This is a genomic window from Pseudomonas sp. GW821-FHT09H03 (genome assembly GCF_059415945.1).
Window position 1 is genome coordinate 1 of the sequence record NZ_JBWKOF010000015.1, and the last position, 57671, is coordinate 57671.

Sequence of the window (57671 nt, forward strand, 5' to 3'; positions counted from 1 at the left end):
GCGGTAGTTCAGTCGGTTAGAATACCGGCCTGTCACGCCGGGGGTCGCGGGTTCGAGTCCCGTCCGCTGCGCCATATCTGCCCCGAGGCCTGCTGAACGCCTTGGAGCTACGAAGAAAGCCGTTGGCTGACTTCGAGTCGATAGCAAAAACCCTGGTCGAAAGACCGGGGTTTTTTGTTTCTGAAATCTGGATTTCCTTCGCGTCTCTCCTATTCTTCCTCTTAATCCTTTCTGAATGCCTTGGTGTCGGATAAAGCCTGTCGGGCTTTTGATCGCGTCGACTGGCTATCTGGTGGCGCTGGCCACGGTTTCCCGATGCCCACAGCCCTGCGTCAGGCCGTCGCAGTTTTTTTGATTCTTTGGTCAGTTTTTTGTGCCGGGATGTTTGCTGCGAGCGCATAAGCCTATAAACTTAACCTATCAGTCAGCTTTGCACTTCATTACAGCCCTCCGCGTCGTCAGGTGGGGCTTCTGCAAGACTCGTGATTTCCAGTACATAACCAGAAGGGCGGGCCCCATAACCGTCCAGAGGATGATCCATGTCCAACCGTGATATATCCCGGCGCTCGTTCCTTCAGGGCGGGCTGGTAGCGGGTGTGAGCGTGACGCTCACGCCATTGAGCAGCCAGGCGCTGGCCGCCTTGATGGAAAACAGCGTGACCGTGCCGTCCGAGCAGTGGCTTGGCAATAACGGCAAGGCGCGTGCCCGTAACGATGCCTTGTCCAAAGTCTGCGGCAGCAAAGTCTTTGCCCGCGACATCCGCGCCAAGGACATGCCGGGCTGGCCGCAGCAGCAAGGCCACGCCATGCTGCTCAAAACCATCAAGGCCGATCGCATCTACGATGGCTATGACCTGTCGTGGCTGGGGGCCGAGCTGCAGCCTGACCGCATCGTCACCGCCGACGACCTGATCAAGGACGGTATCGTCTTCCCTGAGGAGCACGCCCCGGATCCGCTGTTGCCGGTCGGCAAGGTGCCGATGTTCATCGGTCACCCGGTGGCAATCCTGATCTGGAACGACTTCGAGCGCTTCCGCAAGGCCAAGGCCCAGCTCAAGTTCAATGACAAGGCAATCCGCTACGGCGAGAAAGTACCGTTCTACGAAGGTGATCCCTACGGTAGCTTCCGCTACGTGCGAGTCGGCGGGCCGACTTCGGCAGACGAAGATGAGTTCGCCAGCCTCAAGGACTCGATCCTGTTCCCGATGCTGAAAAACCGTCGGCCGGTGTGGAACTCCCAGCCCAACCTGCACGGCAACCTGACCGAGCGCGGGCTGTTCTACGCTGACCGCATGAAGCAGCAGATCGACACTCCGCCGGACAACTGGCTGGTGTTCGACGAACGCTACAAGACCCCATCGATCGAGCCTGCGGCGATGGAGCCGGACAACGGCAACGGCTGGTACGATCCGGCGACCAAGACCCTGCATTTTGTGGTGGCGACCCAGTGCCCACTGGAGGCAGCGACCGAGACCGCGAAGATGATTGCGCCGTCGCGTTTCGGCCTGGCCAACCTGAACATGCACCCGGGTTATACCGTGGGTTACGGTTCCAAAGACCACAACATCTTCGTCTACTATGCAGCCCTGGCGGCGCTGTACGGTGCGGGTGTGCCAGTGCGTCTGGCCAACGACCGCTACGAGCAGTTCCAGAGCGGGATCAAGCGTCACCCGTTCGACATCCGCTACCAGTTGGCGGTGGACAAGACCGACCACAGCTTCAAGATCTTCCGCGCCGATATGAGCGTCGACGGTGGCGGTCGCATCAACTACAGCGCGTCGGTGGCAGCAGTGGGTGCCACGGCGGCGCAGTCGATCTACTACATGCCGCAGAACGATTTGCAGGTCACCGCCTACCATTCGCGCGGCGTTGAAGCCGGTTCGATGCGCGGCTACGGCACCCTGCAGTCCATGGCGTCCACGGAGATGATGGTCGACGAAATCGCCGATCGTCTCGGTGTCGATGCTATCGACCTGCGCCGCAAAAACGCCTTGCGTTCGGGCATGAAAAACACCCAGGGCGCGATCCCGGCTGGTGCCTTGCGCCTGCACGAGATTCTCGACAAGGCGGCGGTCCACGACACCTGGAAAAACCGCGCCGCGATCAAGAAGCAGCGTGAAGCAGCCGATCCCGACAACTGGTACGGCATTGGTTTCGCCATTTGCCAGAAAGACTTCGGCACCGGTTCCGAAGCGCCGATGGCCAGCATCGAATTCACTGCCGAGGGTCGCATCAACCTGCGCCACATCGGCATTGAAATCGGCACCGGCATGTCCACTTCCCAAGCGATGGTAGTGGCCGACTTCCTCGGCAGCCCGGCGCACGAAGTGAAAACCGGCGAAACCGAATGGAAAGAGATGCAGCTGATTACCAGCGGCAACCCTTACATCATGAGTCAGGCCGAGCAGGACAACTTCCTGCGCAACCCGCGCTGGGTCGGCAAAGTGGCCTCAGCCTCGTCGGCGACCAACTCCGCGTACTACTTCAGCCACGCCACCCGTGAAGCGGCGCGCGTGCTGTTCAACCACGGCCTGTGGCCGGCGGCGCTGGAAATCTGGCGACAGGGCCCGTTCGGCGGCCAGGCCAACCCTTACGTGGTGCGTCGCGAAGATGCCCATTGGGTCGACGGCAAGCTCACTGCCAACGGCATGGAGCCCCTGGCTTTTGAAGTACTGGCCAAGCGCGCCCACGAACGTGGCCTGGTGACTGCTGCCACCGTGCACGGCTTCAACCGCTGGAGCTGGGCCGAGGCCGAGTTCAGCATCGACGGCGTGCGCGAGCGTTTGCCGCTCGACGGTCTTGCCGTCAAGTACGGCGACGGTGCACCGAAGGCGAAAAAGGCGCAGATGACCAGCGCCGGTTTCCATCTGCTCGATCGGCAGAACATCGCCTATCCGGCGACCCAGTTGAACAACGCGGCGGTGACTTACTACAGCCCGGTTGCGACGCTGGTGGAAGTGAAGGTCAACAAGGGCTCGAACGAGGTGTCGGTGCTCAACCACCATTCGTGGGTCGAGTGCGGTCGGGTGCTGGTGGAAGAACTGGTCAAGGGCCAGCTCGAAGGCGGCATCGCCATGGGCATCGGTCATGCGCTGATGGAGGAAATGCCGTTGTACGAAGGCGGGCCAGGGGAGGGTGACTGGAACTTCAACCGTTACCGTCTGCCAATGGCGCGGCACGTGGCTGTCTGGAAACAGACCGCAGAAATCCTGCCGCCACTGTCGCCAAGCGATCCGTCCAAGGGCATCGCCGAGGTGGTGATGATCCCGGTGGTCGGTGCCATTGGTAACGCCGTGGCGCATGCCATCGGTAAACGTGTCCGCGACCTGCCTATCACTTCTGCACGCATCAAGGAGGCCCTCAATGGCTAACCGTCCGCTTCAACTGACCCTCAATGGTCAAACCGTCGGCCCGGTGGACATCCCTGATGACCTGCCGATGATCGACTATCTGCACGAATACAAGAACCTCACCGGTTCGCGCCTGGGCTGCGGCCAGGGCATCTGCCACGCTTGTGTGGTGATCGTCGATAACCCGGACGGCACCAGCGAAGAAGTGCGTACCTGCATCACCGGTGCGCATTATTTCGAAGGCAAGAAGGTGCGAACCATCGAAGGTCATGCGACCCGCGATGAGCAGGGCAAGGTCACTGAGCTGAACCCGATCCAGCAGCGCTTCGTCGATGAGTTCGCCTTCCAGTGCAGCTACTGCGCACCGGGCTTCGTCAACGCCGCGACCGTGTTGGTGGAAAAGCTGCAGCGTCAGCCGATCGTCAAAAGCCAGCTGGAAAAAGTCATCGAGGACAGCCTCGGTCATCACATCTGCCGTTGCACCGGCTATGTGCGCTACTACAGCGCGACCCGCAACGTGTTGACCGATCTCGGCCTGGTCAAGGAGGGTTGAGCATGAAGCATCTACTTACCCGCCTTGCGCTGGCGGTCGGCCTGGCTGCGCCGGTTTTTCTGGCTCACGCCGATGATCAGGTCAAGCGCGGCGAATATCTGGCCCGCGCCGCTGACTGCATGGCCTGCCACACCGCGCCGGGTGGCGCTCCGTACGCAGGCGGTCTGCCGATCGTCTCGCCGTTCGGCACCATCTATGGCACCAACATCACGCCAAGCAAAGAGCACGGCATCGGCCTGTACAGCGATGAAGAGTTCTTTGCCGCGCTGACCGAAGGCAAGCGTCGCGACGGCGCGAACCTGTACCCGGCGATGCCCTACACCTCGTATCACCTGATGCCCCGTGAAGACTCTGACGCCATTCATGCCTACCTGAAAACCGTCGAGCCGATTGAGCGCGCCGCGCCGGTCACCAGCCTGAGCTTTCCGTTCAACGTGCGTCTGGGCCTGATGGGCTGGAACATGATGTACGGCAAGGACGTGAAGCTGGAGCCGGCCCAAGGCAAGAGCGAAGCCTGGAAGCGCGGCCAGTACATGGTCGACGTGCTCGGTCACTGTGGTGAGTGCCACACCCCGCGCGGCCTGCCTGGTGCAATGCAACAGGACAAGCGCATGACCGGCGGTATCCTCAATGGCTACCTGGCCCCGAGCCTGCTGGCCACTGACCTGGCTGCCCGCGGCTGGAACCATCAGGACCTGAGCTCGTTCCTCAAGCACGGCATGAGCGCCCAGGGCACGATGTTCAACGAGATGTTCCCGGTGTTCCATAACAGCACCCAGGGCCTCAGTGATCCGGATCTGGCCGCCATGGCCACCTTCCTGCTCGGCGACCAGCCACCGGCGGCGAAAGTGCTCACCGAGGTGCCATTGGACAAGTTGAGCGCAAGTGCCCAGCGCGGCCGTCAGGAATATTTGAACGTCTGCGCCGGCTGTCACGCCGAAGGTGGCGAAGGCAAACCGCACATCGCCGTGGCCATGCGTGGCAACACCACGTTGCGCCTGGAAGATCCGCGTAACCTGGTGCGGGTGATCGAAGACGGTATCGGCGAGCAGAAATTCTCCGGTTTCGAGCACATGCAGCCGATGCCTGGGTTCGCCGACAAGCTCAGTGCCGAACAACTGACTGATCTGCTCAATTACCTGCGTCAGGGGTGGGGTGGTCAGCCGGGTGATCTGGCGGTCAACGACGTGCAGAAGTTGCAGGCCGAAGCGCCGGCGACCGAGCACAAGGCACACTGACATGCAGCATCTCGATCTGCAGGTGGTGCGTCGGGCGCTGGAGTGGTCGACGGCCGGCCAGCGCATCTGGCTCTGTACGGTGCTTGCCACCTACGGCTCGGCGCCGCGCGCGCCGGGCTCGTTGCTGGCGGTGAACGTTGCTGGCCAGTGGATCGGCTCGCTGTCCGGCGGCTGCGTGGAGGAAGACTTTCTCGAGCGGGTCGCCGAAGGTGCATTTGAGGATGCTGTCAGCGTCGTTCGTTATGGCGAAGGCGAAGATCCGCGCTCCCGGGTCAGTCTGCCCTGTGGCGGCGTGCTCGATGTGCTGGTGGAGAAGCTTGAGGCTGATTGCGAGGCGCAGGCGCATCTGCGGGAGCTGGAGTCGGCTTTGTTGGGCCGGCGCCGGCTGATTCGTGAAGTCGATCTGGCCAGCGGTGCGCGCAGTCTGTTCGATGATCGCGAGCAGGGTGTGCGCATCGAGCGTGAAATCGATCGGGTTCGAGTGCGTGTCGGGGCTGCCCAGCGCTTGCTGCTGGCCGGGTACTCCAGCGTCGCTCAGGCTTGCGCCGAGTTTGCCGTGGGCCTGGGCTTCGAAGTGATTCTGTGCGATCCACGGGACGAGGTGCTCGAAGGTGTCGTGCTGGAGAGCGTAGAGATTCGACGTCAGTTACCGTCGGTGTTCATCGCCGATGGTGGCTGCCACAGCGACACGGCGGTCGTGGCGCTGACCCATGACCCGCGTATCGATGACCTGGCGATGATGGAAGCAGTGCGCACTGATGCGTTCTACATCGGTGTGATGGGGTCCATCCAGACGTCGCACAAACGCTTCGAACGGCTGCGGCGCATTGGCGGTTTGGGGGATGCGGAGCTGGCGCGGATTCATGCGCCGATCGGGCTGAACCTGGGCAGCAAGACCCCGGCGGAGATTGCGCTGGCAGTGCTGGCGGACATCCTGCGGATTCGTAGCGGCATCCCTCGGGATCGGCTGTAAGATCAAAAGCTCCAAAACAAAAGGCCTGCATCGTTGCAGGCCTTTTTGTTTTTCCGGCTCAGTACCCGAACTTGTCCCGCAACCCGTAATACCAGGCACCCAATGCCGCAAACGGCGTGCGCAGCAATTGTCCGCCGGGGAACGGGTAATGGGGCAGGTCGGCAAAGGCGTCAAAACGCTCGGCCTGGCCGCGCAGTGCTTCGGCCAGCACCTTGCCTGCCAGATGCGTGTAGGTCACGCCATGGCCGCTGCAGCCCTGGGAGTAGTAGATGTTGTCGCCCAGGCGACCGACCTGAGGCAGGCGCGACAGCGTCAGCAGGAAGTTGCCGGTCCAGGCGTAATCGATTTTCACGTCCTTGAGCTGCGGGAAGGCCTTGAGCATCTTCGGCCGGATAATCGCCTCGATGTTCGCCGGATCCCGCGCGCCGTACACCACGCCACCCCCGAAGATCAGGCGCTTGTCCCCGCTCAGGCGGTAGTAGTCGAGCAGGTAGTTACAGTCCTCGACGCAGTAGTCCTGGGGCAGCAGGTTCCTGGCCAACTCCTCGCCCAAAGGTTCAGTGGTGATCACCTGAGTGCCACAGGGCATCGACTTGGCGGCCAGCTCCGGCACCAGATTGCCCAGATAAGCATTGCCCGCGACGATGATGAACTTCGCCCTGACCTTGCCCTGTGGCGTATGCACCACCGGGTTCGCGCCGCGCTCGATGCGCACCGCAGGCGATTGCTCATAGATGGTGCCACCCAGGGACTCCACCGCCGCAGCTTCACCCAGAGCCAGGTTGAGCGGATGAATATGCCCGCCGCTCATGTCGAGCATACCGCCGACGTACTGATCACAGGCCACCACCTCGCGGATGCGGCGTTGATCCATCAACTCCAGTTGGGTGTGGCCGTAGCGCTCCCACAGGCGCTTCTGGGACTCCAGATGGCCCATCTGCTTGCCGGTCATCGCGGCGAACACGCCACCGTCCTTCAGATCGCACTGAATGTTGTATCGGGCGACCCGCTCACGAATGATCTGCCCACCCTCGAACGCCATCTGCCCCAGCAACTGGGCCTGCTTGGGGCCGACACTGCGCTCGATCACATCGATATCGCGGCTGTAGCTGTTGACGATCTGCCCACCATTGCGCCCCGACGCCCCGAAACCAACCCTGGCGGCCTCGAGCACGGTTACCTTGAAACCGTTTTCCAGCAGGAACAGGGCAGAGGACAACCCCGTGTAACCGGCACCGATCACACAGACATCAGTCTCGACATCATCCTGCAGCGCCGGGCGCGGGGGGACAGCATTGGCCGATGCGGCGTAGTAGGACTCTGGGTAGGGGGTGTTCGCCATCCTGCAGCCTCTGTTTAATATATTTTACGAGTGTGATGATCCTACCCGAGTTAAAAATCGCCCGCCAGCCACCCGTAAAATCTTCGTTGCAGGCGAAAAATTAAATATTTTGCATATTCATAGGGTTAGCGCGAAAAAAGGTGTTGACACCCCTCCGGAATTCCGTAGAATGCCGCCTCACAGCAGGCACGTAGCTCAGTTGGTTAGAGCACCACCTTGACATGGTGGGGGTCGTTGGTTCGAGTCCAATCGCGCCTACCAAACAAAATCCGCTCTGCTGGGCGGTCTGGAAGGGCTCACCGAAAGGTGGGCCCTTTTTTGTTGTCTTGGATTTGCAAAACTTTTGCAAAATCCCCACCTCTTATGCAGGAGCTCGTAGTTTTAGTGCGGTGTAGATTGCATCAGTGATTCGCCTATGTTGAGTTGAACAAAGCCGAATTTATCTACATAATAATTATGTCACTGGTTCAAGGCTGGCTTCTCTAAAGGGGCTGGCAGCGCTGATAAGGTCTTTCCAGGCCAGAATCCGCACCGGGCGAGGTCGCTAGCAGCGGACCGAGCTACCCCTGATAGGGTTGGCACATTTTTCAAAGGTGAGACGTCATGTCTAAAGCCAACATTGTGTCCTTTGCAGAAAAAAAGGCAGAGCTTCAAAGCAAAGCCGATTTTCTAGATTTTCTTGCCGATGACATCAAGAGTCAGCCTGATAGCATCAAGCCCATTCCTACTGGGCTTCTGAGCCGGATCCAGGCTCTGCGCACGAAGGCTGAACAAAGTCGTCGTAGCGAGCTTCTGGAAGGCTAAAATTACGTGACGGAAAGCACGCTGAACATCGTAAACGGGTGGGCATTATATGCCCACCCGTTTTTCTTGGAGCGCCTGAAACGCTTACCGCAGAGGTCGAGAGAGCTGCTGCGAAAAACCCTGATGGTTTTCACCACCACCCGTCCTACAAGCTGCTTGATGCCGTGACCGAAAATATTCTGGTCAACGTGCCAGCTAACCCGGCACATCCCAATTACCGTCAAGGTACAACTTTGGGAAAAACCAACAAGCATTGGCTTCGCATTAAAAAGCAAGGGATGGCTCCCCGATACCGTCTTTTCTTCCAGTTTCGCTCTGACGCCCCCAAAACCATCATCTATGTTTGGTTGAATGACGAATCTACACTGCGAAAAGCTGGTGACAAAAGTGATGTCTACGCGGTCTTCGCTGCGATGGTTAAAGGGGGCAAGGTGCCAAGCGAATTTGCAGAGCTTTTGGCCGCAAGTAATTCCTACGATGTTCCTACCGAGATCACAGGGGCAGAAGAGGAGAAGCTTATTTCGTTAAAAGAGTAGATCGGCGCCTACCTCCCGGTACTCGATTTCCTTTTAGTTGCGCCCCTCGTGACAGTGCTTCGTCGTTTTTCGTCCGCTTCCCAGGGTGAAGTCGCGTGATCGAGAACTCATGGCCGCACCTCATGTGTCTCTACTAAGTAAGCTCAAATCGCTCCAGAGCATAATCCTTACCCGCCACGGTAAGTGAAAATGTGGTGGCGCCGAATGTCCCCCGTGTCGCACTTCGCTTCACTAGGCGTTTAGCTTCAAGTTGCTTTAGACCGACTTCAACTTCCAGTGTGCTGATTGAGACAAGTTTGCAGACTGAGTCCAGACTTGCAATTTTCCGGTAGTTCGCATGGTAGGCCAGAACTTCCATCAGTAGCGTTTGGTTCTCTGTCAGTTGCGGAAACTGCGGGTTGTTCTTTTTGTAAACCTTGCGCTCTATCTCATGCAGCTCACCGCCAGCCCCGTCAGGGCTGCGGGTGTAGTAAATCGCAACAGACAGAGTGCCGATCAAAGTCGCGATAATCAGCATCAGCGACCAATTGGGCATTGGCGTTTCCAGCAAAAGCCAATCCCCGGCACGTAGCAGCCAGCCCTTGGTGTCTGCCAGCAATGGCATGTTGAAGTAAGTGTCGAGCAGCGTTGTGACTACCCAGGCCACAAGGATGCCTGCGGCCAGGCAGGCCATAACCTTCAACGTGAGTGGGAGTCGCTTGCCTTCTGCTGCCATGCTGCTTTTCTCTGGTTTGGGAAACAGCTGTTACCAGCATAGCAGTGGAAAAGTGACGCTCTGCAAGTGGCGTCGGGCAAAGGCTTATGTGCAGAAAGAGGGCAGCCGGTGACCGTGTCTGAAGGGCGCCTTTGAGATGCCATCCCTACACGGTCAGCGGTTATCTGACGTGCCGATCAGTTCGTGGCTCGCTGTGTAAAAGTCAGAGCGAGTAACCGGCCACCTGGCTGTTGTGGGCGTCCTGCACTCCAGCGATGAGGTGCAGTGGAATATTGGGTTGCGTTTCCATTGCCGGTACTTCGAAGCCGACAATCTGGATGTGTCGCTCGCTCGGTACCGTCGACTCTGCAGCCTTTTCCATGGCCATTCTCGCGTGATTCATTGCGATTTCATTGAGCGTTGACACGTTACATCTCCTGGTGACTGGCCGAGCGTATCGCTGGAAGTCCTTAAGCGTTGATTGAATGATTGCCGCGTCAGAATTATGTCGTTCCGGGCAGCTACAGGCCACAAGTGCAATCCGTACGCCATGATGCAGGCCTGTTGAGTGCTGCGCTGCCCCAGGCGACGAGTGGTGTGTGCCGGGCTCTTCAAGCGCCTTTGGTGCGTGGCGGTTTTCTGGCTCCGTCGATAAAGGTCGACCAAAGGCGCCGATGCAGCCCGTCACTTCATGGGCTACTACTGACAGGTTGATTCAACTTCGTCCTGAAAGGAGTTTCTCGATGCTGACTCACTGGATGCTTGCGGCGGGCCATCTTCTGGCGCTGGTGGTGGGGTTCTGGGCGGTGCTGGCGCGAGGCACGGCTTTTCGACGATTGGCCGATGGGGTCGGGGAGGCACGCAGCGTATTGATCGCGGACAACCTGTGGGGGATCTGCGCCGTCGTCCTGTTACTGAGTGGCGGGATGCGGGCCTTCGGCGGGTATGAAAAAGGCGCGGACTATTACCTGCATCAGCCGTTGTTCCATCTCAAGATGACGTTTTTCGTGCTGATCCTGTTGCTCGAGATTGCACCGATGGTGACGTTGATCAAGTGGCGGATCGCGCTTGGGCGCAAAACGGCTATCGACACCGCACGCGTGAAGCTGTTCGCGCGCATAAGTCATGTCGAAGCGCTGCTGGTGCTGCTGATGGTGGTTGCGGCCACAGGGATGGCGCGGGGAGTGGCTTTTGGGTAGCGCCGAGCGGGCAAGTTGGGCGGGATGCGGGATTTGAATCTTTAGCCAGCCGTGGTCCGGGGGGAACGGGCTGGCTACTGACTGCAAGAATCAGGTTTGCGGCTTTTCCGGGGCGGTCAGACCGGCCTGGATGCGCTGGTAGATTTCTTCGCGATGCACTGCAACGTCTTTCGGTGCGTTGATGCCGATCCTGACTTGCTGGCCGCTTACGCCCAGAATGGTGATTGTAATGTCATCACCGATATTTATGCTTTCACCGACTTTGCGGGTGAGTATCAGCATGGTCTTCTCCTTGATTGCTTGGTGGGGCACCTGATTCGGACAGTGCAGAGGTCGGTGGTACGTATAGATTAGTGCGAAGTCTCACTTTTTGGGTGTCTCTTTCTGACGTTCAGTAGCGACATTAATTCCCAGGGCGTAACTATACAGAGGCCGCAACCATCATTCTCGCTGTTTTGTGCCCATTTTGCGGGTCTCGTGAAGTATTCATGAGTGTTAAAATCCTCGTTTTGGCATTCTGAGGGATACGCTGTGCGCAAAATGTTCTGGGTAATCGCGATATTGGCGCTGGCAGGATGTGGTGAGGGCAAGAGCGTGGACACGCCGAAGCCACGGCCACCGGTGGAACCAGCAACTGCACAGGTGTCTGGGCCGCAATGGGATCTTGAAGTGCGAGGTGAAACACCTCAGGCGGTCAGCGATCTGAGCGGATGGCTGATCGAGCACAGCTTCATGTCCAGTGTAGTCAAGGAAAATGGCCAGACACGTATTCTGATGGGGCCATACAACTCACGGGCCGAGGCCCAGGCCAAGCAGGATGAGGTCCGCGCATCGCTCACCCGGGCGAAGAAACAGAACATCGAGTTGCTGGTGCTTGAGCGTCCGGCGGTTCAGTAACCTTGCGCGTGATAGAGCACTGATCAACAAAAGGCCCCGGGTACTTCGTCCCGGGGCCTTGGTGTTTTTTAAGGGCGTGCGGGCTTAGCCGCAGGCTTTCAAGTTTACCGGGCCGACAAATTCATTGCCGCGCCCCATGACGCACGCCACGCTCTGGTTGCGCTGACGCTCCCAGGACTGGACCGGGTAGGTTTTGTCCCAGGCTTCGTACAGTTGTCGATCCTGCCTGGACAGACGTACGCCATATTCCTTGCTCATGTAGAAATAAGTCCGGGCGATCATGCCGCGAATGGAAGGGCGGGGCATGACTTTCCTGGCCTTGAAGTCGATCTGGGTCAGGCAGGAGCCGTATTGACCCGACTGCTCCGGCAACCAGCCAAAACTGAAGTTGCTGCGATCGCCATTGACCTCGCCAATGCTGGGTACCAGGTTATGCAGGTCGGCTTCAGCCTTCTGGTAGGCGGCATCGTAGCGTGTGCAGTTTTTGCGTCCGCCTTCTTGCCAGCATTGGCGTTGATGGCCGATCTGCCAGGCCGGAACGATGTGCTCCCATTCGATACGGGACGCGCGCTTGGCATTTTTGCGTGGCACATAACCGCATGCGGCGAGGTTCACCCGGTTGCCCGTGTATTTGCAGCCGCAGTAAAACTCCGTTGATTGAGGGGCATACAGCTCCCACGCGATTTTCTTGGCCTCATCGAACGTGCGCGGTGCGTCCGCCTGGACGCCCGTGGCGAACAGCAGAAACAGTAAAGCGAAACAGCGGGCAGTCATCGACTCAATCTTCCTTCGGCACAACCCAGAAAATCTGCACGCCACCATCATCGCGATAGGCGAGGGTGACGTTGTCGTTCTCGTCGATTTCTTCGAGCAGGCGCTCCCATTCATCCACCGGCTCTTCAGGCAGGCGAAAGATCAGCGCTGCCCTGGCTTTCTGCGCAGTGGGGGAGTTGATGATTTTCTGTACGCGCATGCCCATGCGTACGTAGGTGTCAGGAGTGACAGTGGTGTCCATGGGATTATCCTTATTAAGCTGTACGTGCATACAGTATTTAACTGTGCTACTTTTCGCAACTGCTTAAAATTCAAGAAGATCGTCTGACAGCGATTTGTTCCGTTTGGTGTAAGGCGGGGCGAGGTTTTTTGTCACCGGCTAACACAACCATCTCACCAAGGTGGCATCTCCAGGTGGCATCGAGATTAAAGAAAACCGCAGGGGGGACGATGTTTCCTCAAGGGATCTTTTTTCAAGAATTTGAAATGTCGTTATCCGTGGATGTTTCCAAAGCGTGCAGGCATTTGTCCTCTCTTCCTGTCAGCCCTTGTACGGCCGTTGACAAATCCCGGCAGGGTTCGCATAGTTCGGTCAACGCAAACGTTTGCGCGTCGCCCGGGATGAGCATAGTCATCCAGCGGGCCTGCAACATACGTCAGCGCAAGCGTTGCTCACAATAATCATAAGATCGGAGTGAACCCATGAAGCTGCCATTTGCTGGACGTCTTCTCGCTATCGCTGTGCTGGCTGCGGCCTCCGCTGCACTGCCTGTCTCTTCGGCCTTCGCCGAATCGCCCGAAAAACCCAAAGTCGCGCTGGTGATGAAATCCCTGGCCAACGAGTTCTTCCTGACCATGGAGGACGGTGCCAAGGCCTATCAGAAGGAGCACTCCGCAGAATTCGACCTGATATCCAACGGCATCAAGGACGAGACCGACACCGCAGGCCAGACGCGCATCGTCGAGCAGATGATTTTGGCCAAGGTCAATGCGCTGGTGATTGCGCCCGCGGATTCGAAAGCCATGGTCCCGGTCATCAAGAAAGCCGTGGACGCCGGTATCACTGTGGTCAACATCGACAATCAGCTTGACCCGGCCGTGGTCAAAAGCAAAAACATCAGCGTGCCATTCGTAGGCCCTGACAACCGCAAGGGCGCGCGTCTGGTGGGTGATTATCTGGCGAAACAGCTGAAGGCCGGTGACGAAGTCGGCATCATCGAAGGTGTGTCCACCACCACCAATGCCCAACAGCGCACCGCCGGTTTCAAGGATGCGATGGAAGCGGCGCAGATCAAGGTGGTGTCCCTGCAGTCTGGCGACTGGGAGATCGATAAAGGCAACAAAGTGGCCGCCTCGATTCTCAGTGAATACCCGCAAACCAAAGCCCTGTTGGCCGGCAACGACAGCATGGCGGTCGGTGCGGTGTCTGCCGTGCGGGCAGCGGGCAAGGCCGGCAAGGTGCAAGTGGTCGGCTATGACAACATCAATGCCATCAAGCCGATGCTCGCCGATGGCCGCGTGCTGGCCACCGCTGACCAGTTTGCGGCCAGACAGGCTGTATTCGGCATCGAGACTGCGCTGAAGATTCTCAAGGGCGAGAAGGTCGAGGGCGGCGCCAATGGCGTCATCGAAACTCCGGTAGAGCTGGTGACCAAGTAGTCCTCTGGCGCCTCAACAGTGCTCGCCCGTTCGGGGCGGGCGCATGGAGATTTCCCTATGTCCGTTTGCGCCCCGAACGCTGTCCTTGCGGTCAGCGGCATCGGCAAGACCTACGCTCAACCGGTCCTGGCCGGCATCGACCTGACGCTCATGCGCGGCGAAGTGCTGGCGCTGACCGGTGAAAACGGCGCGGGCAAAAGTACCCTGTCGAAGATCATCGGCGGGCTGGTCACGCCGACTACCGGCCAGATGCAGTTTCAAGGGCTGGACTACCGCCCGGGCAGCAGGGCTCAGGCCGAGAGCCTGGGCATCCGCATGGTCATGCAGGAACTCAATCTGCTGCCCACTTTGTCGGTGGCGGAAAACCTGTTTCTCGACAATTTGCCCAACAAGGGCGGATGGATCAGCCGCAAGCAATTGCGCCAGGCGGCAATAGCAGCCATGGCCCAGGTCGGGCTCGGCGCGATCGACCCGGACACCCTGGTCGGTGAGCTGGGCATCGGCCATCAGCAGATGGTGGAGATCGCCCGCAACCTGATCGGTGATTGCCATGTGCTGATCCTCGACGAGCCCACCGCGATGTTGACGGCGCGGGAAGTGGAGATGCTGTTCGAGCAGATCACCCGTCTGCAGGCGCGCGGCGTCTCGATCATCTATATCTCCCATCGTCTGGAAGAGCTGGCGCGGGTCGCGCAGCGCATTGCGGTACTGCGCGACGGCCAGTTGGTCTGCGTCGAGCCGATGGCTAACTACAACAGTGAGCAACTGGTCACCTTGATGGTCGGGCGCGAGCTGGGTGAACACATCGATATGGGCCCGCGCAAGATCGGCGCGCCGGCGTTGACGGTCAAGGGCCTTAGCCGCTCGGACAAGGTTCGTGATGTGTCCTTCGAAGTCCGCGCTGGTGAGATCTTCGGCATTTCGGGCCTCATCGGGGCAGGGCGCACCGAGTTGCTGCGGCTGATCTTCGGTGCCGATCTCCCGGACAGCGGCAGCGTTGCCCTGGGATCGCCCGCGCAGGTGGTCAGCATCCGCTCCCCGGTGGACGCGGTTGGTCACGGCATCGCGCTGATTACCGAGGATCGCAAGGGCGAAGGCCTGCTGCTGACGCAATCGATCGGTGCCAACATCGCATTGGGCAACATGCCGGGGATTTCCAGCGCCGGCTTCGTCAATCACGCAGACGAGAGCGCGCTGGCGCAGCGTCAGATCGACGCCATGCGTATCCGCAGTTCCGGCCCGGGGCAGTCGGTGTCCGAGCTGTCCGGTGGCAATCAGCAGAAGGTCGTGATCGGTCGCTGGCTGGAGCGCGATTGCTCGGTGCTGCTGTTCGACGAGCCGACCCGTGGCATCGATGTCGGCGCCAAGTTCGACATCTACAACCTGCTCGGCGAGCTGACCCGTCAGGGCAAGGCGCTGGTGGTGGTCTCCAGTGACTTGCGGGAGCTGATGTTGATTTGCGACCGCATTGGTGTCCTGTCGGCGGGGCGTCTGATCGAAACCTTCGAGCGTGACAGCTGGACCCAGGATGATTTGCTTGCCGCCGCTTTCGCCGGCTACCAAAAACGTGACGCGCTGCTCAATGAAGCCGCGCCTAGGGATCTTCCATGAAAACCGCCTCTTCCGTCGGCAAGCGCAATGGCAATTTTTACGGGCTCGGCACCTACCTTGGGCTGGCCGGGGCCTTGCTGGCGATGGTCGTACTGTTCTCAATGCTGAGCAGCCATTTTCTGTCTTACGATACGTTCAGCACCTTGGCCAACCAGATTCCTGACCTGATGGTGCTGGCGGTCGGCATGACGTTTGTATTGATCATCGGCGGTATCGATCTGTCGGTGGGCTCGGTGCTGGCGCTGGCGGCGTCGGCGGTCAGCGTGGCGATTCTCGGCTGGGGCTGGAGCGTTCTGCCCGCCGCATTACTCGGCATGGCCATTGCGGCGCTCGCTGGCACAATCACCGGCTCGATTACCGTGGCCTGGCGGATTCCTTCGTTCATCGTGTCCCTGGGCGTGCTGGAGATGGCCCGGGGCGTGGCGTACCAGATGACCGGTTCACGCACGGCCTACATCGGCGATGCCTTCGCCTGGCTGTCCAACCCGATTGCCTTCGGCATCTCGCCGTCGTTCATCATCGCCTTGCTGATCATCTTCGTCGCCCAGGCCGTGTTGACCCGTACTGTGTTCGGTCGTTACCTGATTGGCATCGGCACCAACGAAGAGGCGGTGCGCCTGGCGGGAATCAATCCGAAGCCGTACAAGATTCTGGTGTTCAGTCTGATGGGGCTGTTGGCCGGCATCGCTGCGTTGTTCCAGATTTCGCGGCTGGAGGCGGCGGACCCGAATGCCGGCTCCGGCCTGGAGCTGCAGGTGATCGCCGCCGTGGTGATCGGCGGGACCAGCCTGATGGGTGGTCGCGGTTCGGTCATCAGCACATTCTTTGGTGTCCTGATCATTTCCGTGCTGGCTGCGGGGCTGGCGCAGATCGGCGCGACCGAACCGACCAAGCGCATCATTACCGGCGCGGTTATCGTGGTGGCGGTGGTGCTGGATACTTATCGCAGTCAGCGCGCAAGCCGGCGGACCTGAGTCATGGCAACGATCAAGGATGTAGCAGCGCTCGCCGGAATTTCCTACACCACGGTTTCTCACGTGGTGAACAAGACCCGGCCGGTCAGCGAAGAAGTTCGCATCAAGGTCGAGGCGGCGATCCAGACCCTCGACTATGTACCCAGTGCCGTGGCGCGATCCCTGAAGGCCAAGACCACCGCAACCATCGGACTTTTGGTGCCTAACAGCCTCAATCCGTACTTTGCCGAGCTGGCCCGGGGAATCGAGGATTACTGCGAGCGCAACGGCTACTGCGTGATCCTGTGCAACTCCGACGACAACCCGGACAAGCAGCGCAGTTACCTGCGGGTGTTGCTGGAAAAACGCATCGACGGGCTGATCGTCGCCTCGGCCGGTGGCGATAGCGGTCTGGCCCAGGGCCTGGCAAGCGTGCGCACGCCAATGGTGATCGTTGACCGTGGTCTGGAAGGCGTCGATGTGGATCTGGTGCGTATCGATCATGAATACGGCGCCTATCTTGCGACCCGGCACCTGCTGGAGTTGGGGCATCGGGATGTCGCCACGATCATCGGGCCGCAAACCACCAGTGTCGCGCAGATGCGTCTGGCCGGTTACTGCCGTGCGCTGGAGGAGGCTGGCATTGAAGTGGTGCCCGAGCGCATTGTGCAAAGCGATTTCACCAGTACCGGCGGTTACGCCGCCGCCACCGTTCTGCTGCAGCACAATCGCCCCACGGCGATTTTCGCCGCCAACGACTTGATGGGCATCGGCGTGCTGCGGGCTGCCGCCGAGCTCAATATTCGGGTGCCTGGCGAGCTGTCGGTGATCGGCTTCGACGATATCCAGATGAGCCGTTATGTCTATCCTTCGTTGACCACCGTGGGGCAGTCGATCCTGCAACTCGGAGAGATGGCGGCCGAAGTGCTGTTGCGACGGATCGCTACGCCGCAGCGCAGCACCGAACAACGCATCGTCACGCCCAGTATTGTCATACGTGAATCAACTGCGCCGCTGGCCGGCGTATTTGCCCAGTTTCGCTGAATCAGAAATAACGCTGAAACAGAATCGATGAGTAGCAATGTATGCCAGCAAAAGTAGTGGTAGTAGGCAGTCTGAACATGGACCTGGTGACCCGGGCATCACGTCTGCCCAAGGGTGGTGAGACGTTGATCGGCGAGTCGTTTTCCGTCGTTTCCGGCGGCAAGGGTGCTAACCAGGCCGTGGCCGCCGCGCGCCTGGGTGCGCAGGTTTCGATGATTGGTTGCGTGGGGCGTGACGCCTATGGCGACGCATTGCGCGCAGCGCTGCTGGCCGAGCGGATCGACTGCCAGGCGGTCAGCACCGTTGACGGTTCCAGTGGCGTGGCGCTGATTGTGGTGGACGACAACAGCCAGAACTCGATCGTGATTGTCCCCGGTGCCAACGGTGCGCTGACGGCAGATCAACTCAAGCGTTTCGATCCGGTGCTGCAGGCGGCGGATCTGCTCATTTGTCAGCTCGAGGTGCCGGATGCCACCGTGGGTCATGCGCTCAAGCGCGGCCGCGAACTGGGCAAGATTGTCATCCTCAATCCGGCACCGGCCAGCCGTGCGCTGCCAGCGCATTGGTATGGGTCGATCGATTACCTGATTCCCAACGAAAGCGAGGCGGCGGCCCTGAGTGGCGTTGCGGTGGATTCGCTGGACACTGCGCAAGCCGCGGCGACAAAGCTGATCGCCATGGGCGCCGGCAAGGTGATCATTACCCTCGGCGCCCAAGGGTCGTTATTCGCCGACGGCAACAGCTTCCAGCACTTCCCGGCGCCGAGCGTGCAGGCGGTCGACACCACTGCGGCCGGCGATACCTTCGTCGGCGGTTTCGCGGCGGCCCTTGCTACCGGCAAAGGTGAAGCTGAAGCGATCCGTTTCGGCCAGGTGGCTGCGGCGCTATCGGTCACCCGGGCCGGCGCGCAGCCCTCGATTCCGGCTTTTTCCGACGTACAGGCATTTCAAGCACCATGAAAAAGACACCTCTGCTCAACATCGCGTTATCACGGCTGATCGCCTCATTGGGCCATGGCGACAAAGTGGTGATCGGCGATGCAGGATTGCCGGTTCCGCCGGGCGTCGAATTGATCGACCTGGCGCTGACCCATGGCATTCCGGATTTCGTCAGCACCTTGAGCGTCGTACTGAGCGAAATGCAGGTTGAAAGCCATGTTCTGGCTCACGAGATCCTCGAAAAAAAACCGTCGGCACTGGCTGTGCTGGATGAACTGGACGCCGCAGGTTCACTGGGGCGGCGCGAACTGCTCAGCCATGAAGAGTTCAAGGTTCTGAGCCGGCAGGCGAGGGCGATCGTGCGCACTGGTGAATGTCAGCCGTACTGCAACATCGTGTTGATCGCCGGGGTAACGTTCTGAGTCTTGCCGCTCGGTTGAAACACTGCACCATCCGCTATGGAGTCTGCTGCCTTTGTCCCTGAATACTGCAACCGGCGCCCGGGCGGCGGAAAAGATCGAGCTGATCATCGACACCGACCCGGGTGCCGACGACGTCGTGGCCTTGCTCTTCGCCCTGGCGTCACCCGATGAGCTGAACATTCGTGCGCTGACCACCGTTGCCGGCAACGTTCGCCTGGACAAGACCTCACGCAATGCCCGGCTGGCACGGGAGTGGGCGGGGCGAGAGGATGTGCCTGTCTACGCCGGGGCGCCGAAGCCGCTGATGCGCACGCCGATCTACGCCGAAGACGTTCATGGCACGGAGGGCTTGTCGGGGATCACCGTGCATGAGCCCCGGCCAGGTCTGGCCGACGGGAGTGCCGTGACTTATCTGATTGACACCTTGATGACGGCCGAGCCCCACAGCATTACCGTGGCAATGCTTGGCCCGCAGACCAACCTGGCCCTGGCGCTGATCCAGCAGCCGAAAATCGTGCAGGGCATCAAGCAAGTGGTGGTCATGGGTGGCGCGCATTTCAACGGTGGCAACATCACACCGGTGGCCGAATTCAACCTGTTCGCCGACCCGCATGCGGCTGAAGTCGTACTCAAGAGCGGGGTGAGGCTGACCTACCTGCCGCTGGACGTGACTCACAAGATCCTCACCAGTGAGTCGCGGCTGAGGCAGATTGCGGCACTGGACAACACGGCCAGCAAGCTGGTTTGCGCCATTCTCAATGAATACATCAAAGGTGATATGGAGCACTACGGCATCGCGGGCGGTCCGGTGCATGACGCCACGGTCATCGCCTATCTGCTTAAGCCCGGGCTGTTCAGCGGTCGTACGGTGAACGTGGTGGTCGACAGTCGCGAAGGCCCGACCTTCGGCCAGACCATTGTCGATTGGTACGACACGCTCAAGGCGCCAAAAAACGCCTTTTGGGTTGAAAGCGGCGATGCCCAGGGCTTTTTCGATCTGCTGACCGAACGACTGGCTCGCCTCAAATAGCCTCTTCCCTGTGCAGGTGCAGGTGCAGGTGCAGGTGCAGGTGCCGGCGGGCGGGATTACTCCCGGCCGCTATCTGTCGCGGCTCTCTGGTCGGCCAGGTGCTTCTCGAAAACCTGCTCGATGAATGACTGAGCGGCTTCGGCCCCGATGTCCCGGACCAGCAGGTCAATACCGATAATGGCCAGCTCTTCGGTGCTGCCTGGGCTGTATGAGCTGTGGCCGTCTGGCCACTTGGCCTTGATGTCGGCGTCGATGCTTACGGTGGTCATGGTGGCACTCGTTAAGTAGGGTAGGGTCCGAGCGTCGAGTTAAGCATTTTGTACGGCGTTTTACACCCCGACTTAGGCATCAAGGGCGGGCTATGCGACACTTGGTCATTGATATTCTTCAAGGGCTACGCTGTGCAAATCGATTTGAATTCCCCTGACGGTTTGACGCTTGAGTCCGTGCGTCAGTTGCTGGCCGCCGCCAGTGACGATGAACACACCCAGTTGCGGGTCACCCGGCAAGGCATTGCCTATATTTCTTCGGGGATCGTCGGCGGTACCGAGATCGACGGGTTGTTGTTTCGCCTCGAAACCTGGGCCAAGGGTTCCGGCTACGTCGGACGTGTCGCCGCCAGCGATGAGGTGTGGGTCATGCAGATCTTCAATGCGTTGAAAGAGAACTGGCCGAATCCGCCGTACGACTATATCGACGTCTATTGAGTCCTGTTCACATTCAGTCACGTTTGCAGAGTGAAGGCTGGGCGGTGCTCGGGCAGAATTGCCGTTCGTGCGGGGCGGGGGCGAAGCGAAGTGCCGTCCCGTGAAACCAGGCGGCAGTCGGGTTGTCGCACGAATTCAGCTTAATTTTTTGAAATAGGAGGCTTCATGCCTTGGAAGCTCGCGTCATTGGGTACTGTGCTGGCCGCTGCCATGTTGGCCGGTTGCAGCACTACCGCCACGGAGCCGGCAACGGATGCTGTTGCGACTTCAGATACCGGCCATAGTCGCTGCGAGGCAAAGGCTGCCGATTTCGCCATTGGCAAACAGGCTTCCCCGCAATTGCTGGAGCAGGCGCGTACCCGCGCCGGCGCGCAGAATGCCCGCTTCCTCCTGCCAACCGATATGGTGACGCTGGAGTATCGCTCTGACCGCCTGAACCTGAACACCGATGCCAGTCACGTAGTCATCCGCGTCAACTGCGGCTGATTTTGTTTGTGCCATAAAAAACCCCGTCACATGGACGGGGTTTTTTTAGTGCGCCTGGAAATTACTCTGGGCGAACTTGAGCAGCTTGCATACCCTTTTGGCCTTTCTCAGCCACGAAGGAAACGGTCTGGCCTTCTTTCAGGCTTTTGAAACCGTCGCTTTCGATAGCTTTGAAGTGTACGAACAGGTCGTCACCGCCACCTTGAGGAGTGATGAAGCCGAAGCCTTTTTCATCGTTGAACCATTTAACGGTGCCGGTTTGGCGATTAGACATGGTGTATCTCCAAGAAACATATATTTTCAGTAGTACTGTGCTGCTCAGGCCAACTGGGCACACCCGAGTATCATAGTCGAAATGTTCGCTTTGGGAGCCCCCCGCAGGCGCTGTTTGCGAACCAGTCGTGTCTTGCCGATTCCCTGAGTCGGCTGAAAGCCCCGGTTTATAAGGCTTCTAGCCGAAAATAAAGGTGATAAAAAAAGCTGTAAAACCTTAATAAATTGTACGAAAGGGGCCGTTTCAGCGGCTTTTTACCGGTAATTCATGGCTCGAAACGCCGAAACCGGATCATTTTTGCTCTTTACTGGTGGCTTTGCAGGCTGCAATTTTGCCCAGGGCCTTCTGCTTCAATTCAGCGCTGGCGGTGTTGTTCATCAAGGCCTGGATATCAGCGGCAGGGTATGACTTGATGGCGTCGGCGCCGCAAGCACAGTGGGATTTGGCTGCTGGCGTACCAATCTTCTCTGCAGCTGCAGGAACGCACTGCGCCATGTATTTCTCCCGCTCGCCCTTTGGCCATTCTGCATGGGCGGCCAGGGGCAGCAGTAGAACGACAGGGGCGACGAAGGCGAACAAACGATTCAGACGCATGCTGAGATGCTCCTTTTGGGTCAATGACTTGTTATCTGAGGGCTGATGCGGGGTTCAAGTTCAGCACTCTGGCATAAATTTGCCCGATTTGCCCTCGTAGCAAAGCTGCGTGCATCGACGACCGTTCATCTGTGCTAGCATGCTCGGCTCGGGTATTTGCAGGCCCCGGATGACCTTCAGTCCCGGTGGCGGCACATGTTCGAATAACCCTGATTTGAATCCCAGTCACTCTGGTTCGGTTTTCCGGTTGGCCGCAAGGCTCCTGCCGCTGTAAGGCAGGCGTTCGTCATTGAATGGCCTGGACCGGATCTTGTACTGGCTCATCCCAACCCACGTGACCTTTGGTAGGGGTCACCACTAGGAGAGGAGGCGCCATGCCAACTATTACTCTTCCCGACGGCAGTCAACGTACATTCGATCACCCGGTTTCCGTAGCCGAGGTCGCCGCATCCATTGGTGCTGGCCTGGCCAAGGCCACCGTGGCCGGCAAGGTCAATGGCAAGCTGGTCGACGCCTGCGACGTCATCGACAGCGACGCGTCGCTGCAAATCATCACGCCAAAGGATGAAGAGGGGCTGGAGATCATTCGCCACTCTTGCGCCCACCTGGTTGGCCATGCGGTCAAGCAGCTGTACCCGACGGCCAAAATGGTCATCGGTCCGGTCATCGACGAAGGCTTCTATTACGACATCGCCTTCGAACGTCCTTTCACCCCGGACGACCTGGCCGCCATCGAGCAGCGCATGCAGCAGCTGATCGAGAAAGATTACGACGTCATCAAGAAAGTCACTGCGCGCGCCGAAGTGATCGAAGTGTTCAAGGCCCGTGGCGAAGACTACAAGCTGCGCCTGGTCGAGGACATGCCGAACGAGCAGGCCATGGGTCTGTACTATCACGAAGAATACGTCGACATGTGCCGCGGTCCGCACGTGCCGAACACGCGCTTCCTGAAATCCTTCAAGCTGACCAAGCTGTCCGGCGCCTACTGGCGTGGCGATGCCAAGAACGAGCAGTTGCAGCGCGTCTACGGCACCGCATGGGCCGACAAGAAGCAGCTGGCCGCTTATATCCAGCGCATCGAAGAAGCTGAAAAGCGCGATCACCGCAAGATCGGCAAGCGCCTGGGCCTGTTCCACACCCAGGAAGAATCGCCGGGCATGGTGTTCTGGCACCCGAACGGCTGGACGCTGTACCAGGTGCTCGAGCAGTACATGCGCAAGGTTCAGCGCGACAACGGCTACCTCGAGATCAAGACCCCTCAGGTCGTTGACCGCAGCCTGTGGGAGAAATCCGGGCACTGGGCCAACTACGCCGACAACATGTTCACCACCCAGTCGGAAAACCGCGACTACGCCATCAAGCCGATGAACTGCCCTTGCCACGTGCAGGTGTTCAACCAGGGCCTGAAAAGCTACCGCGAGTTGCCGATGCGCCTGGCCGAGTTCGGTGCCTGCCACCGTAACGAGCCATCGGGTGCGCTGCACGGCATCATGCGTGTACGCGCATTCACTCAGGACGACGCCCACATCTTCTGTACTGAAGAGCAGATGCAGGCCGAATCCGCTGCATTCATCAAGCTGACCATGGACGTTTACGCCGACTTCGGCTTCAAAGACGTCGAGATGAAGCTGTCCACTCGTCCGGAAAAACGCGTCGGTTCCGACGAGTTGTGGGATCGCGCTGAAGCTGCATTGGCTGCAGCCCTTGATAGCGCGGGCCTGCCGTACGATCTGCAGCCGGGTGAGGGCGCCTTCTACGGTCCGAAGATCGAATTCTCGCTGAAAGATTGTCTCGGTCGCGTGTGGCAGTGTGGTACCCTGCAGCTCGATTTTAACCTGCCAGTGCGTCTGGGAGCCGAATTCGTCTCCGAAGACAACAGTCGCAAGCACCCGGTGATGTTGCACCGGGCGATCCTGGGGTCCTTCGAGCGTTTCGTCGGAATCCTGATCGAGCATTACGAGGGTGCATTCCCGGCGTGGCTTGCTCCGACCCAGGCAGTAGTGATGAATATCACCGACAAACAAGCAGATTTCGCCGCCGAAGTGGAAAAAACCCTCAACGAAAGCGGTTTTCGTGCCAAGTCTGACTTGAGAAATGAAAAAATCGGCTTTAAAATCCGCGAGCATACTTTGCTCAAGGTTCCTTATCTCTTGGTTATCGGAGATCGGGAAGTCGAGATGCAGACTGTCGCTGTGCGTACTCGTGAAGGTGCTGACCTGGGCTCGATGCCCGTCGCCCAGTTCGCTGAGTTCCTCGCGCAAGCGGTTTCCCGGCGTGGTCGCCCAGATTCGGAGTAATTATTATTAAGCGTGAAATGAGACAAGATAAACGAGCTGCACCGAAGGCCCCGATCAACGAGAATATCTCGGCACGCGAGGTTCGGTTAATTGGGGCTGAAGGTGAACAGCTTGGGATTGTGTCAATTGAAGACGCGCTTCTTAAGGCTGAAGAGGCCAAACTGGATCTGGTGGAAATTTCCGCCGATGCAGTACCCCCTGTTTGCAAACTGATGGACTACGGCAAATCGATCTTCGAAAAGAAGAAGCAGGTTGCCGCGGCCAAGAAAAACCAGAAGCAGATTCAGGTTAAAGAAATCAAGTTTCGTCCAGGGACGGAGGAAGGGGATTACCAGGTAAAACTGCGCAACCTGGTACGTTTCCTGAGTGATGGGGACAGGGCCAAGGTATCCTTGCGATTCCGCGGCCGTGAGATGGCCCACCAGGAGCTGGGGATGGAACTCCTCAAGCGGGTTGAAGCTGACCTGCTCGAGTACGGTTCGGTCGAACAGCATCCGAAGATGGAAGGACGCCAACTGATCATGGTCATCGCCCCGAAAAAGAAGAAGTAATCAACAGGGCACGGCAGGCCTTCTGATTATGTTTATCAACTGAATGCGGAGTATCCGAACATGCCAAAAATGAAGACCAAAAGTGGTGCTGCTAAGCGGTTTCTGAAAACTGCTAACGGTATCAAGCACAAGCACGCTTTCAAGAGCCACATCCTGACCAAAATGTCGACCAAGCGTAAGCGTCAACTGCGCGGTAGCAGCTTGCTGCATCCGTCTGACGTGGCAAAAGTCGAGCGCATGCTGCGCCTTCGTTAATTTTAGTCAAGAATAGAGGAAGTAACTCATGGCTCGTGTTAAGCGTGGCGTCATTGCCCGTAAGCGTCACAAAAAAATTCTGAAACTTGCTAAAGGCTACTACGGTGCACGTTCGCGCGTATTCCGTGTTGCCAAGCAAGCGGTAATCAAGGCAGGCCAATACGCCTACCGTGACCGTCGTCAGAAAAAACGTCAGTTCCGCGCTCTGTGGATCGCTCGTATCAACGCTGGTGCTCGTATCAACGGTCTGTCCTACAGCCGTTTCATCGCCGGCCTGAAAAAAGCGTCCATCGAGATCGACCGTAAGGTTCTGGCTGATCTGGCAGTGAACGAAAAAGCGGCGTTTGCTGCGATTGTCGAGAAAGCTAAAGCCACCTTGGCTTAAGTACCCCCGACAGTCACCCGGCCTCACCTCTGTGGGGCCAGGTGTTAAACGTCATAAATAGGGGAAGAGCCTTCAAGCTCTTCCCCTATTTTGTATCTGGAGTCTGTACATGGAAAACCTGGACGCGCTCGTTTCGCAAGCACTCGAGGCTGTGCAAAGCGCTGAAGATATCAATGCCCTGGAGCAAATCCGGGTTCACTACCTTGGCAAAAAGGGTGAATTGACTCAGGTGATGAAGACCCTGGGGAATTTGCCGGCAGAAGAGCGCCCGCAGGTCGGCGCGCTGATCAACGTTGCCAAGGAGCGTGTCACAGAGGTTCTCAATGCGCGCAAGGCACTGTTTGAAGAGGCCGACCTGGCCGCCAAACTGTCCGCCGAGTCCATTGACGTGACCCTGCCTGGCCGTGGCCAGACCTCCGGTGGTCTGCATCCGGTCACTCGCACTCTGGAACGTATCGAGCAGTTCTTCACCCACATCGGCTACGGCATCGCCGAAGGCCCTGAGGTCGAAGACGACTATCACAACTTCGAGGCGCTCAACATCCCAGGCCATCACCCGGCCCGGTCGATGCATGACACCTTCTATTTCAACGCCAACATGTTGCTGCGCACCCATACCTCGCCGGTACAGGTCCGCACCATGGAGTCGAAACAGCCGCCGATCCGCATCGTCTGCCCAGGCCGTGTGTACCGTAGCGACTCGGATATCACCCACTCCCCGATGTTCCACCAGGTCGAAGGCCTGCTGGTCGACCGCGATATCAACTTCGCTGACCTCAAGGGCACCATCGAAGAGTTCCTGCGCGTGTTCTTCGAAAAAGAACTGGCAGTGCGTTTCCGTCCTTCGTACTTCCCGTTCACCGAGCCGTCCGCTGAAGTCGACATGGAATGCGTGATGTGCAGCGGTAAAGGCTGCCGCGTCTGCAAGCAGACTGGCTGGCTGGAAGTCATGGGCTGCGGCATGGTTCACCCGAACGTGCTGCGCATGTCCGGGATCGACCCGGAAGAGTTCTCGGGCTTTGCCTTCGGCATGGGCGTTGAGCGTCTGGCCATGCTGCGTTACGGCGTGAACGACTTGCGTCTGTTCTTCGACAACGACTTGCGGTTCCTCGCGCAATTTCGCTAGTCGTAACGAATTCTTAGGAGAGCAGGATGAAATTCAGTGAACAATGGCTGCGCGGCTGGGTCAGCCCGCAGGTAAGTCGTGACGAGCTGGTTGCTCGTCTGTCGATGGCCGGTCTTGAGGTTGACAGCGTTACGCTGGCCGCCGGCGAATTCACCGGTGTGGTGGTGGGCGAGGTGCTGAGCACCGAGCAGCACCCGGACGCCGACAAGTTGCGTGTTTGCCAGGTCAGCAATGGTTCGGAGACCTTTCAGGTGGTTTGCGGTGCGCCCAACGTGCGCCCGGGCCTGAAGATCCCGTTCGCCATGATTGGTGCTGAACTGCCAGGCGACTTCAAGATCAAGAAAGCCAAGCTGCGTGGCGTAGAGTCCAACGGCATGCTGTGCTCGCAAGCCGAGCTGCAAGTGGGCGAGGGCAACGATGGCCTGATGGAATTGCCGGCCGATGCGCCGGTCGGTCAGGACATTCGTGAATACCTGAGCCTGGACGATGCCAGCATCGAAGTCGACCTGACGCCGAACCGTGGTGACTGCCTGTCCCTGGCCGGCCTGGCCCGTGAAGTTGGCGCGCTGTACGACGCCAAAGTCACCCGTCCAGTGGTTGCTGTCGTGCCGGCCGTGCACGATGAAGTGCGTTCGGTCGAAGTGCTGGCGCCTGCCGCTTGCCCGCGTTACCTGGGTCGTGTGATCCGTAACGTCGACCTGTCCAGGCCAACACCGCTGTGGATGGTCGAGCGTCTGCGTCGTGCCGACGTGCGCAGCATCGATGCTGCCGTCGACATCACCAACTACGTGATGCTGGAACTGGGTCAACCGCTGCACGCGTTCGACCTCGCCGAAATCAATGGCGGCATTCGTGTGCGCATGGCCGAAGAAGGCGAGAAGCTGGTACTGCTCGACGGTCAGGAAGTCAGCCTGCGTAGCGATACGCTGGTGATCGCCGACCACACCCGCGCCTTGGCAATCGCCGGCGTTATGGGTGGCGAACACAGCGGCGTCAACACCGCGACCACTCGCGATATCTTCCTGGAAAGCGCGTTCTTCGACCAGATCGCCGTCGCTGGCAAGGCCCGTTCCTACGGTCTGCACACCGATGCATCGCACCGCTACGAGCGTGGCGTGGACTGGCAGCTCGCCCGTGAAGCCATGGAGCGCGCCACTGGCCTGCTGCTGGAAATCACCGGTGGTGAAGCCGGCCCGATCATCGAAACCGTCAGCGAACAGCACCTGCCATCGATCGCCCCGGTGACCTTGCGCGCCCAGCGCATCACCCAGATGCTGGGCATGGAAATGGCGTCGGCCGAAGTCGAGCGTCTGCTCGGCGGTTTGGGCCTGACCATTACTGCTGATGGGGAAGGGCAGTGGCGCGTCGAAGTGCCAAGCCATCGCTTCGATATCAGCCTGGAAGTCGACCTGATCGAAGAACTGGCGCGTCTGTACGGCTACAACCGCCTGCCGGTCCGTTACCCGCAAGCGCGCCTGGCACCGCAAGCCAAGGCCGAAGCCCGTAGCGAACTGCCTGAGCTGCGTCGTCTTTTGGTAGCTCGCGGCTATCAGGAAGCGATCACCTACAGCTTCATCGATCCGAAACAGTTCGAACTGTTTAATCCGGGTGTTGAACCATTGCTGCTGGCCAATCCGATTTCCAACGACATGGCAGCCATGCGCTCGTCCTTGTGGCCTGGCCTGGTCAAGGCGCTTCAGCACAACCTGAACCGCCAACAGGATCGCGTCCGTCTGTTCGAAAGCGGCCTGCGTTTCGTCGGTCAGCTCGAAGGCTTGAAGCAGGAGCCGATGCTCGCTGGTGTCGTTTGCGGTAGCCGTCTGCCGGAAGGCTGGGCGCAAGGTCGCGATACCGTCGACTTCTTCGACGTCAAGGCTGACGTGGAAGCAGTACTGGGCTTCGCCGGTGCACTGGACTCGTTCACTTTCGTACCGGGCAAACACCCGGCGCTGCACCCGGGTCAAACCGCGCGCATCGAACGTGAAGGTCGTCTGGTCGGCTTCGTGGGTGCAATCCACCCTGAATTGTCGAAAACCCTCGGCCTCGACCGTCCGGTTTTCGTATTCGAGTTGGTTCTGGCCGAAGTGGCGTCGGGCAAAATGCCTAAATTCCACGAGTTATCACGTTTTCCTGAAGTGCGTCGTGACCTTGCACTGATCGCGGACAAAGCTGTCGCGGCCACGGCCGTGCTGGACGTAATCCGTGAAAATGCAGGCGAATGGCTGACAGACCTCAGGCTATTTGACGTGTATCAGGGTAAAGGCATTGATCCTGATAGAAAAAGCCTCGCAGTCGGCTTGACCTGGCAGCATCCATCGCGCACTCTTAATGACGATGAGGTGAATACCGCAACGCAAAACATCCTCACCTCGCTCGAACAAAGGTTGAACGCCACGTTAAGGAAGTGACGTATGGGGGCTCTGACGAAAGCTGAAATGGCGGAACGTCTGTATGAAGAGCTGGGCCTGAACAAACGGGAGGCCAAGGAATTGGTCGAACTGTTTTTTGAAGAAATCAGGCACGCTCTTGAAGACAACGAACAAGTCAAATTGTCCGGTTTCGGCAATTTCGACCTTCGGGACAAACGCCAGCGGCCTGGCCGCAATCCGAAAACGGGTGAAGAAATCCCGATCACGGCTCGCCGTGTGGTCACCTTTCGTCCAGGGCAGAAGTTGAAGGCCCGAGTTGAGGCTTATGCTGGAACCAAGTCATAACGACGAGCTACCCGTCATCCCAGGCAAACGCTACTTCACCATCGGTGAAGTCAGCGAGCTGTGTGCGGTAAAACCGCACGTGCTGCGCTACTGGGAGCAGGAGTTTCCTCAACTCAACCCCGTCAAACGCCGCGGAAACCGCCGGTATTATCAGCGCCAGGATGTGCTGATGATCCGGCAGATTCGCGCGCTTCTTTACGATCAGGGGTTCACCATCGGCGGCGCGCGCCTGCGCTTGTCCGGTGATGAAGCCAAAGATGACACCACCCAGTACAAACAAATGATCCGGCAGATGATTGCTGAATTGGAAGACGTGCTGGTTGTCCTCAAGAAATAATTTTCTGCTTTTAAATACTTCCAGTTTTCAAAAGCTTGCGATATATTCTTGAGCGTTCCTCGAGGTTGAGGAACAGGTTACACGCCTAGTCGGGGCGTAGCGCAGTCCGGTAGCGCACTAGCATGGGGTGCTAGGGGTCGAGTGTTCGAATCACTCCGTCCCGACCATATTACTTTAGAAAATCCAAACACTTAGCGGTGCTTGGATTTTTTTTTGCGTTTGATTTTTGTCAGCGAGTTGGGGGCAGGTATTTTGGTTGCCAATTGGTTGCCAATTGAGATTTGCAATCTAAGAGTTATTTCTATTACGCAGTATAGACGGGCCTTCGTAGATCGCTTTCTTGCCCCAAGGCTGAAAGTCGAAAATCTGGATGTCCGGTGCCGAGTTACGTTCTGAGGGTTGGCCAAAAGTAGAGAGTCATCATTTCGCGAGGTCTCGAACTTTCCGAGGTGTAATTCGACCTCCTGCAAACTCCCCAGGATGCTTTGCGCAACGAACTGTCGCCTTCTGCTCGCCAAAAGGCAGCCATCAAGAAGTTCGTGCAGGAATATCAGGAGGTGTACTCGGCACTACGACCGGAGCGTACGTATGGCGAGGAGTTGCGGCGAAAAGTGCCGCTGATCCACGGTTTGCTCACGGATTGTCTGGCTGGCTTTAAAGTGAGTTTTTGAGTGACGAGCGGAGCGATGCAATCAACGCAGCGTGCAAACCAAGACAAAGGAATCGCCTAGCGGTGCTGACTTCGCTGGTCATTCCGGCATGCAACAGTATCAGTGCTTAGGATGGTGGCCTGTAAAGCGATGGTCGGTGCGACTACAATAAAGCAGTGCCTGAATGTGCTCGTGGTAACGACTGATAATGGGGCGACAAAGGTGGCACATCGTGATCTCGATAAAAAACCAGTTGGAATCCTGAGCACAACGATGCAGATTGAAACCAAGACATGGAGGCCAGTGGGATGAATAATGTGACTAGCAATGCAAAAATCACCTTGGCTTACCTGGTTTGCTTTACCCTGTTTGTAGCATGGATATTGTGACGTTTAGCTCGCGCAATAGAGGTCACAGTTCTCCAAGGATAGCCCTCTCCAAGTGGTTCGAAGCAATCGACACGCCTGATCTGGGGCATCTCTGTTCGCCGCTGTCTGCCCGTGACCATAGTGGTTACGGTTTTGTTGGCCCCAATTTCGCTTCATGACGAACATTTAGGGAATGGAATGAGTGGATTGATGGTTGGTGATCTCGTCTGTTCCAGTGATTTTTCTGGTATAGGGAAATTGCTGAGTATGGATCACAAGAGCAACGAGGCTGTTGTGGGATTCTTTGAGTCGCCCACTGATACTGAGTGTCGACAGAGAATCGTAGACGTTGCTTTGCTGGAGAGTGCACAGTTGTACGAAGAGTCGATTGTGTATTGTCAGGATAGTGAAAGCGGCATTTGGAGGAGAGGTAGATACGCCGGCCCTCGCCCTGGTAGCAGACACTTAGTGATATTTCGGGCTGATGGAGATCAGCAAGAGGTCGATGTTGATCAAATTAACTGCCTGAATATAGGGCCGGGAGAAATCCTGGATCCTGCGGCGTTTTTAGCTGCACGGTCAAATGATGCACCGTATTTTTGTTCCTTACGGCATGATTTTTTGAGCGCCTATATCGAGCAGCGCGCAGCCTGTCGTTCAATTTCGTCAATTCCGAGTAGTAGTGTTGAGTTGGAACCGCATCAGATTGCAGTAGTACGTCGAGTGCTACAGGATCCAATACCTAAATACCTCTTAGCAGACGAAGTAGGACTCGGTAAAACTATCGAGGCTGGCATGATCATTCGTGAGCATGTGCTAGAAAAAAAACACGACTCAAGAGTGCTTATCACAGTACCTGAGGCTCTTATCGAGCAATGGCGAAATGAGTTGTCTGGGCGATTCCACCTTAGTGAATTGTTGGCAACTCAAGCTGAGCCGGAACGATTGATTCGAATTTGCTCGCATGAAAGCGTAAATAGTGTAATCAAGGGGTGGTCGCCTACCTTACTGGTGGTCGATGAAGCGCACCAAATTGCGCCTTGGGCATGGGATCAACAGTCTGTTGTGCGTGAGTGTTTTCACACCTTGGCCGAAAGCTGTCAGATGGCCTCTGTTGTACTGCTTCTTTCTGGTACTCCGATCAACGGTAATGAAAAGAATTTTTTGGCAATGCTGCACTGCCTTAGTCCTGTGGCTTATGAATTGTCAGAGGAGGGAGTGCGTCGTTTTACTGCCCAGATTGCAGAGCGGGAATTAGTCGGTGGTTGGTACAGTGCCCTAACGCCAAGCAATTCCAATGCAGCTTTGGAGCAGATACTTCAAAATTTGGTGAGCAAATTCCCTGATGATCAGTCTCTGCAATTTTTAGTGAATGAGACCCTTCCGTTCGTAGATTTTTTTGCTGAGCAAAGCGGGGATCTGAGAATACAGGCAGTCCAAACCTTACGGCGTTATATCGGTGAGCACTATCGACTGCACCATCGCATGTTGCGTAACCGGCGCGAGTCGCAGCAACTGGCATGGCTTTTTCCAGGTCTTGCTGGCTTGAAACGCAGTTATTGGCCATTGACAGCGGAAATGCCGTCTTTGGATTTGTTGCTGGAGGAGTATCGCAGTCAAGCAAGTCGCGAACCTGATGATTTCCAAGCCATGAGTGCAGAGGTTTACTTGCAATGGGTCGATGATCTTTTGGTCAGCCCTTTACTAGTCGGTCGACGCGCTAATCAGGCCATCCAACGTCTGTCAGGTTCGCTGAGGCAGGCTGAAAAGGAGTTGCTTGATTGTATCTCTAAGCAGGCCCTTCATGAACAGATAGAAAAAGATAAATGCTTAGTTGAAAGCCTGCGCAACTGGCTTGCTGAACATAAAGACGGAAAAGCGGTAGTGTTTTGTAGTGTCGATGAGGTTGCACAACATTTATTAAATTTGCTGGCTTGCGAGTTAGATGTAGCGATTGAGCGTTATATTCCCGGGAGCGAGTTACGATTCGTCCGCCCAGTGAGTTCTATAAGAGTGTTGGTATGTGACCTTCGTGGGGAGGATGGTCTTAACTTACATGGTGGTCAGCGAATTGCAGTACATTACAGTTTGCCACGGTCCTTCAGTCGTATTGAGCAGCGACTTGGGCGACTGAATCGTTATAGTGCAAACTTGGTCGGGGTGCGTCCGGTAGAAAGTTTGGCTCTACTTCCTGCGCATGACGGATTAATCCGCCGCTGGATTGATGTCCTAGATCTGTCAGTAGGCTTGTTCAACAACACTGTAGCCAGTTTGCAATATGTACTGGAAGAGCATCTTGAAAGCAGTTGGAAAACTGTAGCTACGTCGGGGGATGAGGCGCTGCTCCGTAGCGCCTCGGGTTTGAGCGGCAACGATGGCTTGCTTTTACGTGAGCGACGTCGCGTGAAAGTACAGGAAGAATTGTTGGCGCTAGATGATGAAGTTAGTGAGGCTAAGGATTTCGCGGAACAAATCGCTGATGCCGACGACTCAGCAGAAGAGCAAGCAAAACGGATGTGCGCATGGATGACTAAGGGGTTGCACTTCAATCTTGAAGGTGGTTTGCAAGGTCCTTTTAGACTCCGATTCGCTGTAGAGGGTTCACGTGAGGGAACCAAGACGTTGGTGGACGTCCATACTTTTGTTGCTACCTGCCTAACCGGTATCGATCCCAAAAGTGGCAATCCTCCGGCAACCGCACCAATGAGTGCTTCTAGAGCCCAAGTTGCTGGTCAGTCCGGTGTATATCCATTTCGGTATGGTCAGCCGTTTGTAGATTCAATTTATAATTTGATTACAGTCGACTCGCGCGGTGCAACCAGCGCTTTTATGCGTGTGCTAAAAAAGAGCGATATAAGGCAGCCAAAAATATTCTTCCGTCTCACTTGGTTGGTAACCGCAACTAAGTTGGGCGCTGGGCGCCTGGAGCAACTCAGAGGCGATGAGTTGATGTTGCCTTCAATGCTGAGCCATTGGCTGGCTGAGGATGGCAGTCCGGTTGTGTCTCAGAACACGTTGAAGTCAATAGAATGGCCATACAACAAACCTAATCTTGCCTTTCAAGATATCAATTTACGAAATGACGTTTGGCCTGTCTTGGAGACACTTCTACCAGTCGCCGAGTGGAAGAAAATGGTTTTAACCATAAAATCAAATAGTCGAGAGTGGGCTCTAACGGCCTCCCCCCACACTCAGCTTTTGTCGTCTGCTCCACAACTTCATCTGCTATCCATGCATGCGGTAGTTGTGTGTACCGAAAAAATGCTAAAGGAGGCATGATGCAAGCGGAGTGGAATGCACTAAAAATAGCACTGTCGGCACCCAATCTTGCTATCGAAGTGGGTTCCCTGACTGAGTCTTTTTTCATTCGGTTACTAACGGTTTTTCGAGATCCAATATCAACTCCGGCAGACCGCGCAGCCGTGTGTAGGGATGCCTTGGGTTGTGCACTGGCGAATCGAATTAGCGATCCCGTATTGCTGCTACCTGAAGGCTCTGTGGATGATAGGTATCTTTTGCGCGCGGGACTTGCCCGAAATGTCATGACTAAGTACGTGCGCATGGAGGGCGTTCTGAATGAACAGGAACTTGCCGTCTATGGTCATCACGTTCGTCGTCATCTAAAGCCTGTAACAATGGATGTTTCTTTGCGACAGAGACTTAAAAATGAGCATTTCACTTCGTATCAAGGGCTTGGGCAGCAAGCTGCCATTCGCACAGTTTTAACCTCCCCTGCAGACAGCACTTTGATCATAAATCTGCCAACCGGTTGTGGAAAGACCCTGGTTATTCATGCGTTAAGTCTGTTCGCAGGCAAGAAAAAATTAGTATTAGCCATTGTGCCAACCGTGGGATTGGCGCTGGAACAAGCAAGCCGTGCATCTGAAGTACTTAATCGCGCTGGTTGTTGCCATGGTGGCAGTTATGCGTTGTATAGCGGCCAATCTGAAGTTGAGACTCAGCAAGTTCTTGAGCGGTTGAAAGAAGGTAGTCAACGTATTTTGTTTTGTTCCCCAGAATCAGCGATCGGCAAATTGCGGCCGACGCTTTTTCGGCTAGCAGAACAAGGGCAATTGGAGGCTTTGATTGTTGATGAAGCACACATCGTCGATCAATGGGGATCTGAGTTTCGCCCGGAATTTCAATTGTTGGCACCGTTATTTCGCTCGCTGAGGGAGTACTCGAAAGAAAGCATAAAAACAGTGCTGATGTCAGCAACATTCAGCGAGTCGACGCTGCAACTGTTGAAGGATTCATTTCTTCTTGAAGGAGAGCAAGCCATTGAAGTTCACGGTGGTTTTTTGCGCCCAGAATTGAATTTTAATGTGCTTAAAACTATTGATTCTAAGGCGCATCATTGCGCAGTGTTTGAAGCGATTTTGCGTTTGCCTCGACCGTTGATCTTGTATACAACTAAACAAAAAGAGGCTGAGTCTTGGAGGGATTTGCTACTCGGCCGGGGGTTTGCAAGAGTAGGTTTGTTCCATGGTGGAACCCCTGCAAATCAACGTGACGAACTGATTCGACAGTGGGGTAATGACGAACTGGATATTATGGTTGCGACTTCTGCTTTCGGTGTGGGTATGGATAAGTCCGGCGTACGTTCGGTATTGCATGCATCTGTGCCTGAAAGTTTGGATCGGTTTTATCAGGAGGCCGGTCGGGGGGGGCGCGATGGGAACGCATGTTGGTCTTGGATAATTTATCACTCAGGTCAGTTGCACCTAGCGAAAAGCCTATCGCAAGAGAAATTAATTTCTGCAGGTCTAGGGTTGGAGCGCTGGAAGACGTTATTGCAGACCAAAAAGACTAGCAGCGATTTGTTAACGGTTTCTCGTTCAGCCCTGCGTCGGGGGGTGCATCGGCATAGTGAGCGGAACCAAAAATGGAACTTACAGACTCTGCAGTTGATGCAAAGAGCAGGGATGATTCGACTCTTCTTTCCACCGCCTGAACCTCCCCAATTTGAAGGTGAGACTTCTCCTGAGATTGAGCAACAGCAAAGTAAGTACTTTATGGAGTACTACGACCGGATTGGAGTTCAAATTCTCATTGATACCCATCGGACAGTTGAAGCTTGGCAGCAGGTAAATCAGCGTCGAGACCAAGAAAAACAAGTGAGGTCCGCAGGGTTTGCTCGTTTAACTGGATGGTTAAAGGAACCAAAGCAGCGATTATGTCTATTGTTGGGCGATTTCTATCGACCAAGTGGGGTCGTGCCTGAACACAGTTGCGGTGGTTGCCCTGGTTGTCGTGATCTTGGGCGCGAAGTTTTCAAGCCCACTCTAGGAACATCATTCGAACTGAGGGGCATTCCGTTGGCCAAGATACCCAATTGGATGCCGGATTCGCTATTGTTGCGTGTTCGCTACAATCCCGAATTGTACCCGAGGGTGACGGTTAAGGCTGTGCTGCACGAGTGGCGTCAATGGTTGCAGAGCATATTGCGTACTAAGCAAGTTCAGGCAATACGTGCTAGTCCAGCAGTGCTAGAGGAGTTGTACCAAAATGAAGCGCTAAAATCGTTGCCATTCTGGTGCTCACTAGGACTACACGACTGTGCCGGAGGTTGGTTAGAATTGGTTTTGTTAATGCCCGGGGAAACGCAATTTCCTGTTACTGAGTTTGATCCGCCTCCCCGGTTGATAGTAGCCCCTGAGAGAACTGCAGACCCTCTGGCACCTAGCCGAAATTGGTGGGAAACACGTCCCGATAGTAGAGAGTTACTAAGCTTTTCAAAGGAGTTTCCTTAATGTCAATGGTGAATAATGCACATCCAGGTAGCAGTTTAAGTTTGCTGCACCTGATTGATCGCGTACTACTGAGAAGAGATAGGTCAATATCGAGGTCTGAAATTTCAGAGGCTTTAAGACCGGAACTATTACCTAAATCAGATGGTGCTAAAAAGCGTTTTGAAGAGAATTTATTTTTTTGGATAAAAGAAGGTTTATGGTCGGAAGATGATAAGGGCATGATTTCAGCACCTGCAGGTGCGACAGAAAAAAATCTACCGGCAAGAGTATTAGAACTAATAATTTCTAATTCAAGAGCGGCATCAGATCAAACTATTTTGGATGATAAGCGAGTAGAACCATTTTTTCGAGCTATGACCTGTCTGTTGGCGCAACAAGCGTTCACATTCATGGGGGGGGCCATATTAGAATCTGGTAAAAGCGGTAATGCACAAGAAGCGGTAAATACTTGGTTGCCTGGTGACCGAAGCCTAAATTTATCTAACGAATTGACAGTATTTTTACAGTACGGTGATTTTTTGGGGTTTCTAGAACCATTTAATAATGGTTACATTGTTGATCCTACTCGCGCAATTGAACCTTGTTTAGATACTGTGTTTGGCGGCGAAGATAAGTTATCGCTAATGAAATTTATTGCGCGGCTATCAGAGCAGATTCCGCTATTAGATGGGGGGAGATTCCGGAATCTGCTTGAACCATTAATGCAAGAGTTAGGCTGGCATCCTCAAGACAAAAATCGGGTTAGCCCTGCACTAAGTCATGCTTTGGTACGCTTGGAGAATACTTTTCGCTTGCGTTTTGATAAAGCCTCCGATGATAAAAATAGTATGCAATTAGAATTGCCGAATGGGGTGGTTCGTTATATTGGTGAGGTTTTTTACGTACCTGAGGTAACAGTATGAGTTTGATTAATTACTGGCCTCGGGATGAGTACATTGGACAGTGTATACGGACTGAGGCAGAGGAACTTGCAGAGCATGTTCTGCTAGCAGTTCATGAGCCTATGCAGTTGTTGCGTGTAGGGGGGGGGGAGGATCAACCGTGCAACGAAGACGATTTATTAAAGCACTTTCTTTCGGTAGAGAGACCGATTCCCGTGATAGGGAAGTCCGGAGTTGGTAAATCTCATCTTATTCGCTGGATTGATGCCAAGCTAAAACTACATCCCGAATATGCAAGTTTACACGTGGTTCGAATTCCAAAAAACGCCAGTCTTCGTCAGGCTCTTGAAATACTATTGGCGGGGCTAGAAGGCGATGATTTTGATCAAGCACGTAAGCGGATTAATTCTGTAGGTGAGCAGTTAAAAACTGAAGAGGTTGCAGATCTGTTGTTGACATTTATGTCGCAGCAGTTGCAGAGGTTGCACCAGAGCGCATCTTTGGAGATGCAAGCACTCCGTGAACGACCCGAAAATCGTGAAAAGTTAACGGGTTTGCAAAAGCAGCGGTTACAAGATATTCAAAAATATACGCTCCCGGGGCAGGGGCTTTCAGAGTTAATTACAGATTCTAATTTTAAAAAAAACTTACTTGGCCCGGAACATTGTATATACCAGTCAGCCAGTCGCCTAACACAGGGGGCTAATGATGAAGAGTTAAGTGACAACGATTACCACGTCAAGGCTAAGGATCTTGATTTTAGTTTTAATTTGGATGACTTGTCACTTAATGCGCGTCTGTGTGTCAGTAAGACTCGACTGAATACTGAGGTTGAAGCTAGAGAAAGTGCCGCACGGGTGTTGAATGAGGTTCTTGGAGACTCGACACGCACGGCTTTTCAGCAGTTATTTCAATTCAATGGTGGCAGTTTTCAAGATTTATTTAAGAGTATTCGTCGGTTTTTAAAGTTGCAAAATCGTACGTTGGTGATTTTGGTCGAGGATATGGCTGCCATTTCTGCGATCGAAGATGTCTTAATTGATAGTTTGTTGGAGGAATCAATACGCGATGGCGAGCAGGAACTATGCACATTACGCTCCGCTATTGCCGTCACTGACGGTTATCAGGGCTATTTGCGCCGGCAAGATACTATTAAAACCCGTGCTCAATATGAATGGTATATTCGCGATCACGGTCTAGATCGTGCGCAAACATTAGAACGGATTACTGACTTTTGTGGTCGTTATTTGAATGCGGCCCGCTACGGTAGTTTGGCTTTAAAGGCCTCGTGGTTGGGCCGAAATGGCGGAGTTTGGCCTGCAATTTGGTCTGATCCCGATGATGATGGTGAGGTGCTTAAAGCGTTTGGCGTTTCGGTTTCTGGTGCGCCATTATTTCCCTTTAATCGAAATGCGATTGCAGCGCTTGCTGATAAATTTTGTCGTAAGGGTGATGAGGAACTGAAATTTAATCCTCGTCAAATACTAAATGAAATTCTATTGCGTACACTGCGTGATTATCGAAGTTTATATATAACTCAGGAGTTTCCACCAGTTGGGTTTTCCGGAGTTAAAGTTGGAGTTGGGTTATCAAGTAGTTTGCAAAAAATTGAATACCCTGAGCGATGCAAAATCGTCGCAGCAATCTGGGGGTATGATAGTGCCTCCCTTGAGGAGTTGCAGGATAAATTAGATCGGCGAATTGCAAATGCTTTTGGTTTAAGTGGGCTAAGTGCAATACTAAAAAGTGGAGTGTTTTCTCCTGCGCTAGTAACTGCTTCTTCTGCTCAAATTCCTCAGAACAAATTAAGCACTAAGCTAGTCGAACTCCCGGAAAAAGTTGATCTTAATCTGCAAAAGTTAAGTCAGTTGGAGACGTCGCTAAGTTGCTGGTTTGAAGGTAAACAAAAATTAGGACAAGACGAGGCGAGAGATTTACGGTCCGGTCTTTTGCGTATGTATGACTTGTATGCACATGCCGATCGGGTAGGTGTGAGGGTGGTTCCGTCTCTAAAAATTAGAGGTGACATAGATATTCCACTTGCTATGGGTAATATTGCAGGAAGCAAGGTTGGTTTCTTTTTTGAGAAAGATCTAAATAATCAGCAAAAATTATCGTTTCTGCAGGGGGTATCTCTTGCGATATTACGTTATGAGATTTTTAATCCGAAATTTGTTCGTGGTGTTGATTGGAACTATCCTAACGGCTTTGAGGACTACCTACTTTATCAAAGCTTTGCATCGCGATGGGTGCCTTATGTGTTGCAAACATTGGTAGATGAGTTGCGGGAAACCTTACCCGGTTTGCTCAGTACGCAAATGCAGTCCGCAATGCTGCTTGGGTTGATGGCGGACAGCACTAACGATCGTCAACGTATGAATGAACTGCTTAAAACCTCTGACGAAATTAGATCTCTGGTAGTTACGATAGACTGTCCTGAGTTAAAGCAAGTACGAACTCAAGCGCTAGCGATTTGGGATGATCAGCGGGAAGCGTGGTTGAAATTGGTCTCGTATAATGACCATGGAATGGATGGTGACCTATTGCTTAAAGCGTTTAAGAAAGTAAAGAACATTCCTGGTCCTTCGTTAATAAAGCTGTCTAATTTGGTAAGTAGCTTCTTGGAGTCATCTATATCGTGCGTTGAGATATTAGATGGTTGCACTCGGCACGATGATTTTTGTACTTTACTGGAGGAGATGTCTGCTTTGATTCGGGACGTCAGTGCAGATGGAGATTTCTACCCTGGAGAAATTCCTAACGGAAAAAAAATGCAGGCATTGCTTGTTGAATTAAGTTCATATGAAAACTGGCTTGTGATTAAGAGTCTTATAGACTTTCGTGATGAGGCGGATGTTGTTAAGCGATTTCAGCGTGTTAATAAAATTAACGGTGAGAAGCTTGAAGGGGTTGTAAAGGTTCTTCGGTATTGGGTGGGCTTTTATAACTACGTAATGCCGAGATTAGTGAGTCGCAATAAGCAGTGGGGTGGTGATATTCTTGCGCGGTCTCAAATTAGTGTTGAGAGTCAACTTAATGATTTATTGATAACAATTAATGATCTGCAGGAGGCCAACAATGAGCCCGCTTGAAAAGCAGATCAAAGAATTACGAAGCGAGCAGCAGTTAAGCCAGTCCTCAGAGCGATCTAGGGAAGCTATAGAGGACTGTAAACATATCTATGCGCGTTTTCTAGATATTGCAAATAGCCTAAAGGCGAGAAAGGTCAGCACGGAAGTGCTCAAAGCTCTACCGCAAGATGCGCCCGAGAGAATGCAGTTTAGCCCAGAGATGCTACTGCAGTGCGGTAAGGCAATTACGAACCTAAAGGCATTTTTTGAAGTTTGGCAACAGAAGAAATCTGCTGCCCTCCAAGATGACGCGCTTGATAATGCGCATGTAGTACTTGCGGAATTGGACGCTCAATTAAAGGAAAAAGTGCAGTCTTGCTGGAAGGCTTGGACTACCCAGTTGGATAATTCTTGCCGAGTAGAGCAGATACTACTTGATACTCAGCGTGGTATTCCAGGTGTTGATCAGTTGTATACAGAGTATGTTGAGTTTCAGAGAAAATTTGATGCGGGTATTAGACGACTTCCGGAAAATGTCTGGACAATACAAGATCTTGAAATGCTGGCTGCAAATATGCGACAAACCCGCGAGCGAATGGTTTTCGATTTGCCTCCAGACGTTAGAAGTTTTTTTAAATATCTCAACCAACCCGGTAATAAAGCGCAGGCACCTTTGTCGATGCTGACATCAGAGACTTTGCAGTGGCTTACAGAAAATGAGCAACTTGGCCAGTACACTATCAGTCGGAAGCTTTACTGATGAGCTATACATTGGGGCAATTGCACGCGTGCTTGGATAAACTAGAAGAGCATGAAACACGCTTACTCGCCTGGGGTGATACAGGCGGTTTCTTCAGTGTTGATGAAGTGCTAACGATCTTGGAAGAAGTGCTTCCCGATCAGGATCCTTACGATGTACTGATGGCGTTAACTGAGCATGCGATGCTTATTCAAGCGCCTCACCCAGAGGGCCTGGCCAATGTGTATCGCACGCGAATGGGTGAAGCGGCACACCTATATTGTAATCTGCGTCAATGGTTCTTAGGTCAATCGCTTGATCGGTCTCGTACTCTGGTATCGGATTTTCGTTTTGTTCGGCGCCCGCGCAGTTATCCCAAACGGGATCAGAATGTAACCCAACAGTTACCGCAGTGGTTACAACTACCGAAACTACGTAATGCCCAATATCTGAAATCGGCAATCGATCTCTTAATTGATCCTGACAGCAATCTGCGCATGGCTGGTTTTCAGACTCGCGCAACAACGCGAATCCTTCAAGCTTGCAGTGAGCAGTGCGAAGGTACTAGCCAAGCTTCTGGCACCATTGTTTGTGCCGGAACCGGCAGCGGTAAGACATTGTCATTTTATCTGCCTGGTCTTGCATCACTGGCAGCGGATTTATTGAGTGATGCTACTCCGCGAGTGAGAATTCTGGCAATTTACCCGCGTAACGAACTTCTCAAAGACCAGTTCATGGAAGCTTGGGGTCAGTGCCGTAAACTTGATGCGTTGATGCAAGATAAAATCGGGCGGAAAATACGTATTGGTGCATTGTACGGTGACACACCGTACACCTGGAGCGTCGCTGGGAAGGATTACAAAACTGGTCAGGCAAAACCAGAATTTGACCTGCTACGCTGCTCAACTAAAAGTTGCTCTGGGCAGATGCAGTGGAGCGCAGGAAATGAAGAAGTAAAGTGCAGTCGCTGCGGGCATAGAGTTACGAGTGAGGAGGTTGCGCTGACTCGCAGGTGTCAGACAACCGAACCTCCGGACATTTTATTTACTACCACTGAAATGCTCAACCGCAAGCTTGGTGATTTCAGTTGTAATCATTTATTTGGGGTTGGTTCGACGGCAGGTCCAATGTTGGTGTTACTTGATGAAGTACACACATACGGCGGTAGCAGCGGAGCTCAAGTTGCTTATTTACTTAGGCGCTGGATGACGCGTGCACAGTGCCGTCCTCATTTTGTTGGATTATCCGCAACCCTGACAGATGCAGCGCGCTTTTTCGCCGATCTGGTCGGTGCGCGCCAAGAACATGTTGAATTGATCGAACCGTTGGCTGATGAAATGATTGATGAGGGCGCAGAGTACCTAATGGTACTCCGTGGCGACCCAGTTTCTCAGACTGCATTGCTTTCAACCACCATCCAGGCCTGCATGCTAACTAGGCGTATTTTGGATGCGCGAAGGAGCCGCTCACTCGGTACTTGGGGTTGTAAAACCTTTGTATTTACTGACGATTTGGATGCGAATAACCGTCTCTATCATCAATTGGCAGATGCCGAGGGGTGGCGTACCAGCAAGTGGGGGCTTAAGGCTCATCATCCCTCTCTCGCTAGCCTACGGGGTCCACTGGATGGCCAGGATGGCGAGCAAGTTACTGTTCATCCTCAGGAACGAGTTCGTCTGGGGCAAGATTGGCGAGTCGGGGTTGAGATAGGCCATTATTTGCCTGATGAAGCGGATCGTGCCGTGATCGGACGCACGTCGAGCCAAGACGCCGGGGTTGATCCTCATGCAGAGATTATTGTTGCCACGGCGTCTCTTGAGGTGGGCTTTAATGATCCGGCGGTTGGGGCTGTGCTGCAACACAAAGCGCCGCGTAATGTTGCATCCTATTTACAGCGCAAGGGGCGTGCCGGTCGCTCGCGCATCATGCGTCCCTGGATGCTTGTCATTCTTTCCGAATTTGGCCGTGATCGAGTCGCATTTCAACGCTATGAAGAGTTGCTTAACCCCGAGATCAAGCGGCAAGGTCTACCGCTGCAAAACAGCCATATTCAAAAAATGCAGGCCGCTATGGCTCTGCTCGACTGGCTCAGTGTGCAGTTAGGTAGCGGTGCCGTTTGGACGATTCTACGCAAACCGCAAATTAATAGGAACTACTGTAAGAAACTGCTTGTGTTAATACAGCAGTTGGTACGACCAAGTAGTCAACAAGAACAGTTCAAAACCTATTTGAAAGATGCCCTGCAGATCGATGACGATACGCTGAAGCGTATTCTCTGGGCGCCACCGCGTTCAATTATGCTTGAAGTACTGCCTACATTGCAGCGCAAACTGGTAACAGACTGGAGCGCTAACGGCCTACCTTGGGCGGATATGGTTAAAGGAAGTTCACCGCTCTCGGAATTTATTCCTGAGGCGCTATTTGCTGAGCTTAGTTTGCCGAGCGTGTTTGTTGCTTTGGTGCGTGGGCAGGAGGCAAGTATCGAATGGACGGATTTACCGATTTTTCAAGCCCTGCGTGAGTTTGCCCCAGGGCGAATTTCTAAGCGATACGCTATTGATAGTAACCTCGATTCTGACTGGTTAGTGCCTGAAGACTTTGTGCCTGAACCGGATGCCATTCAGCAGTTCGGGTTTGATGTCTGTGAGGCTTTTGGCGAGCAGTTACGTGATGAAGGGACTGTTGCTAGTGAAGCGGGTGAAGTGTTGAAGGTATTGCGCCCTAACTCCATATTTACCAGGCGTCTAGAACCAAAATTAGGCCTGTCTGAGAAAAGTAACGCGCGACTAATGTGGCAGTCTGAGTTTCGCGTTACAGATCTAACTGAGGTGCACACCCCCCCTGTTGGCAGTTGGGGGCAGCATTTGGTTGATGTGACTTTTTGCTTACATCAGCAAATGACATCTTTGGAGATTCTGCGTTTTAGTACTGCTGCAAATGCCAACTTACGATTCACCAAGGGAGCAACTACTAGAATTCGATTTGATTGGCACCGTAATGGCGAAACTGTCGCTATTGGTGCCCGGCAATGGGTTGATGGAATGCGATTGCGCTTTGCCGTAAATGATCAGGTATTAACTGGCATATTAGAAGATCCGCAGGTCTTAAAAGGGTTGCGCCCGATCTACTTTCGGCATCTTGTGGATCAACTCGATATTTTTGGTGGCGACCCATTTAAGGCCAATTGGATCGCTGAGTGTTATCTGGCTGCAGTCGCGGGTGAATTGCTAAATTTGAATTCAGACGATCCGCAACCACTAATCAGTGCGATGAGTAGGTTGCACTCGAATGCCGGTATTGAGCGATTGCGCAACATTCCACAAAGTTTATTTCAGCCCGATGAGCAGTTAGAGTCGGTGCAAGAACAAAAGTTACAGGCAGACCTTCGGGAGTTGCTAGATAGAGATGATCTACTTTGCAGCCTAAATGTATGTTCAAAGGCACTTTGGTCTGATGTGTATATATTGCCTGAGTTCGTCCAATGGACGCGCGACTTGCTGGCCAATACTCTGGCCGCGGCAGCGCAGCAATCCATGTGTGTGTTGCTGCCCGATGTTGATGAACGGGTTGTATTTGCCGATGCGTTTTGGCGTGAGGACTACTTGGAGGTTTGGTTGAGTGAGGCCGAGGCGGGTGGTAATGGCATCATCACTCGTTTAGAACTGGCGTATTCTCAGGACCCATTGCGGGTACTTAATACTTTTGCTCGCAGTCTGCAGCCAAGTGACTATGAACAAATTGACTTTGATCTCTTTCAGTTGCTCGGCCTGGTAGTGAAAGGAGGGGACCTAGCCGCCTCGTTTGCTGAGGTGCGTGGAAGTAGTGATTTGCATCAGCGGCGTTCTGCCAACGCAGAGTTACACCGTATTCTGCTTCGTGAAGGCTTTGCCCTTAGCCACAGTTTTTTAAGTGTTTTGCACTCAAGAGCACTTAGGCCAGGCAGCAATATGAACACCGATGAGTACCTTCTAAATTTGCTGGAGCGATGGCGAAAATTAGAAGATTTTAGTGGCTTAGAGTGGGGGTTGAATATCGCCGCTCATGCTTTATCCACAAAAGATCTCGGTGCTCAGGCGTCTGCCATTGAAGTGTTCCAGGGTCTATGTCGTAATCAGGGGTTATTGTGGCCGCGTGGTAACGCTATCCGTCAGTCTGAAATGAGTTACTATAATCCGTTCCAAGCGGGTATCGCCACTACTGAGCGACTACTAGGGAGCCTACTCTTTGCTGAGCAAGCGTCGTATGTACAGTTAACAGATGATTATTTGGCTGAATTACATCGCTTATTAAAAAAAGTAGGGCGTGTTGATCTTTTAATTCCGCGTACACAGATTGCCTCTATCTCTAAACTAATAGCCGAGATTCAGCTAAATCCGGTTGATCATTCGGGACTTTGGTTGTATCCCCGTATAGGTGCTATTAGGCGATTACAGGATAGCATGGTATTGAGAATCGAACTGGCTGAGGCCATTTTATAAGAGTTTTGCTATGAGCGAACAGCGGCAAATATTTCTACATGGTCCCCTAGGTCGTCGGCAATTTCGCGAGGTTCTAGGTGGTCTAATGGCCGGCTTATTAATTAATCCTGAGCCTATTTGGTTAGTATCGCCCTGGTTAAGTGACTTTCCTCTGTTGGACAACTGTTCAGGGCAGTGGGACGCTATAGAACCAGGTTGGGGTAGTAGGGAGGTTAGTTTCAATGAAGTGCTAGCTAAGGCGGTTAATGTTGGGTGCCGCTTGCGGATAGTGACCCGTGACGACGCGTACAGTCGTCGGTTTATTCAGCAATTGGACGGTCGCCTAATTGCCGGACATGATTTTTCTCGCCTGTTCAGTGAGCAAGTTCATACCAAAGGTCTACTTACCAAAAGTTGTTTTTTGAAGGGCTCAATGAATTACACCTGGAGTGGAACAAACCGTAATGATGAACATGTCATGCTTTCCAGCAATTCTCAGATAATTTCTGAAGCATTGCTGGAGTTTGAAGAGCATTACCACTTTGAGGCGAACTCATGAGCAACATACCGGCATGGTTACAGCCGTTTTTCGAGGTCGATAACCAAATCGATCCGGACAAAGTGTTTGCCGGCAAATACCCGAAACCGTATCAGTGTTTGCTGGAGCCTTTGGTGAAAAGTGCCTGTGCGGGGCAGTGGCCTCTACTGTTGCCATACAGTCGCCCGCCGGAATTATGCTTCTATGCAGCCGCGGAAGATGGCCGCGCTTTGGAGGAGTTACGCCAGGTATTGACGGCATTTTTGGGAACGGCGGATACCTGTTTTGATTACGGTCTGATCATCACCCCAAATGATGAAGGGCAGAGTGCATTGTTAGCGCATGCCCCGGCCGGGTTATTGCGTATTGATTTACTTGATGAGGTGGACGATCAGCAAAAATTCCGGGTCTTTACTGTCCTAGCTAACGTGCTGCAGTTGTATCGTCAACGTCCAGCACTTACATCGCTAGCTAAGCGGCCAATAGGTCAAGTGTTGCGAGATTTTATGCTCGCCTACCGGTTGCGTGATGGTGAAAGTGCTTGGCGTTTTTATGGGGAGCTAAAGAGTTCGGGAAGCTTCACCCCACCTAATTTACTGTCGTTGGAACTGCAGGCTTTGGCTTCAGCTGGTCGTTGGCAAGATATAGTCTGCCATCCACGGTTGCCCAGCCTACTCGGCGGCCGTATTCCGTTACGACTAGTTCGCCTATTGCTACAAGCACTAGGGCAGTTGGGGCTTAATCGACTACTAATTACTCAGGTCATAGGTGAGGCGAGCAGGGAAGAGTTGGCCGATTTGTGTCGCCCGTTAAGCCCCCTTTTTATGACTGTTCCGCTGTTTGAAACTCACGAAAGCTTTAAACAAGATTGGCAGTTGTGGGTTGCCGGCGCTGTTACTTTGAGGTGTGCACCGACTCAGCAGCAGGTGCCAGAATTTATCGAGTCGGACTGGTTTCGAAAGTTGCTGCGCTGGGCGGATTTGTTTGTAGATCAACCCGAAGCTGATATTGAACAGGTTGTTGGTTGGCCAGAAGATCAGAAAGAGGGGCCCGGGGCGGTGCAAGCGTTACTGCAACGCTCGCTGGTTGTGCCACTAGTTGAGTTGCAGCAATTGTGGCAGAAGTTACAGGCCATGCCTGCATCGTGGTTTGAACCGCTGAAATCATTACCTATGATGACTACGATTTTGCAAGATTTGCAAAGTCGCTATTCTAGAGAGCAGTTGGGTGGTTGGGATAATTGGTTTCAGTGCTTGGTTGATGCTAAATCAACGAATGGCTCACTAGAGAGAGATGCACAAGAGTATTGCGAAAATTGGACAGTTGAATCCTTTAGCTCAGACAACTTGCTTAAATGCATTAAGACTGGATCTCCTGTGGGACAGACTATTCTTCGTAACATTCTGCCGTTGTTACTTGATTGGTTGGAAGCGCGCGATGTGGATTGCCAAGGAGTTGTATGGTTAGAATTGATGGAATTGCTTGCTCTTGATCCTATAGTCAATCCAGCATTGCTGTCGCTAACTGCGCAATTGACGCAGTTGATGTTGGAGCGGCCCTTCGCAGTCGATGAGTATACGCGTTTGATCGACTCTATATTAATGCTCTGGGAGGTTAATAAGGGGCCTGAAGCGTATGCCGGCATGCTGGAATTGATGGATGTACTGTTGGACGCACCCTGCCCATCAGAGGCGTTGCGCCGTCAAGTCTGGCAATCGCTACAAGATTTCGCAACAAAGCATTGGAGACAAATTAAAGATCCAACGATACGTCAATTGACCTTTGTATTAATGCGCGAAATTCTTGAGGTCGGTGAGTCAGTCCCAGATTTTAGCAAGAACAAAGAGTTCGAGTCAGATGTTGATTCGCTGATAAAATTGACCCCTGATTTACAGGGGAAATTGTTAGGTATTTACACTCTTACAGAGGGCGCCGCGCGCCGAGCCAAGGACGTACTGGAAATGATTTTCACGGGCCTCAAGGTCGAGATCAACAGTGATCATACCGCTACTCAGGCCTTATGCAATCTGGCGAAAACGGCCGACTATTTTGTGTTCTCTTCCCGCAGTTCAAAGCATCAGGCATTCTATCCGGTGATAAGTATAAGAAAGGATATTATATATCCGTATGGTAAGGGTGCTTCAAGCATCGTACGTGAGTTTGTAGAAGGGTTAAAGCTGAAGGTTGTTTAAGAGTTGTGTAAGCTGGTATTTTTTTAGGTTTGCTCTAAGGGATCATTAGTACTTTGTGCAATTGTAAGCCAAGTTTCCACTTTGGATGCGTCTTGCAATATTTTATGGTCAATTCGGTGTTTAGGTGGGCCTCTGGTCCATCCATTGGCTGGAGATAGAAATGGTTGAAGATAAGATGTTCAAACTTCTCTGGTTGCGCCTCAGTTTGTGGGTAAACTAATTTTAATTCATCGCCTTGAATGACCTTTAATTCTGCCGTGGATTTAGGGCTGACGCAAAGCCAGTCAATCCCGCGTGGTGGTGTTATTGTGCCATTGGTTTCCACTGCAACGGTAAAACTGTGTTTGTGCAGTGCTTCCACTAAAGCATCATCTACTTGCAGCAGCGGTTCTCCTCCGGTCAGTACCACATATTTATGGCTTTGATGGGAGATAGGCCATAATGAATTAATCGCGAGGGCAAGGCTATTCGCATCCTTGAATTTTCCGCCACCCAACCCATCCGTTCCCACAAAGTCCGTGTCACAGAATGTACATATCGAACTAGCCCTGTCCTGTTCCCGTCCTGACCAAAGGTTGCATCCAGAGAATCGGCAGAATACCGCGGGTCGACCCGCTTGGTTACCTTCCCCTTGAAGGGTGTAAAACATTTCTTTGATGCTGTAAGTCATTTGGTTTACTCAGCTGATTCAAATTGGTGGCGAGTGCTCTGACCCCCACCGCTGAACCATAGTCAATCTCGTTTTTGAATGTATTGCTCATATCCAGTTTTACGCAGTTCACAAGCTGGGCACATTCCACATCCGTAGCCCCATTCATGCATCTGCTGTCGAATCCCGAGATAGCAGGTGTGGGATTCTTCTTTTATCAGGCTGACAAAATCTTCATTACCTAATTCTTCAGCCAAACGCCAAGTCTGAGCTTTGTTGAGCCACATTAAGGGCGTTTCTATGATCACTGGAGCATCCATCCCGAGGCTTAAGGCCACCTGGGTGGCTTTGAGGGTGTTGTCCCGGCAGTCTGGATAGCCTGAGTAGTCGGTTTCGCACATTCCCCCGACCAGCACTGTGAGGTCCCGTCGGTAGGCGATCGTGGCTGCGAACGTCAAAAACAGCAGATTCCTCCCGGGTACGAATGTATTGGGAAGTCCATTCTTTTCAAACTCTATAGTTTTTTCAGCGGTCATCGCCGTATCGCTGATCTGGCCGAGTAATTTGAGGTCAAGCACGTGATCTTCACCGAGTCGCTTGGCCCAGTTCGGAAATCTGTTACGTACCGCCTGCAAGATGTTCAGTCGACATTCGAGTTCGATTAGATGTCTCTGACCATAATCAAAGCCTATGGTCTCGACGTGCTCGTACCGTTCCAGCGCCCAAGCAAGGCAGGTGGTTGAATCCTGTCCGCCTGAGAATAAAACTAAGGCCTTGCTGTGCATACTGCTCTCCTCGGAGTTGAGTCAGATTTAGCGCCGTTTTAGTTCGTGCTTGAGTTTTTCGGTCAGATATTTGGTGAGCAATCCGATATCAGTGGGCGTGTTCTGGATACCATTCCAGGGGCGGCGGTCGGTTTCAGAAATGTGCCAATCGCCACTTGTCCAAGCTGTATGAGGTTTCAAAAGTGTTAGACCTTTGATAAAGCCTTCCTTGCTGGTTGTACCTTGATCGGAGTAAAGCAACTCCATAACGAAGCTCAAAGAAACCAGGCCCGCTCCATGCTTCAAGCGCGAATTCCTGGGCGCTAGTCCTTCCCATTCAGATTTGAAAACTACGCGTACTGCATGGAAGAAGTTGTTGATTAGTTCGATGCTGCGACCCTCAAAGTCATCAAACTTCATGAAGCTACGAATCGCGCCATCATTCGCAGAGTTCATCACGAACTTCTGCATCGCCATGTCGCTTAGTACTCCTTTAGGATTCGTATGTTGCTTGATCTCGCCAAATAGAGAGGAGTTAGGCATAAAATTCAACAAATCAATAATGCGAGCAGCAAACTTACGACTGGTGAAGCGTTCGGGCAGGCCGTCAACAGTCGGTAAAAGTTCATAGATCAGCGATTTTGGTAGCGGTCGCGTATTATTAACGAGTACGAACTGCTGCCGCAGTTCGTTGTAGTCTTTACAAATCAATGCAGATACGAATACCTGAAACCCAGGCTTCTCCATCGTGGCAAGGGCGCTGAGTCGTTGTTGTCCATCGACCACGAAGCCTGGTTTGGATTCGGCAGTGTCAATAACGATTTCTACAATACCCTCGCCGAGGTCTTTAATCGTTACCCCGTCTAGGAAGGCCAAGATAATTGCGTTAGGGAGCAATGCATCTTCGCGCTGAAGATAGTCACGAATATCTCTGATGTGCGAGGCGACTTGATGGCGCTGAAAGCCTTTGAGGTGACCTGCTTCATCGCGACCAACTCTCTCAATCTCAGAAAACTCCAAAATGTCCTTTGGAGTGGCCGCAAACGAAAATACATCATGCCCGGAGGCCTGTTGGGCACGCACACCCTTAAATCGATAGATCATTGTTTCGAAAGTTCCAGAGTTTTCTGAAGGTGGCGGTGGTACACACCTAAATTATGAAATCCGCGTCTTTTGTTTCGATTGCTGGCTCGAAAGATAATAGTTTCGATACCCGCTGACTGACAAATCGAGCATTGGCATTTTTGCCACGGTTTATCTCTCAGCGTGGGTGAGATTAGTCGGACATGCTTGGCGATTTCTTTTTCCATTTCTAATGATGACGATATCGAACCGGAAAGAGTCAGTCGCAGATAGTCTATTAACACAGCTAAAGTTGAATCAAAGTCTAGCAGGTTTTTATCGTAGTCACGGATCGCTAGTAGCGCCGCTTTTTCTTTGATTTGTAACTCTTCTGCGCTCAGAGTGCCTTTTTTTATTCCTTGCATCAGGCGTGGATTTTCAATCGCCTGAGGAATGCGGATGGCTGTGTAGTAATCCAGTTTACTTGTATTGTTGCCCATGTAGTAATTACACTTCGCATCTTTGAATGCGCGTATAAGGGGGGAGGTTGAGTCAAAACTGGTAATGCCATATCCAGTGAATTCATGGATGTTCTCAGCTTTAGCAAAACCCAGCAGATGAATATTTGTCTCTGGCTTAAGGACCGCTCGAAGTTCTTTCAGAACCTCATGGATTTGATCGACTTTCAAAGGCACTAGGCCTCCGATCGCCAAGTAGCGATAACCCATGTCTTCGAGTTGTTTTGCAGCGTTCGCCATGCTTTGAGGAGACCAACCCTGTACCGCTCCAAGAGGTTCGAAAGGCCATTCCGCCTCCTTCACTAAACGCAGAAACTCTTGCGCATTTTTGAGCGTAATTTCGTACCGAAACAGCACGTCTTCCGACTGGCTCAGCGCTGGAGGATTGCTGGAGTCGCAGTTGAATATGATGTGGTCCGGCGAGCAACCGTGGGTGAATCCCGCATCTGAGTAGAACTCTACTACTTCGCTTGGGCTATACGCAGGGGTAGGGTGCTCTACATAGGCGAAAGCCCCGCAGTCACCTAGGACCATCGTATCTTTGAACTGAATGCCATCGAGTCGTAGAAATTTGCGCGCGCCTTCTCTGAGGAAGCGTTGCTGCTCGGAAGTCGAGTACCGAACCTTTGAATTAGCGACGCCATTTGCCGGTCGCACTGCGCTCATCGAGACCAAGAGCCCGTCATAAGGGACGGGGGTCATCATTTCGTGCGCATACTGGTCATCCCAGTATCTCTTCCGGCCCGGCGCATTTCGATCGTTGATGAAGTCGTAGTCTGGGTCTACGTAGTCTTGGGTGTCGGCGTATAAAAATTTCATTGGTGAGCGCTGGTCATATAGAGGCGGATCAAGGTTTCTTGCAGCGCCTTGATATCTTGAGGGGTGCTTTGGATTTCATTCCACTGGACATTAATCATCGGCCACTGACCTGTTGTCCATGCGCAGTAAGGGGCTACTCTGGCCAGTTCTTGTAACACGGCTTCGTAGGTTTCGCGCTGACCACCGATTTTGGCGTAGATCCGATCCATAAGCACGCCCATGGCGATGATCCCAGCTGAGTGCATGAGTCGACTGTTCTTGGATTCAAGTGCCCATGCCTCAGGAAACGTATCACGCACTGCCCGCCAGAAGGTCATCAGTAGGTTGTACATGGACTCAACGTTCGCTGCTCCGTCGATGCTGGAGGTATAGGGGGCCAACGCCCCCAACGGATTACCGATGCTGTTGCGGATCATCGTAATTACAGCGGTGTCAGTGATCACTGCTTTGCTATTTTGCTCGGACGACCGCTTTATGAGTTTGTGGAAAGGGGAGTTGGGGTCACGACTAAGAAGCCCGCACAACTCAGCTGGTGCTTTGCGAGCACTCAGTTCGCGGGGCAAAAGGATGCTGCCTGTCTCCGGCAGTAGTTCGTTGATCAGTCGAGTGGGCAACGGTTTGGCCTTGTTGACCAAAATGAATTGCTCGCGCTGGGTGGTCAGGCTGTCGGATACAAAACCGATCACTGGCACAGGAAGATCCGAATTGGCCGCTTTCGCCAACGCCAATGAGCGCTGTTGCCCGTCCACGATCCAGGCAGACCTCATTCCTTCCTCCCTGATAGGGATCGTCAGCGTCCCCGCTTGCGAAAGCCCCGCGTCGCCTGTCGGTTTGCTCCCGCGTGCTGCAACAAAACGCAGATCAGGAGACAGCGCTAAGATAATTGCATTGGGAAAAAGTACATTTCCCTGATTGAGGTACTCAGTGATCCCTTTGACATGACTCTTAATCTCAGGGCGCTGAAAGCCCTTGAGGGGACTGCTGTCTTCGCGCGACAGGCGGCTGATGTCAGCAATTCGGACCAGGTCAGATCCCCTGATGAATAATGCATACACATCAAGATTGTCGCCTTGCGTGGTGCGTAGTGCACGCACCACAATCGCATCTTCGCTCGTCATGCTTTGCTCTCTATGCTGTCTTGACCTTTGATGTCCTGCCAGATCCTCCGAAAGCGCGATTGCTCGCACGACACCAGGGCGTCGTCCCTTAAGTAGCGTAACAATCGAGTGGAACTGCCTTGGTAGTCAGCCCACACACACTCAAGCATGTAGGCAATTTCACTGTCCGATGCGCGCCGCCGGATGGTCGTTTTTGCTAGGGATAAAAGATCCATTGCCGCGCTGACGCTCTTTCGAGCGATCTCAGCAGGAGCACTCGACAGTTCAAGAATCTCAATGAAATGACGCAGGGCTCTCTGAGGGAAATCGTTGCGAGTGCCTGGTAGTGTTGAGGTTTCAAGGCGTTCGTCATAAGGCATCGCGATGCGTCGTAAATGGCTGGGAAGCATTTCGATGCCTGGGCGCGAAGTGAATATTCTGAGCTTGTCGATCTGCGTGTCCCTGATTTTTCCAAGGTCTTCGCCTATCAACTGGACATAGTTTGAAGAGAGGGCAATGAGCACCAAGCCGACGTCGGGTTGGCTGACGAGGTGCGCTAGGGCGCTTCCCTTTGATTGGGTGACATTCACGGCTTCCCACCAATCTGATGCACACACACCCAACTTTTCGAGACGTGGGATGATAGAATTCGGATCCTGAGCCACCGTCAGGTTGTACGGTGGACATCTCTGATCGCCTTCAATCAACCCTAGGCCGGTCGATGCAAACATTAGCTTCGCGTCCAACTTCGTTGCTACGCGCCTCGCGTCAGAAACGCTTCTGCCCACGTAAAGTGAAGATGCCATCAGAGTGGTGGGACGTTCGTCTATTTGCCCCTTCCACGCCTTTGCCATGGCTGCAAGCGATGAATAACACTCGTCGTTCAGCACCACCGGCGGCAGGCCGTCGAGACGTTTTCGATTGGTGCAGTTGGTGATGATGACGGTTCTCATGGGAAAACTGTAGGCCTGTTTTGACGGGTGTTGCATTTATCTTAGGCTGACAATTTACCATTTAATAACTGTATAGGCCAATGCGCTTAGGCTAGTTTTTATGCGGAAGGGTTGGTATAAGAGCCTGAATACTGCTGCTACCCCTCTTTCTGGGGGGGTGTTCGATGAAGGAAGAGACCCATTGCTTAAGTTCAGCGCAATCAAGGCCTTACAGAGCCAAACCCACCAAGTGGTATCGTTTGCGGCTACCGTTGAGCAGATTTTGGCGATCGCTAGCATCGACCGAGTCAAGCGTGATGATCGTGGCGCCCTTCATGGCTTTCAGCGGCCACAGGTGTCCAAGCACATACGAGAGATTCGCGACTACCTCTCCCGTCCCGATGCGGTAATGCCCAATGCTGTGGTGTTAGCGTTTACCAGTGGAGTCCGGGTGGTGGAAGGAAATGGAGCCTATGCAGAAATTGAGGTGGATATTTCAGCTGGCCCTCCTGGGTTCGTTGTGGATGGTCAGCAGCGCCTATCTGCGTTAGCAGGGCTCGAGGGGAGTTCGTTCCAGCTGCTGGTGTCTGCTCTTGTGTGTGAAAATCAGGAAGAGCTTCGCCGGCAATTCATTCTCGTCAACAACACCAGTCCATTACCGAAGTCGCTGGTATATGAACTGCTCCCGTCTGTCAGCGGCCTTCCATTCAGAATGACTTCCCGCGCCCGCGCAGCCCGCATCGTGGAAATGCTGAATTATGACGATCGATCTTCTTTGCAAGGACAGATTAAGCAGCATACCAACCCCTCAGGGGTCATCGGTGATACGTCGCTCCAGAAACTGGTAATGAATTCCCTATCCGACGGTTACTGTCGGGAGGTGATTGAGTTGTCGGGAGGGGAGGATCGGTGTTTCTTGGCCATCAGTGAGTTTTTCCAGGCTGTCCAGGAGGTGTTTGGAAATGCTTGGCATGGTCATACGCCTAAAAGCTCTCGTCTCGTCCATAGCGCGGGGATTATTTCCATGGGGTTCGTCATGGAGCAGTTGTGTGCTACAGGAGCGCCACTGGCCCCAGTATTCAAGTTAGGCCTTAGAAAGCTACAAGGATATACTGCTTGGACGCTCGATTCGGGAGAGTGGTCCTTTAAAACAGGCAGCCGGCCATGGAATGGAGTTCAGAATTTACATGGTGATATTCATCTTTTGACTGATCATTTGACCAGGGTGGTTCGAAGTTCGGAACTCGTATCTAGCTAACTGGTGCTCATTACTAATATTTAGGAGGTATTATGACTACTTTGGTTTCCTCGGATTTGGCTCCAGCCTTGGCCAGTGACGCCAGTGTAAAAGAGTTCTCTGAAGTCATTCTTCATCTATCCATGGCTTTTCAGGAGGCATTGAGGAGGCTCGCAGGGCAGGACGAAGCTTTCCCTTCGGAAGGGTATGGCATGCTGACTGAAGCCTACGGTTTGCGGACGCGTGCGAATATTCTCTACCTGACGCCATCTACCCATGTGGTGCAGGCATTAAATTTTTCCCAAACTGCTATGTTGGGGAAATTCGAAGAAATATTGAATTGTTTGAGTGATGTAACCGATTTGCACACTGTTAACTCCATTTTGGTTTCCGTGATCACCATTGCATCAGCGCTGGGTGAGGGGCGAGCCAAAGTTGTAGAGTTTTTGTTTGAAACGTTATGCGTCGATCTTGAGTCTTGGAAGGTTTAGTCTAGCTGTTTTGTTTTTTTGTCGCGTGAGATACGGGAGGAATCAGTGGAGATTTTTAAAGAGTTCGTTTTTGAGGCTGCTCATCGACTGCCCAATGTTCCAGAAGGGCACAAATGTGGGCGTCTGCACGGTCACTCCTTTCGTATTGCAATTTATATTGATGGCCCTGTCGATAGTACGTCGGGTTGGGTTAGGGATTTTTCCGAGATAAAGGCAATTTTCGCGCCTCTGTATGAACGCTTAGATCACAATTATCTTAATGAAATTCCCGGGCTGGAGAATCCGACGAGCGAGGTTTTAGCCGTTTGGGTTTGGCAGGAGCTAAAGCCATTGCTTCCCGAACTATCCGCAGTACGTATTCACGAGACATGTACAAGTGGATGTATTTATAAAGGGCCGGCGGTATAACCACTCTCGTGTAAAAAAGTAGAGCTATGCGAAGTGTGTAGTTCACTGGATTGGTCTAGGCTTTCACCTAACGCGGCAAACGAGCGGGTATGGACATCGAACAGCATCTCGTGGCCTTGGCTGGGATACTCAACCAACCAAAATGCGCGACTGGCGCACAGCTTCATGTGGGATACCTGGATGAGTCGAAACAGGCCGCCGATCGGCAGTCCTTCTTCGCTCCAGTCGAACTGAAAGGCCTCGCCGCCGCCGTAACCCTCGGCCTTGATCTGTTCGAATAGCGCTTTGGCGCTCCTACGATTGTGCTTTGCCCGGAAGGAATCGACCTTGAGCGCCTGTTCCAGCGTCTCGTGAAATTGACTGAGTTTGTTGAAGGCTGTCCAAGTTGTTCGAGCACACCAGCGTGGTCATCACGACCCACCTCAGCTTCTCGGAATGGTCGAGTGTGTTCGGTGACCCCAAGATGACCACGGCATTGCTTGATCGGCTGACGCACCACTGCCATATCGTCGAAACAGGTAACGAGTCCTACCGCCTGCAACACAGCAACTTGGTCGCCCAGACAAAGATCAAGTCACGTGAGCGAAAGCGCAAGGACAGTGACGGTACAGAGGACGATAAACCGTTTGGACCTGCCCCGGGAATACTCTGCGGCATGCCTGCATGCGGTGGGGCTTAGTGCTGATGGCGCAAGACAGTGCTGCTAGGCTTATCCACAATTGCAGATGCAAAAATCAGCAATCCGCCCTGGGTCATTTTTCAATCGCACCCCGGTGGGTCAGTTTTCAATCAGCGCCAACACGTCACGCCGCCACTACGGAACAGATTGGTAATACTGTTACCGCCAAACATGCGGAACTCGTGCACCAGCAATGTCAGTACATCTTTGTCAAAATCGAAAAAGTAATCTGTCCCCTTTGTTCCTTGTGGGAGTTCTGTAATACAAGCCCTCTGATTTCCGTGGATAGCCTTGGTCGCGTCTTCCGTTAGTGCGTGACGGTGACGGTGGTCACGGTGTGCGCAACCAAGGCCAGGCTCTCTGTAACGTAACCTGTTGAGCGCTTGAAGACGCTTTATAGTACAGGAACCACAGCCTGCGTATTTAGCGCTCAACCCGCGAACTTGTAAGCACCGCCTTTTTCTATCGCATTGATATATGCCGGCCGCGCCTGGAAGCGGTCGATCCAGGCCGATAGCCCAGGGTAGTCTCGCAGCATGCCCTGGGACTTCGCAAACTCGCCAACAAAGCTCATTTGGATATCCGCACCGCTGATTTCGTCACCCAACAAGTACGGGGTAAGT

The 57671-nt window shown here is 53.8% G+C and carries 53 protein-coding genes, 2 tRNA genes and 2 pseudogenes (1 of these 57 running past the window's edge); 40 read left to right on the top strand and 17 right to left on the bottom strand.

From position 1 onward, the window contains the following. Positions 1-539 precede the first annotated feature (539 nt). Genes AC07OG_RS20515 through AC07OG_RS20530 form a run of 4 tightly spaced genes read left to right on the top strand, consistent with a single transcriptional unit; the run spans position 540 to position 6114 of the window. Complete coding sequence (locus AC07OG_RS20515) at positions 540-3371, top strand: xanthine dehydrogenase family protein molybdopterin-binding subunit (RefSeq protein ID WP_495067927.1); 2832 nt, start codon at positions 540-542, stop codon at positions 3369-3371. Continuing rightward, positions 3364-3903 (top strand): (2Fe-2S)-binding protein, encoded by a 540-nt coding sequence (locus tag AC07OG_RS20520; RefSeq protein ID WP_060540043.1) that lies wholly within the window; start codon positions 3364-3366, stop codon positions 3901-3903. The genes AC07OG_RS20515 and AC07OG_RS20520 overlap by 8 nt, the downstream gene beginning before the upstream one ends. Before the next feature lie 2 nt (positions 3904-3905). Beyond that, positions 3906-5141, top strand: a complete 1236-nt coding sequence (locus AC07OG_RS20525) for a c-type cytochrome (protein ID WP_495067928.1) — start codon at positions 3906-3908, stop codon at positions 5139-5141. A 1-nt stretch (position 5142) separates the two neighbouring features. Beyond that, on the top strand, positions 5143-6114 hold the full coding sequence (locus tag AC07OG_RS20530; RefSeq protein WP_060540041.1) for an XdhC family protein: 972 nt from the start codon (positions 5143-5145) through the stop codon (positions 6112-6114). A gap of 58 nt (positions 6115-6172) precedes the next feature. On the opposite strand, the gene AC07OG_RS20535 is transcribed toward AC07OG_RS20530, so the two are convergent. Further along, positions 6173-7456, bottom strand: coding sequence for an NAD(P)/FAD-dependent oxidoreductase (locus AC07OG_RS20535; RefSeq protein WP_495067929.1), 1284 nt, complete (start codon positions 7454-7456; stop codon positions 6173-6175). A gap of 184 nt (positions 7457-7640) precedes the next feature. Between AC07OG_RS20535 and AC07OG_RS20540 the strand changes: the two genes are divergently transcribed. The 3 genes from AC07OG_RS20540 (at position 7641) to AC07OG_RS20550 (ending at position 8796) form a co-directional block, all read left to right on the top strand. Continuing rightward, positions 7641-7717: transfer RNA gene (locus tag AC07OG_RS20540), tRNA-Val, on the top strand. Positions 7718-8059: 342 nt separating this feature from the next. After that, on the top strand, positions 8060-8260 hold the full coding sequence (locus AC07OG_RS20545) for an AbrB/MazE/SpoVT family DNA-binding domain-containing protein (protein WP_060540031.1): 201 nt from the start codon (positions 8060-8062) through the stop codon (positions 8258-8260). 38 nt (positions 8261-8298) lie between these two features. Beyond that, entirely contained in the window at positions 8299-8796 is a 498-nt protein-coding gene (locus AC07OG_RS20550; RefSeq protein WP_495067930.1) for a type II toxin-antitoxin system YhaV family toxin, read from the top strand. A 133-nt stretch (positions 8797-8929) separates the two neighbouring features. Here the strand turns inward: AC07OG_RS20550 and AC07OG_RS20555 are convergent, their stop codons facing one another. Further along, positions 8930-9511: a hypothetical protein gene (locus AC07OG_RS20555; RefSeq protein ID WP_495067931.1), complete on the bottom strand. Its 582-nt coding sequence runs from the start codon at positions 9509-9511 to the stop codon at positions 8930-8932. A gap of 202 nt (positions 9512-9713) precedes the next feature. Further along, a complete protein-coding gene (locus AC07OG_RS20560) occupies positions 9714-9917 on the bottom strand; it encodes a hypothetical protein (protein ID WP_495067932.1) in 204 nt (67 codons plus the stop codon). A 316-nt stretch (positions 9918-10233) separates the two neighbouring features. On the opposite strand from AC07OG_RS20560, the gene AC07OG_RS20565 reads away from it, so the two are divergent. Continuing rightward, entirely contained in the window at positions 10234-10689 is a 456-nt protein-coding gene (locus AC07OG_RS20565) for a DUF2214 family protein (protein ID WP_495067933.1), read from the top strand. A 90-nt stretch (positions 10690-10779) separates the two neighbouring features. Here the strand turns inward: AC07OG_RS20565 and csrA are convergent, their stop codons facing one another. Further along, positions 10780-10971: a carbon storage regulator CsrA gene (gene csrA / locus AC07OG_RS20570; protein WP_008057174.1), complete on the bottom strand. Its 192-nt coding sequence runs from the start codon at positions 10969-10971 to the stop codon at positions 10780-10782. A 249-nt stretch (positions 10972-11220) separates the two neighbouring features. On the opposite strand from csrA, the gene AC07OG_RS20575 reads away from it, so the two are divergent. Next, positions 11221-11586, top strand: a complete 366-nt coding sequence (locus tag AC07OG_RS20575; protein ID WP_060540027.1) for an SPOR domain-containing protein — start codon at positions 11221-11223, stop codon at positions 11584-11586. Between the two features lie 84 nt (positions 11587-11670). On the opposite strand, the gene AC07OG_RS20580 is transcribed toward AC07OG_RS20575, so the two are convergent. Beyond that, entirely contained in the window at positions 11671-12360 is a 690-nt protein-coding gene (locus AC07OG_RS20580) for an endonuclease (RefSeq protein ID WP_060540026.1), read from the bottom strand. A 4-nt stretch (positions 12361-12364) separates the two neighbouring features. Next, the gene (locus AC07OG_RS20585) at positions 12365-12601 is read right to left on the bottom strand and encodes a DUF1654 domain-containing protein (protein ID WP_060540025.1); all 237 of its coding nucleotides are present in this window, start codon (positions 12599-12601) and stop codon (positions 12365-12367) included. 461 nt (positions 12602-13062) lie between these two features. Between AC07OG_RS20585 and AC07OG_RS20590 the strand changes: the two genes are divergently transcribed. Genes AC07OG_RS20590 through AC07OG_RS20620 form a run of 7 tightly spaced genes read left to right on the top strand, consistent with a single transcriptional unit; the run spans position 13063 to position 20017 of the window. Next, complete coding sequence (locus AC07OG_RS20590; RefSeq protein ID WP_495067934.1) at positions 13063-14019, top strand: sugar ABC transporter substrate-binding protein; 957 nt, start codon at positions 13063-13065, stop codon at positions 14017-14019. Positions 14020-14076: 57 nt separating this feature from the next. Beyond that, positions 14077-15630 (top strand): sugar ABC transporter ATP-binding protein, encoded by a 1554-nt coding sequence (locus AC07OG_RS20595; protein ID WP_495067935.1) that lies wholly within the window; start codon positions 14077-14079, stop codon positions 15628-15630. After that, on the top strand, positions 15627-16604 hold the full coding sequence (locus AC07OG_RS20600) for an ABC transporter permease (RefSeq protein WP_060540022.1): 978 nt from the start codon (positions 15627-15629) through the stop codon (positions 16602-16604). The genes AC07OG_RS20595 and AC07OG_RS20600 overlap by 4 nt, the downstream gene beginning before the upstream one ends. Positions 16605-16607: 3 nt before the next feature. Then, positions 16608-17627 (top strand): LacI family DNA-binding transcriptional regulator, encoded by a 1020-nt coding sequence (locus AC07OG_RS20605; RefSeq protein ID WP_495067936.1) that lies wholly within the window; start codon positions 16608-16610, stop codon positions 17625-17627. Between the two features lie 41 nt (positions 17628-17668). Beyond that, positions 17669-18586, top strand: a complete 918-nt coding sequence (gene rbsK, locus AC07OG_RS20610; RefSeq protein WP_495067937.1) for a ribokinase — start codon at positions 17669-17671, stop codon at positions 18584-18586. After that, complete coding sequence (rbsD, locus tag AC07OG_RS20615) at positions 18583-18987, top strand: D-ribose pyranase (protein ID WP_218424337.1); 405 nt, start codon at positions 18583-18585, stop codon at positions 18985-18987. The genes rbsK and rbsD overlap by 4 nt, the downstream gene beginning before the upstream one ends. A 22-nt stretch (positions 18988-19009) precedes the next feature. Beyond that, on the top strand, positions 19010-20017 hold the full coding sequence (locus AC07OG_RS20620) for a nucleoside hydrolase (protein ID WP_495067993.1): 1008 nt from the start codon (positions 19010-19012) through the stop codon (positions 20015-20017). A 56-nt stretch (positions 20018-20073) separates the two neighbouring features. On the opposite strand, the gene AC07OG_RS20625 is transcribed toward AC07OG_RS20620, so the two are convergent. Then, complete coding sequence (locus AC07OG_RS20625) at positions 20074-20286, bottom strand: hypothetical protein (protein ID WP_060540017.1); 213 nt, start codon at positions 20284-20286, stop codon at positions 20074-20076. Between the two features lie 132 nt (positions 20287-20418). On the opposite strand from AC07OG_RS20625, the gene AC07OG_RS20630 reads away from it, so the two are divergent. After that, the gene (locus tag AC07OG_RS20630) at positions 20419-20724 is read left to right on the top strand and encodes a hypothetical protein (protein WP_060540169.1); all 306 of its coding nucleotides are present in this window, start codon (positions 20419-20421) and stop codon (positions 20722-20724) included. A gap of 165 nt (positions 20725-20889) precedes the next feature. Beyond that, on the top strand, positions 20890-21210 hold the full coding sequence (locus AC07OG_RS20635; protein ID WP_495067938.1) for an I78 family peptidase inhibitor: 321 nt from the start codon (positions 20890-20892) through the stop codon (positions 21208-21210). A 61-nt stretch (positions 21211-21271) separates the two neighbouring features. Here AC07OG_RS20635 and AC07OG_RS20640 read toward each other — a convergent pair whose 3' ends face one another. Further along, complete coding sequence (locus AC07OG_RS20640) at positions 21272-21484, bottom strand: cold-shock protein (RefSeq protein ID WP_003179963.1); 213 nt, start codon at positions 21482-21484, stop codon at positions 21272-21274. Positions 21485-21775: 291 nt separating this feature from the next. After that, on the bottom strand, positions 21776-22078 hold the full coding sequence (locus tag AC07OG_RS20645; protein WP_060540015.1) for a hypothetical protein: 303 nt from the start codon (positions 22076-22078) through the stop codon (positions 21776-21778). A gap of 374 nt (positions 22079-22452) precedes the next feature. Between AC07OG_RS20645 and thrS the strand changes: the two genes are divergently transcribed. The 18 genes from thrS to dpdD all read left to right on the top strand — a co-directional run bounded on the left by thrS (position 22453) and on the right by dpdD (position 48392). Next, entirely contained in the window at positions 22453-24375 is a 1923-nt protein-coding gene (gene thrS, locus AC07OG_RS20650; RefSeq protein WP_060540014.1) for a threonine--tRNA ligase, read from the top strand. Then, positions 24375-24926 carry a translation initiation factor IF-3 gene (gene infC, locus AC07OG_RS20655; RefSeq protein ID WP_170947229.1) on the top strand — a complete coding sequence of 184 codons (552 nt, stop codon included), beginning with the start codon at positions 24375-24377 and terminating at the stop codon, positions 24924-24926. The genes thrS and infC overlap by 1 nt, the downstream gene beginning before the upstream one ends. A gap of 60 nt (positions 24927-24986) precedes the next feature. Beyond that, complete coding sequence (rpmI, locus tag AC07OG_RS20660; RefSeq protein ID WP_002553160.1) at positions 24987-25181, top strand: 50S ribosomal protein L35; 195 nt, start codon at positions 24987-24989, stop codon at positions 25179-25181. A gap of 28 nt (positions 25182-25209) precedes the next feature. Continuing rightward, positions 25210-25566 (top strand): 50S ribosomal protein L20, encoded by a 357-nt coding sequence (gene rplT / locus AC07OG_RS20665; RefSeq protein ID WP_007905879.1) that lies wholly within the window; start codon positions 25210-25212, stop codon positions 25564-25566. Between the two features lie 109 nt (positions 25567-25675). Further along, complete coding sequence (pheS, locus tag AC07OG_RS20670) at positions 25676-26692, top strand: phenylalanine--tRNA ligase subunit alpha (protein WP_007905876.1); 1017 nt, start codon at positions 25676-25678, stop codon at positions 26690-26692. A gap of 26 nt (positions 26693-26718) precedes the next feature. Beyond that, entirely contained in the window at positions 26719-29100 is a 2382-nt protein-coding gene (gene pheT, locus AC07OG_RS20675; RefSeq protein ID WP_060540013.1) for a phenylalanine--tRNA ligase subunit beta, read from the top strand. Between the two features lie 3 nt (positions 29101-29103). Continuing rightward, positions 29104-29406, top strand: coding sequence for an integration host factor subunit alpha (ihfA, locus tag AC07OG_RS20680; RefSeq protein ID WP_002553164.1), 303 nt, complete (start codon positions 29104-29106; stop codon positions 29404-29406). After that, entirely contained in the window at positions 29387-29743 is a 357-nt protein-coding gene (locus AC07OG_RS20685; protein WP_003179985.1) for a MerR family transcriptional regulator, read from the top strand. Before ihfA ends, AC07OG_RS20685 begins: the two co-directional genes overlap by 20 nt. A 90-nt stretch (positions 29744-29833) precedes the next feature. Beyond that, positions 29834-29910 (top strand) — tRNA-Pro (locus AC07OG_RS20690). A 318-nt stretch (positions 29911-30228) separates the two neighbouring features. Continuing rightward, the gene (locus AC07OG_RS20695; RefSeq protein WP_495067939.1) at positions 30229-30414 is read left to right on the top strand and encodes a hypothetical protein; all 186 of its coding nucleotides are present in this window, start codon (positions 30229-30231) and stop codon (positions 30412-30414) included. 545 nt (positions 30415-30959) lie between these two features. After that, on the top strand, positions 30960-34040 hold the full coding sequence (gene dpdE / locus AC07OG_RS20700) for a protein DpdE (protein ID WP_495067940.1): 3081 nt from the start codon (positions 30960-30962) through the stop codon (positions 34038-34040). Continuing rightward, positions 34040-36514 carry a protein DpdF gene (gene dpdF, locus AC07OG_RS20705; RefSeq protein WP_495067941.1) on the top strand — a complete coding sequence of 825 codons (2475 nt, stop codon included), beginning with the start codon at positions 34040-34042 and terminating at the stop codon, positions 36512-36514. Before dpdE ends, dpdF begins: the two co-directional genes overlap by 1 nt. Beyond that, complete coding sequence (gene dpdG / locus AC07OG_RS20710; protein ID WP_495067942.1) at positions 36514-37416, top strand: protein DpdG; 903 nt, start codon at positions 36514-36516, stop codon at positions 37414-37416. The genes dpdF and dpdG overlap by 1 nt, the downstream gene beginning before the upstream one ends. Beyond that, positions 37413-40487, top strand: coding sequence for a protein DpdH (dpdH, locus tag AC07OG_RS20715; RefSeq protein ID WP_495067943.1), 3075 nt, complete (start codon positions 37413-37415; stop codon positions 40485-40487). The genes dpdG and dpdH overlap by 4 nt, the downstream gene beginning before the upstream one ends. Beyond that, the gene (locus tag AC07OG_RS20720) at positions 40474-41226 is read left to right on the top strand and encodes a hypothetical protein (protein WP_495067944.1); all 753 of its coding nucleotides are present in this window, start codon (positions 40474-40476) and stop codon (positions 41224-41226) included. The genes dpdH and AC07OG_RS20720 overlap by 14 nt, the downstream gene beginning before the upstream one ends. Further along, positions 41226-45683 (top strand): protein DpdJ, encoded by a 4458-nt coding sequence (gene dpdJ / locus AC07OG_RS20725; protein WP_495067945.1) that lies wholly within the window; start codon positions 41226-41228, stop codon positions 45681-45683. The genes AC07OG_RS20720 and dpdJ overlap by 1 nt, the downstream gene beginning before the upstream one ends. A 10-nt stretch (positions 45684-45693) precedes the next feature. Continuing rightward, entirely contained in the window at positions 45694-46221 is a 528-nt protein-coding gene (gene dpdK / locus AC07OG_RS20730; protein ID WP_495067946.1) for a phospholipase D-like domain-containing protein DpdK, read from the top strand. After that, on the top strand, positions 46218-48392 hold the full coding sequence (dpdD, locus tag AC07OG_RS20735) for a protein DpdD (protein WP_495067947.1): 2175 nt from the start codon (positions 46218-46220) through the stop codon (positions 48390-48392). The genes dpdK and dpdD overlap by 4 nt, the downstream gene beginning before the upstream one ends. A 34-nt stretch (positions 48393-48426) precedes the next feature. On the opposite strand, the gene queE is transcribed toward dpdD, so the two are convergent. From queE to AC07OG_RS20765, 6 genes are all read right to left on the bottom strand, one after another. Then, positions 48427-49062 (bottom strand): 7-carboxy-7-deazaguanine synthase, encoded by a 636-nt coding sequence (gene queE / locus AC07OG_RS20740; protein WP_495067948.1) that lies wholly within the window; start codon positions 49060-49062, stop codon positions 48427-48429. 62 nt (positions 49063-49124) lie between these two features. Further along, entirely contained in the window at positions 49125-49826 is a 702-nt protein-coding gene (queC, locus tag AC07OG_RS20745; RefSeq protein ID WP_495067949.1) for a 7-cyano-7-deazaguanine synthase QueC, read from the bottom strand. Between the two features lie 27 nt (positions 49827-49853). Then, entirely contained in the window at positions 49854-50909 is a 1056-nt protein-coding gene (gene dbpB / locus AC07OG_RS20750) for a DGQHR domain-containing protein DpdB (RefSeq protein ID WP_495067950.1), read from the bottom strand. Continuing rightward, complete coding sequence (dpdA, locus tag AC07OG_RS20755; RefSeq protein WP_495067951.1) at positions 50906-52204, bottom strand: tRNA-guanine transglycosylase DpdA; 1299 nt, start codon at positions 52202-52204, stop codon at positions 50906-50908. The genes dbpB (AC07OG_RS20750) and dpdA overlap by 4 nt, the downstream gene beginning before the upstream one ends. Beyond that, positions 52201-53322, bottom strand: a complete 1122-nt coding sequence (gene dbpB / locus AC07OG_RS20760) for a DGQHR domain-containing protein DpdB (RefSeq protein ID WP_495067952.1) — start codon at positions 53320-53322, stop codon at positions 52201-52203. Before dbpB (AC07OG_RS20760) ends, dpdA begins: the two co-directional genes overlap by 4 nt. Next, positions 53319-54254: a hypothetical protein gene (locus AC07OG_RS20765; protein WP_495067953.1), complete on the bottom strand. Its 936-nt coding sequence runs from the start codon at positions 54252-54254 to the stop codon at positions 53319-53321. Before AC07OG_RS20765 ends, dbpB (AC07OG_RS20760) begins: the two co-directional genes overlap by 4 nt. Positions 54255-54435: 181 nt before the next feature. Here AC07OG_RS20765 and dbpB (AC07OG_RS20770) point away from each other — a divergent pair, with 181 nt between their 5' ends. Genes dbpB (AC07OG_RS20770) through queD form a run of 3 tightly spaced genes read left to right on the top strand, consistent with a single transcriptional unit; the run spans position 54436 to position 56369 of the window. Next, positions 54436-55491 (top strand): DGQHR domain-containing protein DpdB, encoded by a 1056-nt coding sequence (gene dbpB, locus AC07OG_RS20770; protein ID WP_495067954.1) that lies wholly within the window; start codon positions 54436-54438, stop codon positions 55489-55491. Between the two features lie 32 nt (positions 55492-55523). Beyond that, the gene (locus tag AC07OG_RS20775) at positions 55524-55961 is read left to right on the top strand and encodes a hypothetical protein (RefSeq protein WP_495067955.1); all 438 of its coding nucleotides are present in this window, start codon (positions 55524-55526) and stop codon (positions 55959-55961) included. Positions 55962-56006: 45 nt separating this feature from the next. Beyond that, the gene (gene queD / locus AC07OG_RS20780; RefSeq protein WP_495067956.1) at positions 56007-56369 is read left to right on the top strand and encodes a 6-carboxytetrahydropterin synthase QueD; all 363 of its coding nucleotides are present in this window, start codon (positions 56007-56009) and stop codon (positions 56367-56369) included. Between the two features lie 65 nt (positions 56370-56434). On the opposite strand, the pseudogene AC07OG_RS20785 reads toward queD, so the two are convergent. Then, positions 56435-56740, bottom strand: a pseudogene (locus AC07OG_RS20785) (IS21 family transposase); the annotation flags it as partial. 5 nt (positions 56741-56745) lie between these two features. On the opposite strand from AC07OG_RS20785, the pseudogene AC07OG_RS20790 reads away from it, so the two are divergent. Then, positions 56746-57048: pseudogene (locus AC07OG_RS20790) on the top strand (ATP-binding protein); the annotation flags it as partial. Between the two features lie 430 nt (positions 57049-57478). Here the strand turns inward: AC07OG_RS20790 and AC07OG_RS20795 are convergent. Then, positions 57479-57671, bottom strand: the end of a protein-coding gene (locus AC07OG_RS20795) for a glutathione S-transferase family protein (RefSeq protein WP_495067957.1). Its footprint extends 434 nt past the window's final position; the window shows 193 of its 627 coding nt (coding positions 435-627); its start codon lies beyond the right edge, outside the window; its stop codon occupies positions 57479-57481.

Coding starts and splice junctions, on each gene's coding strand:
- AC07OG_RS20515 (WP_495067927.1), top strand. CDS start 540: ATGTCCAACCGTGATATATCCCGGCGCTCGTTCCTTCAGGGCGGGCTG.
- AC07OG_RS20520 (WP_060540043.1), top strand. CDS start 3,364: ATGGCTAACCGTCCGCTTCAACTGACCCTCAATGGTCAAACCGTCGGC.
- AC07OG_RS20525 (WP_495067928.1), top strand. CDS start 3,906: ATGAAGCATCTACTTACCCGCCTTGCGCTGGCGGTCGGCCTGGCTGCG.
- AC07OG_RS20530 (WP_060540041.1), top strand. CDS start 5,143: ATGCAGCATCTCGATCTGCAGGTGGTGCGTCGGGCGCTGGAGTGGTCG.
- AC07OG_RS20535 (WP_495067929.1), bottom strand. CDS start 7,456: ATGGCGAACACCCCCTACCCAGAGTCCTACTACGCCGCATCGGCCAAT.
- AC07OG_RS20545 (WP_060540031.1), top strand. CDS start 8,060: ATGTCTAAAGCCAACATTGTGTCCTTTGCAGAAAAAAAGGCAGAGCTT.
- AC07OG_RS20555 (WP_495067931.1), bottom strand. CDS start 9,511: ATGGCAGCAGAAGGCAAGCGACTCCCACTCACGTTGAAGGTTATGGCC.
- AC07OG_RS20565 (WP_495067933.1), top strand. CDS start 10,234: ATGCTGACTCACTGGATGCTTGCGGCGGGCCATCTTCTGGCGCTGGTG.
- csrA (WP_008057174.1), bottom strand. CDS start 10,971: ATGCTGATACTCACCCGCAAAGTCGGTGAAAGCATAAATATCGGTGAT.
- AC07OG_RS20580 (WP_060540026.1), bottom strand. CDS start 12,360: ATGACTGCCCGCTGTTTCGCTTTACTGTTTCTGCTGTTCGCCACGGGC.
- AC07OG_RS20585 (WP_060540025.1), bottom strand. CDS start 12,601: ATGGACACCACTGTCACTCCTGACACCTACGTACGCATGGGCATGCGC.
- AC07OG_RS20590 (WP_495067934.1), top strand. CDS start 13,063: ATGAAGCTGCCATTTGCTGGACGTCTTCTCGCTATCGCTGTGCTGGCT.
- AC07OG_RS20595 (WP_495067935.1), top strand. CDS start 14,077: ATGTCCGTTTGCGCCCCGAACGCTGTCCTTGCGGTCAGCGGCATCGGC.
- AC07OG_RS20600 (WP_060540022.1), top strand. CDS start 15,627: ATGAAAACCGCCTCTTCCGTCGGCAAGCGCAATGGCAATTTTTACGGG.
- AC07OG_RS20605 (WP_495067936.1), top strand. CDS start 16,608: ATGGCAACGATCAAGGATGTAGCAGCGCTCGCCGGAATTTCCTACACC.
- rbsK (WP_495067937.1), top strand. CDS start 17,669: ATGCCAGCAAAAGTAGTGGTAGTAGGCAGTCTGAACATGGACCTGGTG.
- rbsD (WP_218424337.1), top strand. CDS start 18,583: ATGAAAAAGACACCTCTGCTCAACATCGCGTTATCACGGCTGATCGCC.
- AC07OG_RS20625 (WP_060540017.1), bottom strand. CDS start 20,286: ATGACCACCGTAAGCATCGACGCCGACATCAAGGCCAAGTGGCCAGAC.
- AC07OG_RS20635 (WP_495067938.1), top strand. CDS start 20,890: ATGCCTTGGAAGCTCGCGTCATTGGGTACTGTGCTGGCCGCTGCCATG.
- AC07OG_RS20640 (WP_003179963.1), bottom strand. CDS start 21,484: ATGTCTAATCGCCAAACCGGCACCGTTAAATGGTTCAACGATGAAAAA.
- AC07OG_RS20645 (WP_060540015.1), bottom strand. CDS start 22,078: ATGCGTCTGAATCGTTTGTTCGCCTTCGTCGCCCCTGTCGTTCTACTG.
- thrS (WP_060540014.1), top strand. CDS start 22,453: ATGCCAACTATTACTCTTCCCGACGGCAGTCAACGTACATTCGATCAC.
- rpmI (WP_002553160.1), top strand. CDS start 24,987: ATGCCAAAAATGAAGACCAAAAGTGGTGCTGCTAAGCGGTTTCTGAAA.
- rplT (WP_007905879.1), top strand. CDS start 25,210: ATGGCTCGTGTTAAGCGTGGCGTCATTGCCCGTAAGCGTCACAAAAAA.
- pheS (WP_007905876.1), top strand. CDS start 25,676: ATGGAAAACCTGGACGCGCTCGTTTCGCAAGCACTCGAGGCTGTGCAA.
- pheT (WP_060540013.1), top strand. CDS start 26,719: ATGAAATTCAGTGAACAATGGCTGCGCGGCTGGGTCAGCCCGCAGGTA.
- ihfA (WP_002553164.1), top strand. CDS start 29,104: ATGGGGGCTCTGACGAAAGCTGAAATGGCGGAACGTCTGTATGAAGAG.
- AC07OG_RS20685 (WP_003179985.1), top strand. CDS start 29,387: ATGCTGGAACCAAGTCATAACGACGAGCTACCCGTCATCCCAGGCAAA.
- dpdE (WP_495067940.1), top strand. CDS start 30,960: ATGAGTGGATTGATGGTTGGTGATCTCGTCTGTTCCAGTGATTTTTCT.
- dpdF (WP_495067941.1), top strand. CDS start 34,040: ATGCAAGCGGAGTGGAATGCACTAAAAATAGCACTGTCGGCACCCAAT.
- dpdG (WP_495067942.1), top strand. CDS start 36,514: ATGTCAATGGTGAATAATGCACATCCAGGTAGCAGTTTAAGTTTGCTG.
- dpdH (WP_495067943.1), top strand. CDS start 37,413: ATGAGTTTGATTAATTACTGGCCTCGGGATGAGTACATTGGACAGTGT.
- AC07OG_RS20720 (WP_495067944.1), top strand. CDS start 40,474: ATGAGCCCGCTTGAAAAGCAGATCAAAGAATTACGAAGCGAGCAGCAG.
- dpdJ (WP_495067945.1), top strand. CDS start 41,226: ATGAGCTATACATTGGGGCAATTGCACGCGTGCTTGGATAAACTAGAA.
- dpdK (WP_495067946.1), top strand. CDS start 45,694: ATGAGCGAACAGCGGCAAATATTTCTACATGGTCCCCTAGGTCGTCGG.
- dpdD (WP_495067947.1), top strand. CDS start 46,218: ATGAGCAACATACCGGCATGGTTACAGCCGTTTTTCGAGGTCGATAAC.
- queE (WP_495067948.1), bottom strand. CDS start 49,062: ATGACTTACAGCATCAAAGAAATGTTTTACACCCTTCAAGGGGAAGGT.
- queC (WP_495067949.1), bottom strand. CDS start 49,826: ATGCACAGCAAGGCCTTAGTTTTATTCTCAGGCGGACAGGATTCAACC.
- dbpB (WP_495067950.1), bottom strand. CDS start 50,909: ATGATCTATCGATTTAAGGGTGTGCGTGCCCAACAGGCCTCCGGGCAT.
- dpdA (WP_495067951.1), bottom strand. CDS start 52,204: ATGAAATTTTTATACGCCGACACCCAAGACTACGTAGACCCAGACTAC.
- dbpB (WP_495067952.1), bottom strand. CDS start 53,322: ATGACGAGCGAAGATGCGATTGTGGTGCGTGCACTACGCACCACGCAA.
- AC07OG_RS20765 (WP_495067953.1), bottom strand. CDS start 54,254: ATGAGAACCGTCATCATCACCAACTGCACCAATCGAAAACGTCTCGAC.
- AC07OG_RS20775 (WP_495067955.1), top strand. CDS start 55,524: ATGACTACTTTGGTTTCCTCGGATTTGGCTCCAGCCTTGGCCAGTGAC.